43 protein-coding genes and 1 tRNA gene are annotated in these 44,265 nt (G+C 62.1%); 33 read left to right on the top strand and 11 right to left on the bottom strand.

Annotation, left to right across the window (positions count from 1 at the left end):
* The first annotated feature begins 112 nt into the window (after positions 1 to 112).
* The 16 genes from ACEG18_RS09385 (at position 113) to hisE (ending at position 13,933) form a co-directional block, all read left to right on the top strand.
* Complete coding sequence (locus tag ACEG18_RS09385; protein WP_372542513.1) at positions 113 to 601, top strand: hypothetical protein; 489 nt, start codon at positions 113 to 115, stop codon at positions 599 to 601.
* Positions 602 to 639: 38 nt separating this feature from the next.
* The gene (locus tag ACEG18_RS09380; RefSeq protein WP_152077352.1) at positions 640 to 1,407 is read left to right on the top strand and encodes a GntR family transcriptional regulator; all 768 of its coding nucleotides are present in this window, start codon (positions 640 to 642) and stop codon (positions 1,405 to 1,407) included.
* On the top strand, positions 1,392 to 2,105 hold the full coding sequence (locus ACEG18_RS09375; RefSeq protein WP_372542511.1) for a GntR family transcriptional regulator: 714 nt from the start codon (positions 1,392 to 1,394) through the stop codon (positions 2,103 to 2,105). The genes ACEG18_RS09380 and ACEG18_RS09375 overlap by 16 nt, the downstream gene beginning before the upstream one ends.
* A gap of 194 nt (positions 2,106 to 2,299) precedes the next feature.
* A complete protein-coding gene (locus tag ACEG18_RS09370) occupies positions 2,300 to 3,415 on the top strand; it encodes an SIS domain-containing protein (protein WP_372542509.1) in 1,116 nt (371 codons plus the stop codon).
* A gap of 60 nt (positions 3,416 to 3,475) precedes the next feature.
* Complete coding sequence (locus ACEG18_RS09365) at positions 3,476 to 4,537, top strand: SIS domain-containing protein (protein WP_372542507.1); 1,062 nt, start codon at positions 3,476 to 3,478, stop codon at positions 4,535 to 4,537.
* Positions 4,538 to 4,610: 73 nt separating this feature from the next.
* Positions 4,611 to 5,447, top strand: coding sequence for a sugar phosphate isomerase/epimerase family protein (locus ACEG18_RS09360; RefSeq protein WP_372542505.1), 837 nt, complete (start codon positions 4,611 to 4,613; stop codon positions 5,445 to 5,447).
* 169 nt (positions 5,448 to 5,616) lie between these two features.
* Entirely contained in the window at positions 5,617 to 7,332 is a 1,716-nt protein-coding gene (gene hisG / locus ACEG18_RS09355; protein WP_372542503.1) for an ATP phosphoribosyltransferase, read from the top strand.
* A gap of 104 nt (positions 7,333 to 7,436) precedes the next feature.
* A complete protein-coding gene (hisD, locus tag ACEG18_RS09350) occupies positions 7,437 to 8,873 on the top strand; it encodes a histidinol dehydrogenase (RefSeq protein ID WP_372542501.1) in 1,437 nt (478 codons plus the stop codon).
* Position 8,874: 1 nt separating this feature from the next.
* The gene (hisC, locus tag ACEG18_RS09345) at positions 8,875 to 9,990 is read left to right on the top strand and encodes a histidinol-phosphate transaminase (RefSeq protein WP_372542500.1); all 1,116 of its coding nucleotides are present in this window, start codon (positions 8,875 to 8,877) and stop codon (positions 9,988 to 9,990) included.
* The gene (gene hisB, locus ACEG18_RS09340) at positions 9,991 to 10,578 is read left to right on the top strand and encodes an imidazoleglycerol-phosphate dehydratase HisB (RefSeq protein ID WP_372542498.1); all 588 of its coding nucleotides are present in this window, start codon (positions 9,991 to 9,993) and stop codon (positions 10,576 to 10,578) included.
* A gap of 80 nt (positions 10,579 to 10,658) precedes the next feature.
* Positions 10,659 to 11,360, top strand: coding sequence for an imidazole glycerol phosphate synthase subunit HisH (locus tag ACEG18_RS09335; protein ID WP_372542496.1), 702 nt, complete (start codon positions 10,659 to 10,661; stop codon positions 11,358 to 11,360).
* On the top strand, positions 11,357 to 12,100 hold the full coding sequence (locus ACEG18_RS09330) for a 1-(5-phosphoribosyl)-5-[(5-phosphoribosylamino)methylideneamino]imidazole-4-carboxamide isomerase (RefSeq protein WP_372542495.1): 744 nt from the start codon (positions 11,357 to 11,359) through the stop codon (positions 12,098 to 12,100). Before ACEG18_RS09335 ends, ACEG18_RS09330 begins: the two co-directional genes overlap by 4 nt.
* A gap of 3 nt (positions 12,101 to 12,103) precedes the next feature.
* Complete coding sequence (hisF, locus tag ACEG18_RS09325; protein WP_372542493.1) at positions 12,104 to 12,886, top strand: imidazole glycerol phosphate synthase subunit HisF; 783 nt, start codon at positions 12,104 to 12,106, stop codon at positions 12,884 to 12,886.
* 148 nt (positions 12,887 to 13,034) lie between these two features.
* Positions 13,035 to 13,376, top strand: a complete 342-nt coding sequence (gene hisI, locus ACEG18_RS09320) for a phosphoribosyl-AMP cyclohydrolase (protein WP_372542491.1) — start codon at positions 13,035 to 13,037, stop codon at positions 13,374 to 13,376.
* Positions 13,373 to 13,600, top strand: coding sequence for an RDAC family protein (locus ACEG18_RS09315; protein ID WP_118270948.1), 228 nt, complete (start codon positions 13,373 to 13,375; stop codon positions 13,598 to 13,600). The genes hisI and ACEG18_RS09315 overlap by 4 nt, the downstream gene beginning before the upstream one ends.
* A 15-nt stretch (positions 13,601 to 13,615) precedes the next feature.
* Entirely contained in the window at positions 13,616 to 13,933 is a 318-nt protein-coding gene (gene hisE / locus ACEG18_RS09310) for a phosphoribosyl-ATP diphosphatase (protein WP_117583614.1), read from the top strand.
* A 120-nt stretch (positions 13,934 to 14,053) separates the two neighbouring features.
* On the opposite strand, the gene ACEG18_RS09305 is transcribed toward hisE, so the two are convergent.
* The 3 genes from ACEG18_RS09305 to ACEG18_RS09295 all read right to left on the bottom strand — a co-directional run bounded on the left by ACEG18_RS09305 (position 14,054) and on the right by ACEG18_RS09295 (position 19,190).
* The gene (locus ACEG18_RS09305; protein WP_372542488.1) at positions 14,054 to 14,965 is read right to left on the bottom strand and encodes a PHP domain-containing protein; all 912 of its coding nucleotides are present in this window, start codon (positions 14,963 to 14,965) and stop codon (positions 14,054 to 14,056) included.
* 238 nt (positions 14,966 to 15,203) lie between these two features.
* Complete coding sequence (locus ACEG18_RS09300) at positions 15,204 to 15,623, bottom strand: nitrous oxide-stimulated promoter family protein (RefSeq protein WP_372542486.1); 420 nt, start codon at positions 15,621 to 15,623, stop codon at positions 15,204 to 15,206.
* Positions 15,624 to 19,190, bottom strand: a complete 3,567-nt coding sequence (locus tag ACEG18_RS09295) for a thiol reductant ABC exporter subunit CydD/CydC (RefSeq protein ID WP_372542485.1) — start codon at positions 19,188 to 19,190, stop codon at positions 15,624 to 15,626. It lies immediately after the preceding gene.
* A 402-nt stretch (positions 19,191 to 19,592) separates the two neighbouring features.
* Between ACEG18_RS09295 and larC2 the strand changes: the two genes are divergently transcribed.
* The 6 genes from larC2 (at position 19,593) to ACEG18_RS09265 (ending at position 25,006) form a co-directional block, all read left to right on the top strand.
* Positions 19,593 to 20,078 carry a nickel pincer cofactor biosynthesis protein LarC2 gene (larC2, locus tag ACEG18_RS09290; RefSeq protein WP_270226934.1) on the top strand — a complete coding sequence of 162 codons (486 nt, stop codon included), beginning with the start codon at positions 19,593 to 19,595 and terminating at the stop codon, positions 20,076 to 20,078.
* A 55-nt stretch (positions 20,079 to 20,133) separates the two neighbouring features.
* Positions 20,134 to 20,682: a phosphodiesterase gene (gene yfcE, locus ACEG18_RS09285; RefSeq protein ID WP_372542483.1), complete on the top strand. Its 549-nt coding sequence runs from the start codon at positions 20,134 to 20,136 to the stop codon at positions 20,680 to 20,682.
* Between the two features lie 2 nt (positions 20,683 to 20,684).
* Positions 20,685 to 21,545, top strand: a complete 861-nt coding sequence (gene mazG / locus ACEG18_RS09280; RefSeq protein ID WP_372542481.1) for a nucleoside triphosphate pyrophosphohydrolase — start codon at positions 20,685 to 20,687, stop codon at positions 21,543 to 21,545.
* A 189-nt stretch (positions 21,546 to 21,734) separates the two neighbouring features.
* On the top strand, positions 21,735 to 23,024 hold the full coding sequence (gene eno / locus ACEG18_RS09275) for a phosphopyruvate hydratase (protein WP_372542479.1): 1,290 nt from the start codon (positions 21,735 to 21,737) through the stop codon (positions 23,022 to 23,024).
* A gap of 195 nt (positions 23,025 to 23,219) precedes the next feature.
* Complete coding sequence (locus ACEG18_RS09270; RefSeq protein ID WP_372542477.1) at positions 23,220 to 23,981, top strand: FtsB family cell division protein; 762 nt, start codon at positions 23,220 to 23,222, stop codon at positions 23,979 to 23,981.
* A 20-nt stretch (positions 23,982 to 24,001) separates the two neighbouring features.
* Positions 24,002 to 25,006 carry a Ppx/GppA phosphatase family protein gene (locus ACEG18_RS09265; RefSeq protein WP_372542476.1) on the top strand — a complete coding sequence of 335 codons (1,005 nt, stop codon included), beginning with the start codon at positions 24,002 to 24,004 and terminating at the stop codon, positions 25,004 to 25,006.
* Positions 25,007 to 25,340: 334 nt separating this feature from the next.
* Here ACEG18_RS09265 and ACEG18_RS09260 read toward each other — a convergent pair.
* Both ACEG18_RS09260 and ACEG18_RS09255 read right to left on the bottom strand, forming a co-directional pair.
* Positions 25,341 to 25,425: transfer RNA gene (locus ACEG18_RS09260), tRNA-Leu, on the bottom strand.
* 31 nt (positions 25,426 to 25,456) lie between these two features.
* Positions 25,457 to 26,080 carry a hypothetical protein gene (locus tag ACEG18_RS09255; RefSeq protein WP_089573579.1) on the bottom strand — a complete coding sequence of 208 codons (624 nt, stop codon included), beginning with the start codon at positions 26,078 to 26,080 and terminating at the stop codon, positions 25,457 to 25,459.
* 163 nt (positions 26,081 to 26,243) lie between these two features.
* Here ACEG18_RS09255 and ACEG18_RS09250 point away from each other — a divergent pair, with 163 nt between their 5' ends.
* Positions 26,244 to 26,531, top strand: a complete 288-nt coding sequence (locus ACEG18_RS09250; RefSeq protein ID WP_117640417.1) for a PTS sugar transporter subunit IIB — start codon at positions 26,244 to 26,246, stop codon at positions 26,529 to 26,531.
* 11 nt (positions 26,532 to 26,542) lie between these two features.
* A complete protein-coding gene (locus ACEG18_RS09245; RefSeq protein WP_089573578.1) occupies positions 26,543 to 26,917 on the top strand; it encodes a VOC family protein in 375 nt (124 codons plus the stop codon).
* Between the two features lie 75 nt (positions 26,918 to 26,992).
* Here the strand turns inward: ACEG18_RS09245 and ACEG18_RS09240 are convergent, their stop codons facing one another.
* The 3 genes from ACEG18_RS09240 to ACEG18_RS09230 are packed head-to-tail and all read right to left on the bottom strand — an operon-like array spanning position 26,993 to position 29,618.
* Positions 26,993 to 28,288 (bottom strand): sensor histidine kinase, encoded by a 1,296-nt coding sequence (locus tag ACEG18_RS09240; protein ID WP_372542474.1) that lies wholly within the window; start codon positions 28,286 to 28,288, stop codon positions 26,993 to 26,995.
* Entirely contained in the window at positions 28,272 to 29,057 is a 786-nt protein-coding gene (locus ACEG18_RS09235) for a response regulator transcription factor (protein WP_372542472.1), read from the bottom strand. The genes ACEG18_RS09240 and ACEG18_RS09235 overlap by 17 nt, the downstream gene beginning before the upstream one ends.
* Positions 29,058 to 29,075: 18 nt before the next feature.
* The gene (locus tag ACEG18_RS09230) at positions 29,076 to 29,618 is read right to left on the bottom strand and encodes a UBA domain-containing protein (RefSeq protein ID WP_372542470.1); all 543 of its coding nucleotides are present in this window, start codon (positions 29,616 to 29,618) and stop codon (positions 29,076 to 29,078) included.
* Between the two features lie 551 nt (positions 29,619 to 30,169).
* Between ACEG18_RS09230 and ACEG18_RS09225 the strand changes: the two genes are divergently transcribed.
* Both ACEG18_RS09225 and ACEG18_RS09220 read left to right on the top strand, forming a co-directional pair.
* The gene (locus ACEG18_RS09225) at positions 30,170 to 30,409 is read left to right on the top strand and encodes a hypothetical protein (protein WP_270224954.1); all 240 of its coding nucleotides are present in this window, start codon (positions 30,170 to 30,172) and stop codon (positions 30,407 to 30,409) included.
* Positions 30,410 to 30,494: 85 nt separating this feature from the next.
* A complete protein-coding gene (locus ACEG18_RS09220; RefSeq protein WP_270224957.1) occupies positions 30,495 to 31,220 on the top strand; it encodes a metallophosphoesterase in 726 nt (241 codons plus the stop codon).
* A gap of 15 nt (positions 31,221 to 31,235) precedes the next feature.
* On the opposite strand, the gene gluQRS is transcribed toward ACEG18_RS09220, so the two are convergent.
* The gene (gene gluQRS / locus ACEG18_RS09215) at positions 31,236 to 32,354 is read right to left on the bottom strand and encodes a tRNA glutamyl-Q(34) synthetase GluQRS (RefSeq protein WP_372542469.1); all 1,119 of its coding nucleotides are present in this window, start codon (positions 32,352 to 32,354) and stop codon (positions 31,236 to 31,238) included.
* Positions 32,355 to 32,752: 398 nt separating this feature from the next.
* On the opposite strand from gluQRS, the gene ACEG18_RS09210 reads away from it, so the two are divergent.
* Positions 32,753 to 34,699, top strand: coding sequence for a DUF2207 family protein (locus ACEG18_RS09210; protein ID WP_372542467.1), 1,947 nt, complete (start codon positions 32,753 to 32,755; stop codon positions 34,697 to 34,699).
* A 465-nt stretch (positions 34,700 to 35,164) separates the two neighbouring features.
* Here ACEG18_RS09210 and ACEG18_RS09205 read toward each other — a convergent pair whose 3' ends face one another.
* Positions 35,165 to 35,806, bottom strand: a complete 642-nt coding sequence (locus tag ACEG18_RS09205; RefSeq protein ID WP_372542465.1) for a GNAT family N-acetyltransferase — start codon at positions 35,804 to 35,806, stop codon at positions 35,165 to 35,167.
* 277 nt (positions 35,807 to 36,083) lie between these two features.
* Between ACEG18_RS09205 and purH the strand changes: the two genes are divergently transcribed.
* Positions 36,084 to 37,691 carry a bifunctional phosphoribosylaminoimidazolecarboxamide formyltransferase/IMP cyclohydrolase gene (gene purH, locus ACEG18_RS09200; RefSeq protein WP_372542463.1) on the top strand — a complete coding sequence of 536 codons (1,608 nt, stop codon included), beginning with the start codon at positions 36,084 to 36,086 and terminating at the stop codon, positions 37,689 to 37,691.
* Positions 37,692 to 37,937: 246 nt separating this feature from the next.
* Positions 37,938 to 38,648, top strand: a complete 711-nt coding sequence (locus ACEG18_RS09195; protein WP_372542461.1) for a hypothetical protein — start codon at positions 37,938 to 37,940, stop codon at positions 38,646 to 38,648.
* An 18-nt stretch (positions 38,649 to 38,666) separates the two neighbouring features.
* Here ACEG18_RS09195 and ACEG18_RS09190 read toward each other — a convergent pair whose 3' ends face one another.
* Positions 38,667 to 39,848, bottom strand: coding sequence for a PucR family transcriptional regulator (locus tag ACEG18_RS09190; protein WP_372542459.1), 1,182 nt, complete (start codon positions 39,846 to 39,848; stop codon positions 38,667 to 38,669).
* 217 nt (positions 39,849 to 40,065) lie between these two features.
* Between ACEG18_RS09190 and ACEG18_RS09185 the strand changes: the two genes are divergently transcribed.
* The 4 genes from ACEG18_RS09185 (at position 40,066) to ACEG18_RS09170 (ending at position 44,147) form a co-directional block, all read left to right on the top strand.
* Positions 40,066 to 41,097, top strand: coding sequence for an ornithine cyclodeaminase family protein (locus ACEG18_RS09185; protein WP_372542457.1), 1,032 nt, complete (start codon positions 40,066 to 40,068; stop codon positions 41,095 to 41,097).
* 24 nt (positions 41,098 to 41,121) lie between these two features.
* Positions 41,122 to 42,252: an aminotransferase gene (locus ACEG18_RS09180; protein WP_372542456.1), complete on the top strand. Its 1,131-nt coding sequence runs from the start codon at positions 41,122 to 41,124 to the stop codon at positions 42,250 to 42,252.
* A 170-nt stretch (positions 42,253 to 42,422) separates the two neighbouring features.
* Entirely contained in the window at positions 42,423 to 43,094 is a 672-nt protein-coding gene (locus ACEG18_RS09175) for a response regulator transcription factor (protein WP_271738149.1), read from the top strand.
* A gap of 9 nt (positions 43,095 to 43,103) precedes the next feature.
* Positions 43,104 to 44,147 carry a sensor histidine kinase gene (locus ACEG18_RS09170; RefSeq protein ID WP_372542454.1) on the top strand — a complete coding sequence of 348 codons (1,044 nt, stop codon included), beginning with the start codon at positions 43,104 to 43,106 and terminating at the stop codon, positions 44,145 to 44,147.
* The last annotated feature ends 118 nt before the right edge of the window (positions 44,148 to 44,265 follow it).

Raw genomic sequence — 44,265 nt, 5'->3', positions numbered from 1 at the left:
TGTTCTTCCGCTGAGCGAGCCATAGACGCCACGCACCGATACGGTAAAGTGGTGGCTTGAAATTGGTGCTATATTTGGCTTGAGTTGTTTAATGCTAGTACGGGAGGCTGATATGGGGCTGTTCAAGAAGAAGAACCCGCAGGATGCCTTTGATCCCGATGTGTTTACCATCACGGATACGATTTTGGACCCGCCGCGGTTCACGTTTTTGCCGGCCATTTACCAGGATGCCACGCGCCGCAAGTGGGCCGTTCATCAGCGTGGAGCGCAGCCAAAGATTTTTGACTACGCGGATGTGCTGCAGTGCGAGGTGGCAGAAGCCGGCAATCCGGAGGCCGAAGAAGTGGCCTCGAAACAGGAATTTGCCCAGCGTATTCTGGCAAATCCTGCCAAGGCGGCGAAAATAAATGCGGCAAAGCGTAATATGTGTCTTGGTATGGGTGTTATTGTGGCGGTTCAGACGGGAAAAGACGAAGTTTCCAAATTAGAGATTCCCGTTATGACCGACGAAGTCAAACGCGATTCAAGCCTATATAAGTCGTATCGGAATGTCGCCGAGAAGATTAAGGCCGAATTTGATGCCATGGGAGGGCTGGCCTAATTATGGCGACATACGTTTCTGAATGAGGAGTCTGTGCAATGGCAGGCGAATCTTATGCAATTCCCCCCAAAGATCGTGCTGTTGAGGGAATTCTTTGGTATATCCAGCACCATCAGCTTGCCGGCGGTGATCGCCTGCCGGCCGAGCGCGTGCTGTGCGAAGAGATCGGCGTTTCGCGTACGGCGTTGCGCGCCGGTATCATGCGGCTCATCTCGTGCGGAACGCTCGAGAGCCGTCGCGGATCGGGTACGTATTTGTGTCCTCCTAAGCCGCTGAACATCTTCCAGGAAACGTATAACTTTTCCGATGCTGTGCGGACTGCCGGCCTGCATCCCTCTTCTCGTCTGGTTTCCACCGGGACCATCGAGGCGGATGAAGCGCTTGCCGACAAGCTTGGGGTGTCTGTAGGCGCTCCTTTACTCCGCATGCAACGCGTTCGACTTATCGAGGGCGAGCCGGCGTCAATCGAGACGGCTCACGTCAACCTGTCCCTGTGCCCGTCGCTTCCCAATCACGACTATACGCAAGAAAGCCTGTACGATGTTTTGCTTCAAGAAGGCGGCGTGCGCGTGGAGCATGGGTGTGAACATGTTTCGATTTCGCGCCTGAATGCCGAAGAGGCCGAACTGCTTCAGCAGGACGAGGGGACGCCTGTTTTCTATCAGAGCTCGATTGAGTTCGATAAGGACATGCGTTTTGTGGAACATTGCAAATCGGTAATTCTGCCCACAAAGTATCGCTTCGCCGATAACGGCGAAAAGAACGGCAAGAAGAGCGCGGCAGGTGAACAATGGCTGAAACAGTAGATGCCACCCCGGTTTATATGCGCATACGACGTCGCATTGAAGAGCGCATCGAGCGCGGTATATATCCCACGGGTTCCATGATTCCGTCCGAAAAAGACCTCGCCGAGGAATTTGGCACGACGCGCTTGACCATCCGAAGCGCTGTCGATGAGTTGGTTCGGCGCGGGCAGATTCGACGCGTCCGCGGAAAGGGCGCGTTTGTGGCTCAGAAAGTGCCCGTTGCCTACGAGCGAACAGGAGGCTTTCGCGAGTCGGTTCGTGCTTCGGGCGGCGAGCCGTCCGTCCGCATCCTCGCGCGTTCCAAGCGTTATGCGGGCCCATATTATGCCAACCTGTTTGGCATTGCCGAGGACGATTTGCTGTATTCGATTCGGCGTTTGAACTGCGTCAACGGCGATCCCGTATCGATTGAGATGGCGTTCATCCCGTGCCTGCTGTTTCCCGCAATCGAAGATATTGACGTGTCGGTCTTCAGTTTGTACGAGACCTATGAGATGTTGGGCCGAAAGCCGGTCATGGCACAGGAAAAGCTCGATATCGAAGCGCTGGGCGCGCGAGATGCCGGCCTGCTTGGGCTAGAGCAGGGCGATCTTGCCTTGCTTTTGGAATGTGTGAGCTACGATGCGAGCGGACAGGCCATCGAGTACGTTAAGTCCTTTAACCGTGGCGACGCGGGCGGCTATACCTATACGTACTAGCTGGTGTTTTTTGCATAACGGCTGGGAAAGCTGACCGATTTTGACTAGTGAGTCAGCCGTATATACAACCTTACATGGCTCAAAATCGACCGTTCGCCGAAGGGGATAAATTAATCGACAAAGAGGTATCAAAAAGCCGTAACCTGTAACCGTGATTGGTATCAAATACTAATGATTTGTTACGAGGTGAGACGATGAAGATGCTCGATTACGTTCAGCTTGCCCATGTGCGTATGGGAGAGAACCTCGAGCGTTCGTCTGAGCTGGTAGCACAGCTCGTTGTAATTTTCCAGTCCGGTTCTTTTAACGCGCTGCGCATCGTTGCTTCGGGTTCGTCGCGCCATGCCGCCGATTGCGCCCGCGATTACCTGCAAGATGCGCTGCGGATGCAGGTGTCCGTTGTGACGCCCGAGGCCTTCGTCGATTTTGAACACACCTATCCGCAGCATGCGCTCAACATCGCCGTCTCGCAGAGTGGCTATTCGACCAATACGATTGCGGCGCTCGATTACATGCGCGCGCACGATATGACTGCAGTTGCGCTCACGGCAAACGTCGAGGCACCCATCAAGGAGCATGCCGATATCGTTCTTGACTACGGCGTGGGCGTCGAGTCGGTGGACTTTGTGACGCTGGGCGTTGAGGTTCTCGTTGAGTACCTGGTGCTCTTTGGCATCTACGGTGGCCAAGCGCGCGGAACGATTGATACCGAGGGCGTTGCCCAACGTCTTGACGACCTGCGCGAGGCTATCCAGGCTAATGCCGTGATGTGCAAGACCGCCGAGGCATATGTCCAAGACCACATGCTCGAGCTTTCTGAGCACATGCCCGCCATGGTCGTCGGCAATGGCCCCAACTATGGCGTTGCCGAAGAGGCGGCTCTCAAGCTGAGCGAGACCATCAAGATTCCTGCCATGCATCACGAGGGCGAGGAGTTCGTCCACGGTCCCGAGATGCAGATAACCCCAGGCTACCTGGTGTTTATCGTCGACGACCCGCAGGGGTCGGAGCGTCTTGCGAATATCGCCGATGCGCTATCGAACGTTACGACAAAAACGGTGCTGCTCACGGCCCATCCCAGGGGTAGGGCTCACGAGGTCACGGTGCCTCAGGTGGCTCCGCTGCTCAGCGCAATTCCCAATCTTGTGTTCTTCCAGACGATTGCGGCCATGATTGCCGAGCGTCTGAAGTCATGGGACGTGCACCCGTATCTCGATGCCGTCTCCAAGCAAATGGAGGTCAAGGCAGAGGGCTACGAAGAGTCAGTCAATGCGCTTAAGGCCAAAGCGGCCGAGTGTTACGGAATGTAAGCGGGCTTTGATGCCCGTTGGCATGGGGGATGTGAAGACAACCCCAGAAAGGAGAGACAAATGAAGGAAACCGAGAAGATCGAGATCATGCATTTCGACCAGGAGGGCTACCTCGAGGACGGCAAGGCGCTCTACGAGACCGGCAAGAAGATGACCGCGCTCGCCGACAAGGTCGCCGACGAGGGCTACGACGCCGTGTTCCTGATGGGCGTCGGCGGCACCTGGGACGAGCTCATGCAGCTCGAGTACCTCATGAACAAGTTCGGCGACCGCGACCTCGAGGTCTACCTGATCCACGCCGCCGAGTGGAACGTCTCCGGCCACAAGCGCATGACCGAGAAGTCCGTCGTTCTCACCGCCTCCGAGTCCGGCACCACCCCCGAGGTCCTCGAGGCCGTCAAGAAGATGAAGGACATGGGCGTGCGCGTCTACGCCATGACCAAGCCCGAGGGTCTCATAGGCCAGGCCGTGGGTGCCGAGAACTGCGTCGCCATGGCTTCTGACCATGGTTCGGGCGGCTGCGAGAAGGGCTACTACCTCGCCGACTGCTTCGGCCTGCGCTTGCTCAACCGCCGCGGCTGCTTCCCCAAGTTCGACCTGTTCATCGAGCAGACCAAGGACATCTGGAAGGACATGCTCGACATCCGCAAGCGCTTCGAGCCGCGCGCCGAGGAGCTCGCCAAGAAGTACGCCCTGGCCCCCTACACCATGTTCATCGGCTCCGGCGCCCTGTGGGGCGAGACCATCCTGTTCTCGATGTGCATCCTCGAGGAGATGCAGTGGAAGCGCACCCGCTACATCACCTCGGCCGACTTCTTCCACGGCACCCTCGAGCTCGTGGAGCCGGGCGTCCCGGTCTTCCTGTTCATGGGCGAGGACGAGAACCGCAAGCTCGACGAGCGCGTCCGCGCCTTCCTGACCCGCGGCGTGACCGGCGACACCGACATCAACATCATCGACACCGCCGAGTTCGCCATCCCCGGCCTTGACGACGAGTTCCGCGTCATCGTCTCCCCGTGGATTCTGACGGTGCTCGTGACCGACCGCCTGGCTCGCTACTACGAGACGGTCACCAAGCACAACCTCAAGTATCGTCGCTACTATCACCAGTTCGACTACTAAGAGCAAATAACGTTTGTGCAATTTGGCCCCGCTCCTACATGGAACGGGGCCTCGTTTGGGTTGGAGAGTAATTATGAGCTACCCGCAGCTTGCCGTCATGAATATCAGCCATCGTTATTTTGACCTTGAGGAATTCTTTTCCTCGGCAGCGGCCTCGGGCTACACGTGTTGCGAGCTTTGGACCGGGGCAATGCATCTGTATGTCGATTGCCATGGATACGATTCGCTCGAGCAGGTGCGGGAGCTGTCGCAGCGGTATGGAGTTCGGATTGTGGGGCTTTGCCCCGAACAGAACAACCCCAAGCCGTGGAATATCGCGGCGCGCGGGAATGAGGCGCGTGCCCGCACGCTCGCGTACTTTAAGAACGTTGTGGATATCGCGGCGGAACTTGGAGCCGAGCAGGTCATGGTTTCGAGCGGCTGGGCATTTTTGAACGAGCCGATCGAGGACGCGTGGGGTCGCAGCGCCTCAATGCTGCGTGCGATTGCCGAGCATGCGGGAGAGCGCGGCGTGCGACTGGTGCTCGAGGCCCTACAGCCGGTTGAGTCGATGATCGTGAACTCGGCGGCCGACACGAAGCGCATGATCGAGGCAGTTGATCATCCGGCACTTAAGGCGTGTCTGGATATGGGCGCCATGGCGGTGGCGGGGGATACCATCGACGATTATTTCGATCTGCTTGGCGATGATGTCGCCCACGTGCATTTTGTCGATGTTGCGGCAGATGGCACGACGCATCTTGCCTGGGGTGACGGCGACCGCGATATGCGCGCCGACCTGGATAGGCTGGTGGCGCATGGCTATCGCGGAGTTGTTTCGGCTGAGACCTATGACGGGCGCTATTTTGCCGACCCCGCAGCTGCCGATGCGCAGGTAATGGCAGAGTATCGTCGTGCGATTGGCGCCTAGGTGGGGTTGGGCTGCGGCAATCTGCCCTATGTTTCCAAATGAATACGGTGTGAGCGGCTGTGACGGATTTTCCCCGCAAGCACTCTAGTATGCTAAAGTACCCAGAAGACCGGCGGAGCTATGCCGGTCTTCTGTTCTATATGAAACACAGCATGAGGAGGCTCACCAGATGACGGCCACACCGTGGGGATTCCGGGACATATTGCCCGAGGAGGCTCAGGCGCGCGAGGAGATTGCGCTGACGGTGAAAGGTTGCTTCAGGGAGCATCATTACCTTCCGGTCGAGACGCCGCTGCTCGAGGACAAGGGCTCGCTCGAGGAAGGCGGCCGCATTGCGGACACGCCGTTTAAGCTCTTTGATGATGACGGTCGCCTGCTGGTGGTCCGTCCCGACAACACGCTGCCGATCGTGCGCCTGGTCTCGACCCGCATGCGCGCGGCCGATCTGCCGCTGCGCCTTCGCTACGAGGCGCCGGTGGTTCGCGAGTGTCAGCGCAACGCCGGCGGCTCGCGCCAGTTTACACAGCTGGGCTTTGAGCTTATCGGTGCGGGCGATACCGCGGGCGATGTCGAGATTGTCTCGCTCGTGGCCGAGGCCGTGCGCAAGCTCGCACTGCCCGATGCGCGCATTATCGCAGGCAGCGTGCGTCCGTTTAAGGAACTGCTCGCGGTATGCGAGGATCGTGAGCTGGCCGCCGAGGCCCTGCGCTGCGTGCACGCCAACGACTTTGTGGGCCTCGATGCCCGCGTGGCGGCAAGCGCCGAGTCCGATGCCGTCAAGGCCGCCATTGGCGAGCTGCCGCGCTTGCACGGCGGCGCCGAGGTACTCGACCGCGTCGATGCGCTTCTGGCGGCGGCGGGCATTGTCGCGCCGCTCACGCGCGAGCTACGTGCCCTGGTCGAGGGCCTGGCGCCCGAGGACGCCCGGGTGCTGTCGTTCGACTTCTCCATCATGAACTCTTTCGATTACTACACGGGCCTGGTCTTTAAGGCCTATGCCGGTGGCCTGCCCGATCCGGTGGGTTCGGGCGGACGCTACGACTCCATCTTTACCGGCGCATTTGGCGATGGTATCGAGGTGCCGGCGGCGGGCTTCGCCTTTTCGCTCGAGCGTCTGGAGGCCGCGCGCACCTCGGCCGAGGACGCCGCCTCCGACGGCGATCACGCTGTGGGCCGTGGCGCCGAGGGCCCGCTGCGCATCGCCGTGCCCAAGGGCTCGCTCAAGGCCGACACGCTCGACGTGCTCGAGGCCGCGGGCCTGGATGTCTCTGAGCTGCGTGACCCCGGTCGTCACCTGATCGTGCGCGGTCGCGACACGCGTGCCGGTGAGGGCGCGATCGGAGATATCGAGTTTGTCATTGTGCGCCCCAGCGACGCGCCCGCCTTTGTGGGCTGCGGCGGCGCCGACTGCGGCATCTGCGGCTGGGACTCGCTTATCGAGGCCGACCTCAACCTGCTGCAGCTGGTCGATCTGGGCTACGGCCTGTGCACGTTTATCGAGGCGGAGCCCGCATGGCGCGCCGGCCAGGCCGAGCGCAACTATGCCCGCCGCGGGTCGCTTCGCGTGGCCACCAAGTACCCGCGCATCGCGAGTGCCTGGTATGCCGAGCGCGGCGTGAACGCCGATATCGTCTCCCTGCACGGTAACATCGAGCTGGGCCCCATCGTCGGCATGACCGATCGCATCGTGGATATTACCGCGACGGGCGCCACGCTGCGCGACAACGACTTGGTCATCACCGGCCGCATTATGGACTGCACGGCCCGCTTCTTCGTCAATCCGGGTGCCGCGCGCCTGGATCCGCGCGTGCGCAACTTGGCCGATCGCTTGGCAGCTGCTGTTAAGGACAAGCATTTTGAGCCCGTCGCGGGCTCGGCACAATAGCGCGAGCGCGCACGGGCGCCCCCATATCCGGCTGCGGACCGATTGGCGCCGCTGCCCGGCATCTCGTTTTTCAAACGCAACCTCAACCGATAGGGGATACCGATATGAAGACCATCAAACTTGCTCCCGGTGAGCGCCTCGTTACCAACCAACTCAACCGCAAGGGCGTGCTACCGCAAAACATCGTCGATGCCGCCCGCGAGATCGTGGCCAACGTGCGCGCCAACGGCGATGCCGCGGTGCGCGATTACTGCCAGCGTTTTGACGGTGTTGAGCTGCAGAACTTCCGTCTGCCGCAGGAGCAGATTGATGCCGCGCTCGAGGGCCTTGATCCTGCCTTTGTCGCCGCGTTGGAGAAGGCCGCGCGCCAGATTCGCGAATTCCACCAGCGCGAGGTCGAGCAGAGCTGGTTTACCACGCGTGCGGACGGCACGATGCTCGGCGTTAAGGTGACCCCGCTCGCCGCTGCCGGCATCTACGTGCCGGGTGGTCGCGCGCAGTATCCCTCCACCGTGCTCATGAACGCCATTCCCGCCAAGGTCGCCGGCGTCAAGCGCGTGGTCATGGTGACCCCGCCTCAAAAGGATGGCCTGATCAGCCCGTACACGCTTGCCGCGGCAAAGCTCGGTGGCGTGGACGAGATTTATATGGTGGGCGGCGCTCAGGCCGTGGCCGCGCTGGCGTACGGCACCGAGACCATTCCGCGCGTCGACAAGATCACCGGCCCGGGCAACGCCTTTGTCGCCGCGGCCAAGCAGATTGTCTCGGGCGACGTGGGAATCGACATGGTCGCTGGCCCCTCCGAGGTCTGCGTACTGGCCGATGCCACGGCCAAGCCCATGGTGGTCGCGGCCGACCTGATGGCCCAGGCCGAGCACGATCCGCTGGCAGCCTGCTATCTGGTGACCTGCGACGAGCAGTTTGCGCGCGAGGTCGAGGCTGGTATCGACATTCTGGTAGCGCAGTCGCCACGCGCCGAAATCACGCGTGCTTCGCTCGACAACGAAGGCACCATCGTGGTGGCCGCCGACATGGCTGCCGCCGTCGAGGCAGTGAACACCGTGGCGCCCGAGCACCTTGAGCTGCACTGCAAGGACGCGATGGGCCTGCTCGGCGGCATTCGCAACGCCGGCGCCATCTTTGTGGGCGCTTGGAGCTCCGAGCCGCTCGGCGATTATGTTGCTGGCCCCAACCACACGCTGCCGACCGGCGGCACGGCCATGTTCTCCAACCCGCTTTCGGTCGAAGAGTTCGTCAAGCGCTCGAGTGTCATTTGCTATACACCCGGGGGCCTGCTCTCCGATGCTCCTGCCACGCAGCGTCTAGCTGAGGCTGAGGGTCTGTGGGCACACGCGCTTTCCGCCGCGCTGCGCCGCCGCGTGTTGGAGCAGGGCGAGGATGCCGTGAGCGCCGAGTCGCTCGCCGCGGCCGACCTGACCAAGGTTGCCTGGCCGGGCGACGCCGTGGCGACGGTTGCCGAGGGCGTGGACCTGGCGGCTGCAAGCGCGGATGGCGTCGGCGCGACTGGCAAGGAGGCCTAATATGGCCGAACTCACGCCGCGCATGAAGGAGCTCGTCCAGCCCTACTTGGCCGGCATTGAGCCCTACGATCCCAACTTTACGCCCACGCGCATCAACCTTTCGGCCAACGAGAACACCTATCCCGTGCCGGCTGGCGTGCGCGAGGCGGTCGATGCGGCGCTTGCCGCCACCCCGCTCAATCGCTATCCCGATCCCATGTCCAACGATCTGCGCGACGAGCTTGCCGCTTGGCATGGTGTGGCGCGCGAGAATGTCTGCGTGGGCAACGGCGGCGACGAGCTGCTCTATAACTACCTGCTGGCGTTTGGCGGCGCGGGACGGACCCTGCTCAACTGCCCGCCGTGCTTTAGCGAGTACGCGTTCTTTGCGTCGCTGTGCCAGACCGAAGTGCGCGACGTGTGGCGCGACCCGACGACCTTTGAGCTCGACCAGGCGGCGGTGCTTGCGGCGGCTCCCGAGTGCGATCTGGCGATCGTGACCTCGCCCAATAACCCCACGGGTGACGTGGCACCGCTCGACTTTGTCGCGGCGCTGTGCGATGCGTGTCCCGGCATGGTAATGGTCGACGAGGCCTACGTTGAGTTTGCCGACGATTCGTTTGGCGCGGCCATCACGGCGCAGGGGCTTATTGCCGAGCATCCCAACCTGGTGATTCTGCATACGTTGTCCAAGGCGTTTGGCGCTGCCGGTACGCGTCTGGGTTACGTGATCGCGGCGCCCGAGGTCATCGACGTGTTCGCGGCGATTCGCCAGATCTATTCGGTCAACGTGCTGAGCCAGGCGGCGGCGCGTGCCTGCGTGCGTGCCCGCGATGCGTACGCGCCCGTGGTGGCACAGGTCGCCTCCGAGCGCGAGCGCGAGCTGGGCGCCCTGTGCGCGATGGCTGCCGAAGGCCTGCCCGTGGAGGTATGGCCGAGCGCGGCGAACTTTGTGCTCGTGCGCACGCCGCATGCCACGCGCGTGCGCGAGCGTCTGCGCGACGAGTATTCAATTTTGGTGCGCGACTTTAGCTACGCGCCGGGGCTCGCGGACTGCCTGCGCATTACCGTGGGCACCCCACAGGAAAACGACGAGGTGCTGGCCGCGTTTGCCGCGCTGGTGAAGGAGGAGATGTAGATGGACCGCTATGCCGAGGTAACCCGCAAGACGGGTGAGACCGACATTGTCGTAAAGCTCGACCTGGACGGATCTGGCGTGTGCGATATCTCGACCGGCGTGCCGTTTTTCGACCACATGCTTAACGCCTTTGGTCGCCATGGTCTGTTCAATCTGACGGTGCACGCGGTGGGCGACGTTGAGGTCGACGCGCACCACACCGTCGAGGACACGGGCATTGTGCTGGGCGAGGCGTTTTGCCAGGCGCTGGGCGACAAGGTGGGTATTACGCGCTTTGCCGACGCGGCGATCGCCATGGACGAGACGCTCGTGATGGCCGCCGTGGACATTTCGGGTCGCGGCCAGGCCTATTGCGAGCTGCCCGTGCCGACCGAGCGCGTGGGTAGCTTCGATACTGAGCTAGCCGTCGAGTTCTTCTATGCCTTCGCGCGTGACGCCAAGCTCACGCTGCACGTGCGCGAGCTGGCGGGCGGCAACTCGCACCACATTATCGAAGCCGCCTTTAAGGCCGTTGGTCGCACGATGCGCCGCGCCTGCGAGCTCGATCCCCGCGTGCAGGGCATCCCCAGCACCAAGGGCTCACTGTAACCGCCGCAAGGGTAAAACCACCACGAAGGTGCCTGTCCCCTTTGTGGTGGTTTTTGGACAAGATGAGGAGGAGGGGTCGCGTGGGCGAACCGAAGATCGTGGTGGTCGACTACCACAAGGGCAACTTGTCGAGCGTCGTGCGCGGGCTTGCGCGCGCCGGTGCCGCCGCCTGTACATCGGACGACCCGGAGCAGATCCGCCGCGCCGACGGCCTGGTCATTCCGGGCGTGGGCGCGTTCTATGACGCGATCGCCTTTATGCGCCAGAGCGGCGAGGCGGACGCGGTGCTCGATGCCGTCGCCGCTGGAACTCCGCTGTTCGGCATCTGCCTGGGCCTTCAGCTGTTTTTTGAGCGCGGTAACGAGGGCGTGCCAGCGGACGAGGGTGTTGCCGCGGACGGCGACGCCTCCGGGCAGGCCGGTGCCCCCTGGGTCGATGGCCTGGGCATCATGCGCGGTTCGTGTACGCGCTTGGAATCGAGTCGTCTGAAGGTGCCGCACGTGGGCTGGGACCAGGTGCACATGACGCCCGCCGGTGCTGCCGACCCGCTGCTCGTCGGTTTTGCCGAGGGCGCCAACATGTACTTCACCCACAGCTACGCGGTGGCCGACGACGCCGATGCCGCTGATGTTTTGGCGCGCACGCACTACACGCGGAGCTTCCCGTGCATCGCGCGTCATGGCAACGTGTGGGGCTGTCAGTTCCATCCCGAGAAATCCTCCGCGCTTGGTCAGCGCATTCTTAAGAACTTCGTCAACATCGTCGAGGAGGTTGGCCGATGATCCTGTTTCCCGCAATTGATCTGATCGGCGGCAAGGTTGTGCGCCTGGAGCGCGGCGACCGCAGCCGCTGCAAGGTATATTCCGACGACCCCGTCGCCGTCGCCCGCTCGTTTGCCGAGCAGGACGCGAACTGGGTGCATGTCGTCGACCTGTCCGCTGCTTTTGGTGAGGACGAGGACGCGTGCGCTGCCAACTCGGCGGCGATTAAGGCTATCTGCGGCGTCGACGGCCTGTCCGTGGACGTGGGCGGCGGTGTCCGCTCGCTCGCGCGCATCGACGAGCTGGCCGGCTATGGTGCTCGCCGCATTGCGCTGGGCACCGTGCTGGTGACCGAGCCGGGTTTTGCCGAGGTGGCAGCCCAAGGCTTTGGCGAGCTGTTGGTCGCCGATATTGCCGCGCGCGACGGCCAGGTCAAGGTGAACGGTTGGCGCGATGGTGCGGGTGTGGCGCTCGACGATGCCGTGGCGCAGCTTTCCGAGCTGGGCTTTAAGCATCTGGTGTATACCGACATCGCGCGCGATGGCATGCAGACGGGCATCGATGTGGCGGCGTATCGCCATGTGGCCGAGGTCGCGGGATTTCCCGTCGTGGCTTCGGGCGGCATCTCGACGCTCGACGACATCCGCGCGCTGGCCGCGGTGGGCGAGGGCGCGATTGAAGGCGCCATTACCGGTCGTGCGCTCTACGAGGGCAACTTTACGCTGGTACAGGCGTTGGCCGCCGCCCGAGGGGAGGAGTAGCCCATGCTTACCAAGCGCGTGATTCCCTGTCTAGACGTCAAGGACGGCCGTGTGGTCAAGGGCGTCAACTTTGTGAGCCTGCGCGATGCGGGCGATCCGGTGGAGCTTGCCCGTGCCTACGACCGCGAGGGTGCAGACGAGGTCGTCTTCCTGGACATTACCGCCACGAGCGACAACCGCGCGACGACCATCGAGATGGCGGCGCACGCGGCCGAGGAGCTCGCTATTCCCTATACCGTGGGCGGCGGCTTTCGCGACTTGGCGGGCATGCGGACCATGGTTGCCGCCGGTGCCGATAAGGTGTCGCTCAACTCGGCGGCCGTACGCGACCCGTCGCTGATTGGCCAGGCCGCCGCGGCGTTTGGCAGCCAGGCCGTGGTCGTGGCGATCGATGCCAAGCGCGCGGGGCTGCCCGGGGAGCCGGGCGCCGATAAGTGGGAGGTCTTTACGGCGGGCGGCCGCAACGCCACGGGTATCGATGCGGTGGCATGGGCCGAGGAGGCGGCTCGTCGCGGCGCCGGCGAGATTCTGCTGACCAGCATGGACCGCGACGGCACCAAGGCCGGCTTTGACCTGGCGCTCACCCGCGCCGTGGCGCGCGCGGTGCCAATCCCCGTCATCGCGAGCGGCGGCGTGGGCACGCTCGAGCATTTTGCCGAGGGCGTGATCGAGGGCGAAGCCGATGCCGTGCTAGCAGCAAGCGTCTTTCACTTTGGAACCTTCAGCATTCGCCAGGTGAAGGAGTACATGGCCTCGCAGGGCATCCCTGTCAGGTTGGACTTCTAGCGCTGCGGCTTGCCCAGGCACCGCATCTTGCCGCTCAAACCGTCGCTCGCGTACCAAAGTACGCGTCGCTCCTCTTTCGCGGCAACCTGCGGCACCTGGACAACCCTCGCCGACCTGTGGGGCTTACTGTTATTACTTGGGAGAAATGATGACTGAGGTAATAGAAGCATCTGAGCTTACGTACGACGCCCACGGGCTGATTCCTTGTGTGGTTCAGCAATATGACACCGGCGAGGTGCTTATGGTTGCTTGGATGAACGAGGAATCGGTGGGGCTGACGCTCAAGACCGGGACCACGTGGTTTTGGAGTCGCAGCCGTCAGGAGCTCTGGAACAAGGGCGCGACGAGTGGCAACATGCAGGAGGTCAAGGAGCTCTGGGCCGACTGCGATAGCGATACGCTGCTGGTCAAGGTGGACTCGCCGGGCCCGGCCTGCCATACCGGCAACCGTACCTGCTTCTTTAAGCGCGTAAAGGGGGGAACACGATGAAGGTCGTGACGCCGTTCGAAGTCGCCGACTGCAACGCCGAGCTCCTCCGCGCGGGCGTGCCGTGCCGCGTGCACCTGACCGATGCCTGCGGGGCGCAGTCGCTTTGGCTCGAGGCCGAGAAGGAAAGGCTCGATGAGGCCCATGCCGTCATCGTCGAGTTCTTTGAGAAAAAGGGCGCAAAGCCTCGGTTCGATGAGACCGGTACCTACTTTACGCTGCAGTAACGAGAGGAAATAACCATGGGAGTCAGAACAGCTAACGTGCAGCCGGGAAATATTGGCGAGACGCTGACGGGCCTGGCCGAGGTGATTCACGGTCGTCGCGACGCATCGCCGCAGGAGAGCTACACCGCCCGTCTGCTGACCGACGTCGAGGACGAGCTGCTCAAGAAGCTTGCCGAGGAGGCGAGTGAGGTAATCATGGCCTGCAAGGATAACGACCATGACCACATTCGCTACGAGGCCGGCGACCTGATCTACCACCTGCTCGTGACGCTCGAGCGCTACGGCATCACCCTCGATGAACTGGCCGGCGAACTCAACGCCCGCCGCCACTAGTCGTTTAAGAACGTCCCCGATGACCATAGAAGTTGCGGTGGAATAGTTCTTGTTTGACGGTCCTAGGGCTATAAACAGGAACTATTTCACCGCAACTTATGAAGGGATAGCTAGGGATAGCTAGGCGAGGGACGTGGACTCCCATTCGCCGGTGAGATGGGGGATGTCGAAGGTTCGATAACCGCAGTCGTAGGCGTGGGCCTGAGCCTCGCGAATGTTCCAACAGATGTCACAGGCGCGGTGTGCGTCCGAGCCAAAGGTGATTGACACCTCGGCGTGGGCGAAGCAGCGCAAAAGGCCGGTCGCGGGATAGTAGTCGTCGAGCCCCTTGCGCGGTGCGGCCGTCGAGACCTCAACGCGGCGACCCGTATCGTGCGCGCACTCGGCCATCTGCCCCCAAAACGGCGCCGGGTCAAAGTCGGGCGCAAAGCCTTCCTTCGAAAAGCGCATGACTAGGTCGGGGTGAGCCATTACATCAAAGTTGAGCGGGCTCTCGCAGGCTCGGCACCAGTCATCGACGTAGCGCTCCCACACGCCGCGCACGCCTAAGTTTTCCCAAACATGCAGGTTGGTATCGTCGTCGATCCAGCCACAAAGCGAATCGGGCGTATCGGGGCGAGCGACGCTCTCTGTTCCCGCCGTGCCCGCGGCGCCGGCCATGATATCGCCCGGGTCGCCAATCCAATGCACGCTGCCCAAGCGCACCACGGCGCCCTGGGACCAGCGCTCTACCAAGGGCTCGCAGCCTTCGTACCAATCGCATTCAAAGCCATAGATAAAGTTGAGCTCCGGCGCGATCTGCGCGGCGAGTTTACGGGCGTCCTCAAATGCCAGACGATGTGCCGGCAAGTCGCCCTCGACGACCTGCACCTCGCAGTTAGCATCCATGCTGGCGGGCAGGGTGAGGTGGTCGGTCGAGACCATGACCCGACAGCCAGCGGCCGCGGCAGCGCGGACGTTTTCCTCAAACGAGGCATGGCCGTCCGAAAACGAAGTATGGGTGTGGCAATCGACCAGCGAGCATGCGGGCATGGCGACTCCTTTGCATTCGGCGAATCTGCTCCATTGTAATGGCGCAGCCCTCAACACGTCGGGCACGCCGGGGGGTCGAAATCGATTGGAAAGGCTGCGCGGCGCGTGGTGCGGCCTCGCTTGCTCTCAAAACGTGTACGTCAGCCTCCAAAAGCTGCAAAAAATGACATGTTTGGAGGCTGACGTACATGTTTGGGCGGAGGAGTGGGTGCGGGAACGCGCAGGGCGCCCGCCGCGGCTACTTGTTTTGCGCCGCCGCTCGTTTGGACTGCACGGTTGTAATCGCGTGCCGCACGGCGGTGATGGGGCGATAGCGGATCATACGCGGTCCCGACCAGCGCATGACCTCGCGGATCTTCTCGCGCATGGCAGGCCGGTAACAATGCGAAGGACAGGCCGAGCAAAATGTCTTGGTGTCCATGTGGGGGCAGCGCTCGATGCGCGCGACGGCGTAGGCCTGCAGCTCGGCGCATTCGGGGCAGAGCGTAATGGTCCGAAGGCCGAGCTTCACGCGCACGGGCTCATCGTCGCCAGCCTGCTCGATCGCATACCCGCCGCCATGATGCCCGCGGCACCACAACGCGATCATCTGCGACACCATTTGGGCCTCGCGCTCACGTTTGCGTGCCAGCTCCGGTGTGTCGGCGGTGCGCGCCATCTAGCTCAGCCTCCCGTGCTCGACCGAAAGTGAGCAATCGGCAAAGGCGCAGGTGCTGGCGCGATGGCTTACGAGCACGATGGTCTTGCCGCGGCGCTTGAGCTCGTCAACGGCCTGCATTACGGCTGCTTCGTTGAGGGCGTCGAGTGCGCTGGTGGGCTCGTCGAGCAAGATGAAGGGTGCGTCGTTGAGGAAGATACGCGCAAGGCCGATGCGCTGGCGCTCGCCTCCCGAGAGCGAGTCGCCCAGCTCGGCAACCGGGGTGTCAAGACCCTGCGGCAGGCGGTCGATGAGCGTGGTGAGTGAGGCGGAGCGGCAAGCGTCGAGCAGCTCGGCATTGGTGGCGTTGGCGCGCGCGACCAGCAGATTCTCGCGTACGGTGCCGCAGAACAGATGTGTGTCCTGGGTCATATAGGCCTCGTGGCTGCGCAGGCTCGCCGTGTTGATGTGGCGGGCGTCGACGCCGCTCACCGTGATGGTGCCAGCTGCGGGGTCCCAAAAACGCATGAGCAGCTTAAGCAGCGTCGACTTGCCCGAGCCCGAGCGCCCCATGATGCAGGTCATGGTGCCGGACGCAAAGGTGCAGGTCACGTCGTCGAGGATGAGACTCGCAGCGGTGTCGTTCGCGACCTGCTCCGTGGCGCCCGCACCGCCCGCGTCCACGCCGCCCGCATAACTAAAGCTCACATGCTCGGCTGCGGCGCCGGCAAACTCAACGTCCTGTCCGTCGGCGACCTCGGCGCACTGGGGCTGCTCGTCGAGCAAATCGAGCACGCGTGCGCCCGAGGCGAGCGTCTCCTGCAGTGAGGCGCCCAGGCGGCTCACGGCCATCACCGAGCCAAACGACGACACAAAGGTAAAGACGGCGACAAACGCTGCGGCAAAATCGATCGTTCCCGCAGCCACCAGCTGCAGCGCTCGCCCGAGCATCACCAGATTGGCCGCAAGAATAAGCGCATCGGCTACGGCCTCGCTGGCCGCCTGGCGGCGCTTGAGGCGCGCGTCCACGGCGCCGACTTGCTCGGTCAGCTTGCCCAGGGCACGGCTGCGATCGGCGCCACCGGCAAACTGGATAGTCTCGGACGCGCCGCGTAGACTGTCGAGCACAAAGGCACCCAGCTTACCGGCGCCCTCGCGGCTCTGGCGGCCAGTGGTGCCGCATGCCTTGGCCGAGGTCAGGGGCAGCAGCACGCCCAGGACCGCGTAGGCCACGAGCGCGATGCCCGCGAGCTCGGGGCTCACAGCCAGCAAAAAGCCCTCAAACACAACGGTGCAGACCAGAGCGATGGCAATGGGCGAGATGGTGTGCGCGTAGAAGACCTCGAGCAGCTCGATATCCGAGGTGACCAGGCTCACGAGATCGCCCTTGCCGCGGCCCTCGAGCTTGGCGGGGGCGAGCTGGCGCAGGGCGCCAAACACCAAGTCGCGGATGTGCGCGAGCAGGCGAAACGCGATGTAGTGGTTGCAGAGCTGTTCGCCGTAGTGGAGCGGCCCGCGTGCGATGCCGCAGGCGGCACAGGCCGCGCATGCTGCGATCAGACCAAGCCCCAAGGCGTAGCGGCCCAGCGCGGCCATAAGGCCAAGGGCGCCAAAGGCCGGCACGAACGCGGCGGTGAGCATGCCAATGCTGCCCAGCGCGACGGCTAGCACAAGCCAGCCGGCAAGCGGTCGGACGAGCCCCATCATGCGCCACATGATGGACAGCGCCGAGCGACGGCCGCGGCCGGAGTCAGACGCCGCGGTAGCGGAAGACGAGCCGGCACCGTTGAGGCCATCGGTACAGGCAGCGCTGCCGTCAACAGCCTCAACCGCGCCGGCATCCTCGGCATCACCCTCCGCATACGCATATGCCGAGAGCTGCTCCTGGCTGTTCCACATGCGCGCATAGGTGCCCGCGCCCGACAGGAGCTCATCATGGGTGCCGCGCTCGGCAATACGGCCACGCTCCAGCACCAGGATCTGATCGGCGTCCACGATTGTCGACAGGCGGTGTGCCACCACGATTACGGTGTGCTCGCCAGCGAGCGATGCAATGACCTCGCCGATTGCGGCTTCGCTTGCGGCATCGACGTTGCTCGTAGCCTCGTCAAACACATAGATAGGCGAGTCGTGTAGCAGGGCACGCGCCATGCACACGCGCTGGCGCTGACCGCCCGAAAGGTTGGTGCCGCCCTCGTTGATCACCATATCGAGCCCGCCGTTGGCCTGCACAAAGGCCGCCACGCGCGTGCGGTCGAGCGCGCGCAAAAGCTCAGTATCGGTGGCGTTGGGCTGGGCAAGCAGCAGGTTATCGCGTAGGGTGCCGGCAAACAGGTAGCCGTTGGTGGGCACCAGCGTGGTGGCGCGCATGAGTGAGGCGGCCGTGGCATCGCGCAGCTCGACGCCGCCAATGCGAACGCTGCCGCGGTAGGCGTCCCTGCGGCCCGAGATAATCCCCGCGAGCGTGGACTTGCCGCCGCCGCTTTCGCCCACGAGTGCCACAAGCGAGCCGTGCGCAATGGTCGCGCTGGCGCTGTCCAGCACCGTGCGGTCGCCGTAGGCATAGCTCACGCCCGCGAGCTCGATATCGCCGCGACCGTCAAGCTCAACATCGCCGCGCTTGGGCTCGGGCGTATCCAAAATGCCAAACATGCGGCGCGAGGCGGCCATGCCGTTCATTGCCGTGTGGAACAGCGATCCCAGGCGGCGCATGGGCAAAAAGAACTCCTGCGACAAAAAGACGACTAGAAAGGCCGCCTCAAAGCCAATCTTGCCCGTGGCGAGCTGCAGCGCGGCTACGATAATGCCGAGCGCGGCGCCCATATAGACGACCAGGTCCATAACGCAAATGGAGCGCAGCTGCATCACCAGCAGGCGCATGGTCGCTGTGCGGAAACGCTCGGACTCGGCGTTGATGCGCTCATGCCAGCTGCGATCGGCCTGGTAGACCTTAAGGGTGGTGAGACCCTGCACGGCCTCCAGGAACATGCCGCCCAGATCGACATAGCTGCCCCAGTACTCGGCCCCGATCTTTTTGGCGTTGCGCATGACCATCATGATGGAGACGGGGATGACCGGAACGCAGGCGAGCAGCAGCGCGGCGGGAAGACCCGCCTGGCCTACGAGCAGTACAAACAGCGTGATGGGTGCCAAGCCGGCAAAGAAGAGCTGCGGCAGGTAACCGCCAAAGTACACCTGGAGTTGCGTGGCGCCCTCGACGCTGGTCTGGACGGCCTCGGCGGTGGGGACGGTCTCGGTGTAGGAGGGGCCGAGTGCGGTGAGCTTGTCGTAGACGAGCGAGCGCACGCGGCGGACGGCCTCGAACGCGGCCTTGTCGCCGGCGCGTTGGGCCAGGTAGATGGAGGCGGCGCGCACGATGATGGCGGCGGCGAGCGGCAAGGTCGCCTGTGCGAGGGCATCGACGGCGAGCGCGGCGGAAAGGCCGTCCGTGACGATGCCGCCCAAGATGCGTGCAAGCATCCACATCACCGTGATGTTTGCCATGAGCGCGATCCATTTAAACAGGACGCTTGCCATAATGTAGGGCGTTGCCTGCGGAACTAGGGAGAAAAGCCGCTTCTCGAACATGAAACCTCCTATGCCGTAACGGTGCCGGGTGGGGTCCTCGGCAGCCGCTTAGTTAGCCAAATGCAACTAGAGTAACATCGTGCAGCGGGTAAGTATGCCGAGGGTAATTTTTAGCCGATGAACTGCGTAGAAAGTTCAAAATTGTTGAGTGCGGCGAACTTTGTGGTGGACGGAGTGCGGGCGCAATTCTGATCGTGTGCGGCCCCGCTCCAAAACGTGTACGTCAGCCTCCAAAAGCTGCAAAAAATGACATGTTTGGAGGCTGATGTACATGTTTGGATAGGGGCGACGGCGGCGACGAACGAAAGTCGCGCCTATCCCATGACGCCGCCCCTGCGCCGCCCGTGATGTGCTAGCGTTTGGGTGAATAAAACGAGCCCGTGCGGAAAGGATCCGGACTGTATGCAACGTGGAAGTACATCTCCGCTGTCCCGCGAGACCGATGCGCCCGAGACCATCGTCAAGCTGGAGTGCGACATCGACGATGCGTCGCCCGAGGTACTCGCCTATGCCGCCGACCGCCTGCGCGAGGCCGGCGCCCGCGAGGTGCACTGGCTACCCCTCTACTGCAAAAAGGGTCGCCCCGGATGGCAGTTGCAGGTGATCTGCTCGCACGAGGATATCGAGCGCCTACAGACGATTATCTTTTTGGAGACTACGACCAACGCCGTTCGTCGCCAGGTGATGGAACGCGTTTGCCTGCCGCGCCGATTCGAGCAGGTGACAACGCCTTGGGGCGAGGTATCTGTTAAGGTGGCGACCCTGCCCGACGGCAGCGAGCGCGCGGCTCCCGAGTACGAGGATTGCGCCCGTCTCGCCCGCGTGCACAACGTGCCGCTCCAGCGCGTGATGCAGGCGGCTCAGAGCGCGGCGCTTCGATTTGAGTAACGCGGCCGGTGGCACGCCGCGCCCAGCCCCATCAAACCCACCCGAAAGGACCACCATGAAATACCTCATCGCTTCCGACATCCACGGCTCGGCATATTGGACCGAGCGCCTCTGCGCCGCCATCGAGCGCGAGAACCCCGACCGCATCGTGCTGCTGGGCGACCTGCTCTACCACGGTCCGCGCAACGACTTGCCGCGCGACTACGCCCCCAAGCGCGTGATTCCGCTGCTCAACGCCCTGGCCGACCGCATCATCGCGGTGCGCGGCAACTGCGACGCCGAAGTCGACCAGATGGTGCTCGACTTCCCCGTCATGGCCGACTACGCCACGCTGTTCGACGAGACCGGCCGCGAGCTGTTCCTGACGCACGGCCACGTCTTTGGCGCCGGCATGCACAACAGCGTCGACCACGCGCCCGCGCTGCCCGAGGGTTCCGCGCTCGTCTACGGTCACACGCATATCAAGGTTAACGAGGTAAGCGAGGCGCACCCGGGCCTGTGGCTCTTCAACCCCGGTAGTGTGAGCATTCCCAAGGACGGCACGCACAGCTACGGCATCTACGAGGACGGCGCGTTCCGCCATGTGATCCTGGAGGAGGAATAACCATGGCGCAGCACATGGCTCAGCAAAATGCCGAGGGTTCGCGTGACCTGTCCACGCTGGTCGACGCGTCGGCCGAGCTGCAGCATCTGGTGCAGACCATCTGGCGTCTGCGTCAGCCCGACGGCTGCCCGTGGGACCGCGAGCAGACGCACCGCAGCATTGGCAAGAACATGATCGAGGAGGCCTACGAGGCGCTCGACTGCATCGAGGCGGACGACGCGGTTCACCTGCGCGAGGAGCTGGGTGACGTGCTCATGCAGGTCGTGCTGCATGCGCAGATTGCTGCTGACGCCGGCGAGTTTACGCTGGCCGACGTGGCGCGTGATATCGATGCCAAGCTCATCCGCCGTCATCCGCACGTGTTTGGCGATGTAGATGCCGACAGCTCCGACGAGGTGCTCAAGATTTGGGACGAGGTCAAGCTTGCCGAGAAGGCCGCCAAGGACAAGGCCGTGGCGGCAGGCGAGGCTGCGCCCGAGGGCCTGCTCGACGGCGTGCCCACGCATCTACCGGCGCTGATGCAGGCTCAGAAGGTGTCGCGCAAGGCGGCTGCCGTGGGCTTTGAGTGGGAGACGGTCCAGGACGTGTGGGACGAGGTTGCCGAGGAGCGTGCCGAGTTTGAGGCCGAGGCCCCCGGAACGCCCGAGCGCGAAATGGAGTTTGGCGATCTGCTCTTTGCCCTGGTCAACGTCGCGCGCAAGGAGGGTATCGACGCCGAGAGCGCCCTGCGTGCCAGCACAGCAAAGTTCCGCCGCCGCTGGGCCGCGATGGAGCAGATGGCGGCCGATGCCCACGTGGATCTGGCCGAGCTCTCGACCCACGGCCTCAACGACCTGTGGGATGCCGCAAAGGCGGAGGAGTAAGACTGCGGGAACGACGGGCTGACGCGCCTCATCGTTCCCGCTAAATTTTTCGAAAATCAAGTGTATCCTTCGGCTAACTTAGGGCATAATGCAAAAAGTGCGACATGGCTAACTTACGGAGGCGCACCGATGGTGCACGGTCAGCCGGTCGCTTGCATCCACTACGTTTCCAAGTGAGAGGGAGACAACATGAGCGATATTTTGGACGTCTACGGTCGCGAGGTACTCGACAGCCGCGGCAATCCCACCGTCGAGGTCGAGGTCGTGCTCGAGGACGGCAGCTTTGGCCGCGCAATGGTGCCTTCGGGTGCTTCGACCGGCGCCTTTGAGGCCTGCGAGCTACGCGATGGCGACAAGGGCCGCTACCTGGGCAAGGGCGTTTCGCAGGCCGTCGAGCACGTCAACAACGAGTGCGCTAACGCCGTCGTGGGCCTCGACGCCTTCGACCAGCGCGCCGTCGATGCCGCGCTGATTGCCGCGGACGGTACCCCCAACAAGACCAAGCTCGGTGCCAACGCCATCCTGGGCGTGTCGCTGGCCGTCGCCCGCGCCGCTGCCGAGTCGGCGGGCCTGTCGCTGTACCAGTACCTGGGCGGCGTCAACGCCCACCTGCTGCCCACGCCCATGATGAACATCCTCAACGGCGGCGTGCATGCCGACAATAACGTTGACTTCCAGGAGTTTATGATCATGCCGGTGGGCGCCCCGAGCTTTGCCGAGGGCCTGCGTTGGTGCGCCGAAGTCTACCACACCCTCAAGGGCGTGCTGCACGAGGCCGGCCTGGGCGGCGGCGTGGGCGACGAGGGCGGCTTTGCGCCCAACCTCAAGACCAATGCCGAGCCGTTCGAGTACATCACCAAGGCCGTGGAGAAAGCCGGCTTTAAGCCCGGCGTCGACTTCATGTACGCCATGGACCCGGCGTCCACAGAGTTCTACAACGCTGAGACCGGTATGTATGAGCTCAAGGGCGAGGGCGTGGAGTACACGAGTGCCCAGATGGTCGATTACTGGGAGAAGCTCGTCGACACCTATCCCATCATCTCCATCGAGGACGGCATGGCCGAGGAGGACTGGGACGGCTGGGTCGAGCTTACCCGCCGCATTGGCAACAAGGTGCAGCTGGTGGGCGACGACCTGTTCGTCACTAACACCGAGCGCCTCAAGAAGGGCATCGAGCTGGGCGCCGCCAACGCGATTCTGGTCAAGGTCAACCAGATCGGCACGCTCACCGAGTCGCTCGAGGCCATCGAGACTGCCAAGGAGGCCGGCTACGCTTGCATCGTGAGCCACCGCTCCGGTGAGACCGAGGACTCCACGATCGCCGACCTGGTCGTGGGTGTTAACGCCGGCCAGATCAAGTCGGGCGCCCCGTGCCGCAGCGACCGTATCGCCAAGTACAACCAGCTCATCCGCATCGAGGACGAGCTTGAGGGCTGCGCGCGCTACGCCGGCAAGGCCGCGTTCTACAACATTCGCTAAACGGGCGAATTTGGCGAGGGGGAGGCTGACTCGGTTCCGCCCCGTCTTGGCTGGACGCCGCAAAGCGCTGTGGGCGCTGGGCCATATGGCTCAGCGCCTTTTTTATGTCGAGCAAAGGCTGGCGAAGGCGGTGCGGGCGCTCGTGCTATAACTAAAGGACTTAGCGCAAACAAACCTCAACCGCACAAGGCGCACATGGATCAGATTTACGACAACAGGTACTATTCCGCCGGTTCGCGCGAGCCGTCGCCTCGCCGTGCGCGCACGGTGCAGCTCGGTGGGTCCGCCTACGCCGGCGTCGACCGCTCCACACAGCGCCCGACAAGTACCTCGCGCCCCAATGCTCAAGTGAATACTTCGACAGATGGACCGGTGCGCCCGGCACGTTCATCGCATGCGTCGCGTCCCTCGACTCAGGCACACGACAAATCGAGCAGACCTTCGAGCCGTCTTTCGGGCTCGGACTTTATGCATTACGCCAACGACAACGCGGTGGTCAAGGCGATCTATGACTTTACGCATGGCTCTCTGCGTCCGCTGTTTATCGGTATCGTGGTGGCGCTGGTGCTCGTGAGCCTGTATTTTCCCGTGCGCGACCTGTACGTGGCAAAACGCTCGAGCGATATCTTGGCCAAGCAGGTTGAGATTCGCCAGCAATACAATGATGAGCTGCAAAAAAGCGTCGACAAACTGCTCTCGGAGGAGGGTATCAAGGACGCGGCGTCCGAGGACCTGGGCCTGGTGATGCCCGGCGAGAAGAAGATTGACGTGCTAGGCTTGGACGACGATTCGGACTCGTCGTCGAGCAAAAAGTCCTCAAACGCCAAGAAGGCCAGCGAAGTGGCCAAGGAAATCGAAGAAGTCGGCAAGGACGCGCCGTGGTACATCCAGGCGCTCGACATGCTGTTTGGGTTTAACGGCGTCGAGGGTCAGACGGTCGTGTCCAACGGCAAATAGCGCCCGGAGGGGAACCCGCAATGACAAATTGCAAACGCTATAAGGTGGCCGCGATCGACCTGGGAACGGTGTCGTCGCGACTGGTGTTGGCCCAGGTCGAGGCCGGGGCGATTGTGGAATCGTCCAAGCATACCGAGATTACCGACCTGGGCGAGGGCGTGGACGCGACGGGCCGCTTTTGCGAGGCGGCCGTTGAGCGTGTGGTCGATGCGTGTCGTATGTTTGTGGATGAGGCGCGTGCCTTTGGGGCCGCGTGCGTCTGCACCACGTGCACGAGTGCCGCGCGCGATGCGTCCAATGCCGCGCTGCTGCTGGACGGCCTGCGCGAGTTGGGGCTCAAACCACAGGTGATTCCGGGCGAGGTCGAGGCGCGCCTGACATTTTTTGGCGTGGCGCACGACTTTGCCGGCGAGCGCATCATCGTCGCGGATTCGGGCGGTGGCTCCACGGAGCTCGCGACGGGCGTATACGCTCCGGAGCGCAGCGTCTTTGCGCTGGAGGGAACGCGCTCGCTGGACATCGGTTGCCGTCGCGTGACGGAGCGCTTTTTCTCCGCGTTGCCGCCCGCGGATGGCGAGCTTGCTGCCGCTGCCGCGTGGGCAGGCGAGCAGTTCGCCGCCTATTTTGAGGGCCTGCCTGTCGACTTTGAGCGCGCCGAACGCTTAGTCGCGGTGGGCGGCACGGTGACTACGCTGGTGGCTCTGGTCCACGAGCTGGAACCGTACGATTCGAGCTTTGTGCACCTACGCGAGCTGTCGCTGGAGCAGGTCTCGGCCGCTATCGAGCGCATGTCTGTGTTGGACGCGGAAGGCATCGCCGCGCTACCGGGTGTACAGCCCAAACGCGCGGGCGTGATCTTGGCTGGTGCCGTGGTGATTCGCGAGCTTATGCGAGCCGGCGGCTACGACACGCTCACCGTAAGCGAGAACAGCCTACTCGCCGGCATGGCCGCCACCATCAACGAGACCCTCGACGGCGCGACCCCCACCATCGGCTGGATCCCCAGCCTCAGCACCCTCCAATAAGTTGCGGTGAAATACGGACTAAAATCGCCCTTTCGGGCCCCAAACAGTCCCTATTCCACCGCAACTCACCATCTGTATCGGCATCTAAAAGAAACGAGCCCGCATCCCTGAGGGGACACGGGCCCGTAAGCAATACATGGTAGGGGCGGTGGGACGTCTGCGTATTTGCTGCGCAAATCCGCACCGGCTTCGGCCGCCTGCCGGCGTCCTCGCCGGCTCGCTACGGACGCTGCGCGTCCGCTTCACGCTCGCCCCCTCACGGGTTCGAGCCCCACCGGCGTCCACAAGAAACAAGCCCATATCCCTGAGGGGATACAGGCTTGTAAAAACCAAATGGTAGGGGCGGTGGGACTCGAACCCACAATCCTTGCGGCGAGGGATTTTAAGTCCCCTGCGTATGCCAATTCCGCCACGCCCCCGTGAGACTAGAAGTCTAGCACAAGCCGTCCGTTACGCGTTGACGGCCATCGAGTGCTGGCCTGACTTTTCCAAGTACTCGGCAAACTTGGCTTCGTCGCCCTTGTTCTGGTACTGCAGGGCCAGCAGGTACTCCAAGCGGCAGCGCTTGACCGGGTCGTCGCCGACATCCTCGAGCATGCGCTCCAGCTCGGGAATGTCGTTGTGACGCTTGAGGATCATCGTGTCGTACATCAGCTGGCACTCGTGCGCGACCGCCTCGGCCTGACCGCCCTCAAAGCCCTTGATTTCGTGCAGCAGCTCCTTGGACTTTTTGCGGTCCTCCTGGCCAACGTAGTAGTTAAAGGCCTTGATCACCAGGTCGACGCGCTGCATCTTGGGCAGGTTGAGTCCCAGCAGCAGGTCGAACATCTCGCCGGCGCGCTCGTGGTCCTCGCGCAGCAGATAGGAGTTCAGACGCAGGTAGTCGCGGTTGTAGCGCGGGTACAGCATGCTGGTGAGTTTGCCGTCGAGCAAACGATCGAACTCGGCCCACTGTTTGGCGGCCATCAACTGTTGCAGGCGTTTAAACGTAGTGCGTTTTTTGACGCTAAAGAACACCGACACGGCGATACAGATGATAACGACGGCGGTCCAGAGTGTGCGGGAATCGGGCATGTTAGGATCCTTAGTCGCTCATAAAGCGAGCGGTATGACAACACGTACTAGATGTATTATACGCAGCGCACAAGCAAACTGGCATAAAAGCTCATCGAGGCTGAGTGCCATCGCTCGCTGCGGTACACTTACCTAAAGTAAACCATGAAGGGAGACATTACCTATGAAGAAGATCGTTTTGGCTTGCGGTGCTGGCGCTGCTACTTCCACGCTCGTTGCCCAGAAGGTCGCCACCTTGCTCGACGCCAACGGTTACGCCGACAAGTACGAGATCGTGCAGTGCGCCATCTCCGAGGCCAAGGACGCTTGCGACGAGGGCGCTGACCTGCTGATCGCCACCACCGTTGCCCCCGAGGGCCTCACCTGCCCGTACGTGAGTGGCGTGCCCTTCATGACCGGCATGAACCGCGTCGCTGCCGAGAAGGCCGTTCTCGACGTTATGGCTCAGTAGGCGCCGACTGTATGAGTGAGCAGAACGCCAATCCGGTCGAGCTCTTTGGCATGCGCGTTGCCCATGTGGGCATTAACGCCACCGACCCGGCCGATGCCTTGGAGATTGCGGAGCTGTTCTCGACGATGATGGGCCTACCCGTTATCGAGACCCCGGTTTCGTACTTTAACGATTCGCTGATCGAGGTCATGAAGCAGAACGGTCGTGGCACCAAGGGCCACATTGGCTTTGCCGTCAACGACATCGATGCGGCCGAGAAGTGGTTTGCCGAGCGCGGGCTCGAGGTCAACGAGGAGTCGCGCGTGCTGCTGCCCGACGGCGGCACCAAGCTCGTGTACTTTAAGCGCGAGTTCGCCGGCTTCGCCGTGCACCTGTGCCGCGAGTAGCGCACAGGCTGCTATAGCTAGCAAAAAGGGATAGGGCCGCATGGCCTTATCCCTTTATTTATGCCGAGGGGCTTTCTATCGTGGCAGGCGAATCGTAAAGCGGCTGCCGACGCCCTCGACTGAGGTCACACCGATGACGCCGCCGTGGCTGTCGACGATCCACTTGGCGATGGCGAGCCCCAGACCCGAGCCCTGCGCGCCGGCATCGCGCGCGTTGTCGGCGCGGTAGAACCGTTCGAACGCGTGAGCTGCGGATTCCTGGTTCATGCCGATGCCTTCGTCCTCAACACTTATGTCGATCGCGCCCGTGTTCGCATCGGGCGTTATGCCAAATGTGACGGTGGTTCCCGCGTCCGAATACTTGGCGGCGTTTTGCACGATTACGCGCAGAGCCTGCTTCACGAGCGCCACGTCAACGGGCGCGTCGCAGCGCGGGTCGCTGACAAGCGCAGCGTCGTACGCCAGTCGATACGTGTGCGCGGCATCGATCATCTGCGATTCCTCGCATACCTCGCCGACCAGCGCGGCCAGGTTGGTATTCGCACGCCGCAGGACCGTGCGCCCGGCATCGCCGCGCGCCAAAAACAGCAGTTGTTCCACGAGCTCCTGCATATGCTCGCTTTCGGCCTTGAGCGAGGCGATGGACTCCGCCAGTACGTCCGGGTCGTCTTTGCCCCAGCGGTCGAGCATGTTTACGTAGCCCTGAATCACCGCGATGGGCGTGCGTAGCTCGTGGCTTGCATCGTTGACAAAGCGCATCTGCTGCAGCTTGGCCTCTTGCATCTGGCGCAGTAGGCGGTTGAGTGCAACCTCGATGCTCGCCAGGTCGGCGTCGCCGGTGGTGACGCTCGGCGAGTCGACGCTTGCGCGCTCGATGGCCTGCTCCAGCGTTTCCATCTTGCCGCCGGAAAGCTGCATGCGGCCGAGTTCGTCCACGCGCAGGGCCAGATCGTTGAGCGGCGCCATGGTGCGGCGCACGCGGCGGGCGCCGCCGAGCATGTTGAGCGCGCTGATGACCTGCCAACCCACAACGACAAGGTAGAGAGGCCATAGCGTGACGAGGTCCTGCGCGAGGGGGAAAGTCTTGGTGGTACGCGCAAGCTCGACGGTATAGGTGAGCGTTGTCAGGTCCCAGTCGCGCGCGGGCGTCAGCGACATGCCGCGAACGGTGGCGCTGGGGATCCATCCTGCGGTAAACGCGCCGTTGGGCAGCGTCTGGTTGTATCCATAGACGAGGATCGCCACCGCAATAACCAACAGTAACAGATCGAGCCAGATGTGGCTCATCAGGCGGCGCCACATATAGCCCCAGTTGATGGCGCGGGCGATGGAGGTGACGCGCTTGGCCTCGGCGTTACGCACGGCAGACATAGCCCACCCCGCGCACGGTCTGGATGATGCGGGCGCCGCCGGCGTCCTCGATCTTGGCGCGCAGGTGCGCGATGTGCACGTCGACGTTGTTGGTGTCGCCCACGTATTCGTAGCCCAGCGCTTCGTGCGCGATGCGCTCGCGCGCGAGCACGGTCTCGGCATGCGCCATAAGCAGGGCGAGGACATCGAACTCGCGGGCCGTGAGCGCGATGGGCGAGCCGCCGACCGTGACTTCGCGGCGGTCGGGGTCGAGCGCAACCGAGCCCACGGCGAGCACAGCGGGGGAGGGCGCGGCAGCGGTCTGGGCCGTGTCGGTTGCCGGGGACATTGTGGCGATACCGGCGGCCGTGCCGCTCGCTACGCCAGCCCCGGCGCTGGCGCCGCCAACGCCCGAAGCCGCTCGCACGGCTTCCGAGCGCTTCAGTGCCACGCGGATCCGTGCGAACAGCTCCTCAATCGCAAATGGCTTGGTCAGGTAATCGTCGGCACCGGCATCGAGCCCGGCCACTTTGTCCATCACGGCATCGCGCGCGGTGACCATAATCACCGGCACATCCTTGTGCTTGCGGACACGCCGCAAGACCTCCATGCCGTTGAGCTGCGGCAACAGCACGTCGAGCAGAATCAGATCGTAGTCGCGCTCCAGCGCCAGGTCCACGGCAGTGCGGCCATCGGCGGCGTGTTCCACCTGGTAGCCCTCGTGCTCCAGCTCGAGCGTCACAAAGCGGGCGATTTTCTCCTCGTCCTCTACGATCAAGATCCGTGCCATGCGTGCCCCCGTCTGCGATTACTTGTCGTCGTTGAGATTTTGCTTGATGTCGTCCGCGGCGTCGGCGGCGTGGTCCATCAGGTTGTTGATGCTGCCGGGCACGTCGCCGTCGCTGTCGATACGGTAGCGCATGCCAAAGAACAGGCCAATCAGCATCAGCCATATCGTGGCGCTCCAGGCAAACAGCGCGACGATGGGGATCAGGATGGGGATGTTGAGGATGATCGCATCGCGGCGCGTGGCGATAAACTTGGTGTCCAGACTCAGGCGGAAGAGCTTTTTGAGGTACTCCCACACGCTGTCCATCTTCTTGGAGAAGTCGGTCTTTTCGCTCGACTTTTCGTAGGCTGCCTGCGCGGCGACCATCTCGGCAGAGGGCTCATCGACTGGCGCGGACTCGGTGGCGGCATGCGCCGACGTGGTCTGGGTCTTGCCCTGCGACTCGAGCCAAATGATGGCATCCAAAACGTTACCGTCGGCAGCGTCGAGCGCCGCCTTGGCATCGGTGTAGCTCACGTTGCACTTGGTGCGGATGGTTTCAACTTTTTCGAGGTCGTCCATGACCTGTCCTTTCGTTCGATGGGCGCGACGCCGGGCGATTTGCCCGGGCGCGAGCGTTGCGTTCGGCGGCCTGCGTTGCGCCGCTCCGCCCTTGGTCGAACTCTATAGTGCAGGTTATAGATTAAGCGATTCTTGAGCCAAGATTAATGTTGGATGAGTTTTTGGGTGGCAGTGGGGAAGGGAGAGGTGTCCTTCTGGGTAGCTAGCAGCGAGGTCTAATACTTTTCCGAGAAGTGAACGAGCTAAATTGGACCCCCGAAGCATCGACACTTTAAGGGCATCGTTTCCTGCGGTTTCGATACTGGAATCCTGCGATTTTGCCGACGAAAAATGCGGATGCTTCAGGGGTCCAAAAACAGACGTTCACTTCGTGGAAAAGTATTAGACCTCGATAGCGGGAGATGGGGTACCGGTGCAAAACGGCGTCAAGGGTTGGTCGAGCAGGCGGTTTCTCCATTGATGTCCGCACGATATGTGACACTTAACCTGCCGCCTTGCTCTGTCGTGGCGGTGTGAATCAAAGCAACGACCCTCTAAGGAGTACGATATCGATGAGTGACAACACCAAGCATCTCGCAAAGAAGTGCGTCAAGGACGCGGGGCCGTGCCTCGCGCTATGCCTTGCCGGCGCAGCGGTCGCGCTGCTGGCTGTTCTGGGGCCGTTTGATGTGCTCCGAAGTGCCAGTTCTCTGCACGTTTGCATGGCTCTTGCCGGTGCCATGATGACCGGCGGCCTGCTAGATCTGGTTTTTTGGGTGCTCGACCCGTTTGGATGGAAGAACGAGGGGTAGGTCCTAAAGGATGGAAGGGCTGGAACGGTTGGCTTAGTGATCGTGCAGAATGTGGGCTAGCGACTTACAGGGAAGTGGTAATCCGATGACGGTCTATGTGACGGGCGATATTCACGGTGGCCTCGACATGCAAAAGCTGCGCGATTGGGATCTTGGGAAAAGCCTGACGAGCGACGACTATCTCATCATTGCCGGCGACTTTGGCTTTCCGTGGGATTTCTCCGCCGAGGAATGTGACGACATCGCTTGGCTGGAGTCGCGCCCCTATACCGTGCTGTTCGTCGACGGCAACCACGAACGCTACGACCATTGGGCGGAGCGCCCCATGGAGCTGTGGCATGGTGGGTTGACGCAGCGTCTGTCGGATACTTCGCCCATACGGCGCCTGACGCGCGGCGAGGTTTTTGAGCTCGACGGCTCAACGGTCTTTACCATGGGCGGCGCCACGAGCGTGGACAAGGAATACCGCATTCCGTATTCCAGCTGGTGGCCGCAGGAACTGCCGGACGAGCGCAACTTTGAGGAGGCACGGACAAAGCTCGACAGCGTGGGCTGGAAGGTCGACTACGTGATCACCCACACCTGCTCTACGCGCATGCTTTCGCCCACGCTTTATCCGGTGCCCGGCTGGAATTGCCCCGCCGTTGATCGGCTTACGGCGTTTTTCGATGAGCTGGAAGATCGCTTGGACTACAGGCGCTGGTATTACGGGCATTTTCATCGAGATGCCAGCCCGGCCGAGCGCCATACCGTGCTCTACGACTGCATCGTTCGCCTGGGCGACGAACTCCAGCCCTGGGATGTTGCGTAGGGGTGGGGTGCCTGATTACTCAGCCGTTACGGTGATGTTCTCCCTGTGCTTGCGGATAACATCCCAGCTAAAATGCTCGACCAGCTGCTCGGCAGAGCGCGGCGTGGTGCCCGGTGCGATGCCTGTTTGTCCGGCGAGCCAGCCCAGCAGCGCTTCGGGCGTGCCAAAGCGGGCGCGGAGTTCGCCCAGGTCCAGATCGCGGTCTCGTTTGGAAAGGCGGCGGCCGTCCGGTGCCATGAGCAGCGGAATATGTGCGTAGTGCGGCGTGGGCAGTCCCAACAGGTGCTGCAGATAGATCTGGCGCGGCGTGGACCCCAGCAGGTCGCATCCGCGCACGACCTCGGTGACGCCCATGGCAGCGTCGTCGACCACCACGGCTAGCTGATAGGCAAACACGCCGTCGCTGCGGCGCACCAAAAAGTCGCCGCACTCGGTGGCGAGTGCTTCGCATTGGGCGCCGTACGTGCGATCCACAAATTCGATCACGTCGTCTGCGAGGTCGTCGACGGTGGGCACGCACAGACGTGTGGCCGGGGCGCGCAGGGCGCTGCGACGGGCCACCTCCTCGGCCGAAAGACTTCGGCAGGCGCCACGGTAGATGGGCGTGCCGTCGCTCGCGTGCGGTGCGCTCGCGGCGTGGAGCTCGGCGCGCGTGCAAAAGCAGGGATAGGTGAGGCCGGCGTATTGCAACTGGCGCAGGGCGTCCTCGTACAAGTCCAGGCGGTCGTGCTGGTAGTAGGGGCCTTCGTCCCACTCCAGCCCCAGCCAGGCCAGGTCGTCAATCAATTGAGTGGCAAGTTCGGGGCGCTTGCAGCGATCGTCCAGGTCCTCAATGCGTAACACGATGCTGCCGCCCTGGCTGCGGGCCGAAAGCCATGCGCACAGGCAGCTGAACACGTTGCCCAGGTGCATGCGGCCCGAGGGCGACGGGGCAAAGCGCCCCACGACGGGGGTGGGGGCGGCCGGCGTCGTTGGCGCGTCGGCGGCGGGTGTTGCTATGTTGCGTGCGTTGATGTCCATGCGGACGAGTATAGCGCGGGGCGCGGTGGGGGAGACGCTGCCGTGGCCTGCAAGTTGCTGAGGCCGCGCGTTGCGCGTGCCGGACCACCGGCTCGGCGCCTTAATCGCCGTCAATCAATCTAGCCCTCAAACGACAGAAACCCCGGCAGCTCTTCGCAACTGCCGGGGTTTCCGCGGAAAAGGGGGACATGATCCTCGAGCGGACGGCAAAGGGGCAAACCGTTTTCGCTCAACTGCTTTATGCCCCTCAACTGGCGGCTCAATCAGCGCATGCCGCGCCCACACAAAGCCGCTACACCTGTGATGGAGCTATGAAGTGGTATCTATTGCCGGGGCAGTGCCTGGCCAAAGAGTGTCCCCAGCGACTAGTCGTTTAAGAACGTCCCCAAAACGACTGCCCGTGGGCGTGACTTTTGTCCCGTTTTGACGCTCCGCTGACCTAGATGTTCGTCACATGAACCCGCAAACGTGGGACAATGACGCTACTGGTACCACAGACAAAGGATGTGCCTATGAACGCCCCCGTTGCCAAGACCTGTCGGCAGCGCCGCCTGTTTGCGCGATTCGCTTCCGTCTGCGCGCTCGTCGCGCTTGCGTTGCTGCTGCTGCCTGCCGTCGCGCACGCCGACGGCTACTCCATGAGCCAAACCTACATCGGCGCCACGGTTGAGGCCGATGGCTCGCTGACCGTTGTCGAGGGACGCCAGTTCGATTTCGACGATGACATCAACGGCGTGTATTGGGATATCAATACAGGCTCTAACCAGCAAGGCGGCTCGGTGGTCGTCAATGTGCTGAGCGTCGAGGAAGACGACACTGCGTTTAACAAGGTCGACAGCGCAAACAAAGGCGACGACGGCGTTTACACGGTGGAACAGTCCGACGACGGCGTAAAGATTAAGGTGTTCAGCCCCCACGAGAGCGGCGACAGCGCAATCTACTACGTGAGTTATTCCATGACCGGTGCGGTTATGAACTGGGCCGATACCGCCGAGCTTTACTGGAAATTCGTCGGCGACGGCTGGTCGGCGGACTCCGATGACGTCGAGATGGAAGTCTACTTTGCAAATGCCGCTGCCGGGACGGCTGCCGTCAAGGGCGATAACTTCCGCGCATGGGGCCACGGCCCGCTGACGGGCGACGTGTCGCTCGATGCGGACGAGCCCATGGTCACCTATACCATTCCCTGCGTGCATGAGGGCGAATTCGCCGAGGCACGCATCGCCTTCCCCAGCGACTGGGTGCCGCAGCTTGCCGTCTCGGGCGAAAAGCGCATGTCGACGATTCTGAGCGAAGAGAAGGAATGGGCCGACGAGGCCAACGCTCGCCGTGAGCACGCGCGTGCGGTTGCCGGCGCGATTGCCGTGGTGTGTGTTGTCGTGGCGGTTGCCTATACCGGTGTGATCGTGATGCTTAAGCTGCGCAGGCCCAAGCCCAAGCCGCTCTTCCAGGACGAGTACTTCCGCGATGTGCCCTCGGCCGACCATCCCGCGGTGCTTGCAGCTCTCATGAGCTGGAACGACGTGCCCGATCAGGCATATATCGCCACGCTTATGAAGCTCACCGACGACCGTGTGATCAAGCTGGAAGAAGCGACCGAGACCAAGAAGAAGGGTCTGCTCCGTCGCGAAAAAGAGGAGCAGACGTATCGCATCACAGTGACCGACGAGGCCTGGAAGGCTGCCAAGAAGGACGGCATCGACCGCGATGTGCTCAAGGTCTTCTTCGCTGGCGTTAAGCCCGATAAAGACGGCGTCCGTTCGCGCACGTTTAGCGAGCTGGAGGAGTATGCCAGCGAGCGTACTGCATCTGTTGGTGACAAGCTCGAGGACTATCAGAGCACGGTTAAGGGCAAGCTGGAGGCGCGCGAGCTAATCGCCTCGGACGGCACCATCGCCCTGGTTGCCGGCTTGGTTCTCGGCATCATCATCGTCTTTGGCATTCTGGGCTCTCTGATCTATACCGACTTTGCGGATGCCAATGTCGGCGCCGCTATGATCTCGATCCCCGTCACGATCGTGGGCTTTGTCCTGAGCTGCACCTTCCGTCGCTACACGCCGGAGGGCGCCGAGGTGGCGGCTCGCTGCAAGGCGCTCAAGCATTGGCTCGAGGACTTTACGCGTCTGAAGGAGGCCGTTCCCAGCGACCTGATCTTGTGGAACAAGCTGCTGGTGATGGGCGTTGCCCTGGGCGTTTCGAAAGAAGTGCTGCGACAGCTGGCCGAAGCCGTGCCTGCGGACCTGCGCAACAGTGACGATTTCTACGACAACTACCCCTGCTACTGGTGGTATTACCATCACTACGGCAACGAGTCTCCGCTCGATTCGTTCAACGATGTGTATCACGAGACCATCCGCGAGCTGGCTTCGAGTTCCGATAGCTCGAGCGGCGGCAGCGGCGGCGGCTTTTCCGGTGGCGGCGGTGGCGGCGTCGGCGGAGGCGGCGGTGGAACGTTCTAGCGAGCGCTTGCTTTGGGGTGGATCTTTCTGGGCGGTTGCCAGGGAAGATTCATCCCATTTTTGTGCATCGAAACGGGCCAAACTTTCCGCTGCGGACCTTCGCGCAAGGGGCAGTGGACAAAAAATGCCAAATATGAGTACTGTTGCTGCGTTGGTCACATATGTTTGCACATAATAATGGGTTCCTAATGAGAGCACTTCTCGTTAGGGGCCCATTTTATTGAACATTTGAGGAGCTACGTCAGCTCGTGCAGCTGGTCGTCATGCCTATAAGCATCAAAATTGCCCCGAATCGCTGCTACTAAAAAGGTAACAGTACTCATATTTGATGTTTTTTGACCACAGCTATTTGCAGACCACCAAGGCTACTCATTGGGGACACTCATTGGGGACAGACTTAAATGACTAGTTGTTGGGGATCAGTCATTGGGGACAGACTTAAATGACTAGGTGTGGCTGCTTGGGCTAGGCTGTTAGGTCGAGTTCGTAGAGAAAGCTTTCACGCGGCATGTCGTGACGGCGCTCTTCGCGGTTGGCGCGGTGCGTGGCCGTGCGCTTAAAGCCGTGCAGCTCGTAGAACTTCCACGAGCAGTTGGAGTCGGTGTACAGGTGCGCCCTTGTCGCCCCGCGCGAGGACAGGTACGAGACCGCGGCATCGAGCAACACTGAGCCTACACCCAGGCCATGGACGTCGCGATCCACGGCAAGCAGCGTGACCTCGTTGTCGTGGGGCAACGGGCTGCTTTCGAGCAGGCGGTTGTTGGTTCGGATGGTTGCGCGCACAAACGAGAGATACTCGGCGCAGGCATCGGGCTCCAGCTCGCGCATTTGCGATAGCAGAGCGCGTTCGGTGTCCATCCAATGTTCCTTGACGGTGGCGCCGGAACTCTGTCCCGCGCGCGCGAGCGCAATGCCACGCGCCTCGCCGTCAATCACCGCAACCTGCGAAAACGTCGACGACGAAAGGCAATAGGCGAGGTCGCACGCGGCCTCAAGGCGGTTGTACTCATCGTTATCCGAATTGTTATGCCAAAGCTGCTGCAGAATCAGCGCGATGGCGTCGAAGTCTTCGGTATCAAACGGTCGGTAGAGAACCCGCGAGACCATGGTGCCTCTTTCTTTTGCGGATGCATATCGAGCACAGTTCTACCACGCTATTGGCATCTAATTATGGTGCCCCTGTGTTCCATGAACTCACCGTGCCCGGTGCCGTGCCCATCCCCTCCGCTCGCAAACTTTTTCTGCACATGCGCCCGTTGCGGGGTGCATCGATGCGCTCGATGCGCTACATTGAATCAGTATTTTCAATGCCGCTGCGCGAGCGCTGCAGATCGACGTATCACCGACTCACAGAGCACGGCGGCGTACCAGACAGGAGGACTGCATGGGATCTGATGTGAAGATCGCACGCGCGTTGATTTCGGTTACCGATAAGACGGGCGTCGTCGATTTCGCACGGACGCTGGTCGATGACTTTGGCGTCGAGATCATCTCTACGGGCGGCACGGCTCGTGCCATCGAGGATGCGGGCGTTCCCGTAACCCCCATCGAGGAGTTCACGGGCTATCCCGAGATGATGGACGGCCGCGTTAAGACCCTGCACCCCAAGGTTCACGGCGCGTTGCTGGCCCGCCGCGATTCCGAGCAGCACATGCAGGAGGCCGCTCAGCACGGCATTAAGCTGATCGACCTGGTCGTCGTCAACCTGTACGAGTTCGAGAAGACCGTTGCCAACCCCGAGGTCACCTTTGCGGATGCCATCGAGCACATCGACATCGGCGGTCCCTCCATGCTGCGCTCTGCCGCCAAGAACGCCGTGAGCGTTACCGTTATCTCCGACCCGGCTGACTACGACGCCGTCTTGGCCGAGATGCACGAGACTGGCGGCTGCACCACGCTTGCCACCCGTCGTCGCCTGCAGGTGAAGGTCTACCAGACTACCGCCGCCTACGACACGGCTATCTCCCGTTGGCTTGCCGCCCAGGCAAGCGACGTGGCGGACACTTCTGCCAAGCTCGAGATCTCGCTGGAGAAGGTCGACGACCTGCGCTATGGCGAGAATCCTCAGCAGAAGGCTACGGTCTATCGTTTTGCCGAGGGCTGCGAGAACACCGCGAGCTCGCAGTTCCCGCTCGTGGGCTCCGAGCAGATCCAGGGCAAGCCGCTCAGCTACAACAACTATCTGGATGCCGACGCCGCTTGGAACCTGGTGCGCGAGTTCGACGAGCCGGCCTGCGTGATCCTCAAGCACCAGAACCCTTGCGGTTCCGCCGTTGCCGAGGACGTCACGGCCGCCTACGACCGCGCTTTTGCCTGCGATCCCAAGAGCGCCTTCGGCGGCATCATCGCCTGCAACCGCGAGGTTCCCTTTGAGCTGGTTGAGCACTTTGCCGATCAGAACAAGCAGTTCGTCGAGGTCATCATCGCCCCGAGCTATACCGCCGAGGCGCTCGAGCGCATGGCCAAGCGCCCCAACCTGCGCGTGCTGGCTACCGGCGGCGTGGACCACGGTGCCCAGGTGGAGCTGCGCTCCATCGATGGCGGCATGCTGGTGCAGGAAGTCGACCACGTGACCGAGGACCCCGCGACCTTTACGTTCCCCACCGACCGCAAGCCCACCGACGCCGAGATGGCCGAGCTCGAGTTTGCCTGGAAGGTCTGCAAGGGCGTTAAGTCCAACGCCATCCTGGTCTCCAAGGGTAAGGCCGGCATTGGCATGGGCCCGGGTCAGCCCAACCGCGTGGATTCCGCGTTGCTGGCCTGCGAGCGTGCCGAGGACTTCTGCGAGCGCGAGGGCGTGGAGAAGGGCGGCTTTGCCTGCGCAAGCGACGCGTTCTTCCCGTTCCGCGACAACGTTGACGTGCTTGCCGCGCACGGCGTGACCTGCATCATCCAGCCCGGCGGCTCCAAGCGTGACGACGAGAGCATCCAGGCCTGCAACGAGCATGGCATTGCGATGGTCTTCACAGGTGCCAGGCATTTTAGGCACTAGGGCTTTCCCAAGCACCCGACCTTGCCCCTCAAACCGTCGCTTGCGTACATTTAGTACGCGGCGCTCCTCTTTCGGGGCAATCTCGGGCACCTGGAAAACCCTTAATGGGATGTTGTTCTATCCCATTAAGTTGATCGGTCGCCTGGCCATATCGTCAAGATAATCTCTGCAAAAGACGGTCGCTCCGTTTGGAGGGCCGTCTTTTTGGTATAAGAGGACGGAATGACTAACACGAAAGGTACAACCATGCCCCAGATTGATGATGCCGAGCTGTTTGGCAATGCCGAGGATCAGCGTGCGTACGAGGACTTTTGCGCCAATCAGGAGTCGGTCGAGAAGTTCACGCTCGACAAGCCCGCGCTTGTCTGCCGTTGGCGCATGTCCAACAAAAAGGTGCCCATGCTCAACCGTCACATCCGCGCGCTGTCCGAGCGACTGGTGCAGGGCGAACCGCTTACCCATAACATGCTCAGCTGGGCCAAACAGCACGTTGAGTGGTCGCTTGCCGAGGGCGATTACACTGCACGCGACGGCGTACTCATGCTGGTGATCGACATCAACGGCAACGCCGCCATGACGGTGGGGGAGTACGAGCCGCTCGCCGATACGTCAGCCAAGGCGCTGCGTGCCCGCTCCGCCGAGGCGCGCTCCGAGGCCGACGAAACCGGCGTGGCGCCCGAGCTGCTTGCTGCCGTCAACAACGGCGAGCTGGCCTTTGTGGCGCCGACGGACGAGTGCCTGTGTGGCACGGCGACGCTCATCGAGCAGCTGGCCCAGACCAAGGGCATCCCGGTCACGCGCGTGGACATTCCCGCGCAGCTCAAGGGCGCTTTGTTCCTGGTGAGCGACGAGCACGGCGTGGTCCCCGCTGCCGAGACGGACGCCGCCGAGACCGACGCCGCTACGGTCGCCTTCTTCGCCGACGGCTACGAAAAGCTCCGTGCCCGCCGCTCCTAACCTCAAGGCGGGGTGGGCTTACTGAAGCGAGCGAGCGCGTTCGATGGCGTAGGCGAGCGACAGCTGTTCCATCTCCGGGGCACATTTGTAACTCAGTCCGGTGAGAGCTGTCACCTTATCGAGGCGATATCGAATCGTGTTCGGGTGCTGGCCAGTCTGCTTGGCGGTTCGCTCGATACGTCGGTCGTTCTCGATGAATGCGGCGAGCGTGGATTCCAGCTCACTGCCATGCTCACTGTCGTGCTCGCGTATCGGCGAGAGAATCGCCTCCGAAAACGATCGCATCTCCGGGGTTTCCGCAAAAGGCATCACGGTTCTCAGGATGCCGAGCTGCGTATAGCGGACGGGGCCCTCGGCTCGTTGACAAGATAGGCGCTGTGCGTAAATCGCCTGTGAGATCGCCTGCGCCACCGCTTCGTCTCCAAACAGAATATCGCTGATGCCGAGCCCTCTCGCTCCACCATCGATACCGCTAGCCTCGATGAGCTCCGTGAACGCCTGCACGATTCGATCCACATCGAGTGTCTGCTCCGAGTCACTTGTCGCTACGAATAACAAACCTCCGTCATAGGGTGCCAGCATGTTGTGGCATCCGGCGAGGGTCGATTTTGCACAGAGACGTTCGATTTGCAAAAACGTACGCGGGTCGAGGGGCTCTGCAAACGATGCGAACAGGGCGACCGCTTCGTCCAGAAATGACGGGTTGAGGCCTCGGATGCGTCGGCAGATGGACTCGGGCGATACGTCTGTCCTCAGGGCATCGATTTCGCGCTGTGCGAAGTCGATGGACGCGAGCTGCTCGATATGCCGTTTGACCTCATAGATGACACTGTCAAAGAACAGTGAGTCGTCGGTCGTGAGAAAGACCGGGTAGTGCCGCGCGTTGGCGTAGCGGATGGCTTGGTCGGGAATCGGGATGTGCAGGACGTTTTTGATGATGAGACCGCTCGTTCCCTTGGCGACGAGGTATTTCACGGCTTCAGTGATGAGGTACGGGTCGTCCTTCGCATAGAGGAAAGTGCTGAGGATGATCTCGTCTGAGCTGAAGTTGACGCGCTGGTATTTGTTCTTGAGGCCGGGCATAAGTTCATAATCGAGGATCCCGACGCCAGAGACGGCATGCGAGATGCCATCGCTGCCGGCGATTAGACGGACCGACCCCTCATATTCCCGTGAGAAGTCCGAGACGGTGTATAGCATCAACATCACCCTGTAAATCACTACAATAAGTATCTGTATAAATAGGATAATCGCACATCCGTATGCCTTTGATACGATAAATAGTTCAAATACCTGCTGATAGAACGAAAAATCAAATCGAGAATCGTTGTAGATTCCAACAAGAAATGATTCTTGGCGGCATCGTTACTAAACCGTACAGTGAAGCAACGTAAAGCTTTCGCTGAGAGGAGCGATGATGGGGCAGATGGTGGTGCTATCGGCCGAGGAAGTTTCCAAGGTGCTGACGATTGAGGATGCAATTGCTGCCGTGGAGGAGGCATATCGCCAGAAGGCAACGGGCAAGGGTGTTGCGTGGCCGATGGTATATGAGCAGTTCGAACCCGGCGTGGCCGATATGGATATCCGCTCGGGCGAGTTGGCGGGAAGCGGCCTCTTCGGCCTGAAGCTCACTGCTTGGTTCTCTCAGAATCCCAAAAAGGGGCTCCCCGAGATCTTTGGCACTACGCTGCTGTGCGACAACGCGACGGGCGAGCCGCTGGCGCTGCTTAATGCCTCCGCCGTCACTGGGCTTCGCACCGGTGCCGCCGCTGCGCTCGGTGCCAAGTGGCTGGCTCGGGCGGATGCGTCCAAACTGCTTGTTGCGGGTGCCGGCCACATGAGCATCTATATGGTGGCGGGCGCCCTCGCCGCCTGTCCCAAAGTGAGTGAGGTCAAGGTGTGGGAGCCGGTTTCCGATGCCGCGCCCGAGGCCCGCGTCGAGCGCATGCGAGGCGAGGTCGCCCATATCTTGGGCGCCTGCGAGCATGCTCGCGAGGCATCCACCTATTCCATCGAGGCGACGGCTGACGGCCAAGGTGCCGCGGCGGAGGCCGACATCATCGTGACGATCACGCCGGCGACCAAGCCCATCATTCTCGATTCATGGGTGCGTCCTGGTACGCATATCTCCTGCGTCGGTGCCGACATGCCCGGCAAGCAGGAGCTCGCCTCGGCGCTTGTCGCCCGTGCCGCTGTTTACGTCGACGACCGCGAGCAATCGGTCGCGTCCGGTGAGCTGGAGATTCCGGTTGCCGAGGGCGCCATCACGCCCGAGGACATCAAAGCGGAGCTCGGCGAAGTCATCGCCGGCGCGGCTACGGGGCGCTCGGATGACGAGCAGGTGACGGTGTTCGATACGTCGGGCATCGCCGTTCAGGACCTTTCGGCATCGAAAATCGCCTACGACCGCGCCGTCGAGGCGGGGCTGGGTACCGTGGTGGAGCTGTAAGAAAGTCAAGGAAAGGAAACGACAATGCAGATCAAGGATTTCGCCGTCGAGCAGTGGATGAACGAGTGGGAGACCAAGTGCACCCACAACGTTGCAGAGACGTGCGTCTACTCCCTCACGCTCGACCAGCTGTTCGAGCATACGAACACTGACAAGAAGGCGTGGCTCGATAGCCTGTGCTCGCGCCGATTCACCTACGGAGACATCGAGGGGCAGCCCGGCTTCCTCGAGAGGGTCGCGCGTCTCTATAAGACGGTCGAGCCCGGGCATATCGTGCCCACGCACGGCGCGACCGGTGCCAACTCCCTGGTTATTTCCACGCTCGTCGAACCGGGCGATCACGTAGTCTCCGTCAAGCCAACCTACCAGCAGCTTTACTCGATTCCCGAGATGTGCGGCGCGAAGGTCGATATCCTTCAGCTCGATCGCAAGAACGGCTACCACGTCGACGTCGACGCGCTCGATGCCCTGGTGACCGACGATACCAAGCTCATCTGCATCAATAACCCGGACAACCCCACGGGCGCCCTGCTCGACACCGATACGCTCAAGGCGATTGTCGAGGTCGCGCGCAAACACGACGCGTGGCTGCTCTGTGACGAAGTCTACCGTCTGCTTACTCAGACGGATGAGTACTCCGAGTCCGTGATCGACCTGTACGACAAGGCCATCGTCACCGCATCCATGTCCAAGGTCTGGTCGTTCGCCGGCCTGCGTCTGGGCTGGGCGGTCACCAAGAGCCCGGAGCTCCGTCGCGCGCTGCTCTCGCATCGCGACTACAACCTGATTTCCGCCGGCATATTCAGCGAGTCGGTGGCGGAGCTGATTCTGGGCAACGCTTCCGTGATCCTTGAGCGCAGCCGTTGCATCGTCCGTCAGAACCTTGCTGTTCTGGAGAAGTGGGTCGAGAGCGAGCCGCACCTGTCGTTCGTTAAGCCCGAGGCGGGTACCACCGCGCTCGTGTATTACGATTACGACATCGACTCCAGGACGTTCTGCATCGACATGATTAAGAAGTCCGGCGCGCTCGTCACCCCGGGCGATTGCTTCGAGGAGCCCAAGAGCATGCGCATCGGCTATGCATACTCCGATAACACCGACGACCTGCAGAAGGGCCTGGATGCCATCTCTGCATACATGCGTACGCTCGAGTAGAGGCTCGAGGTCGAAGTGATGAGGCCGATCGGTTTAGGACCGGTCGGCCCCTATTTTCTCTCAAGACTACCGAACGCTTTTGTCACATTAGGTGCCCACGGGGTCGTATCGCTGCGACGCTGTGGGCATAATGGTGTGAAAGGTGCATGTTACGCGAAATGGGAGGACACATGGCGCTGATCTATGTCGTTGAGGACGACGAGCCCATTCGTCGTGAGCTTATCGACATCCTTGCCCGCGCCGGGTTTGAAATCGAGGCCTGCGAATCGTTTGAGCATGTCTCGCGCGATATTCTCGCCGCCGCGCCCGACCTGGTGCTGCTCGACCTCACGCTTCCCGTCAAGGACGGCCAGCATATCTGCCACGAGGTTCGCCGCGAATCCGAGGTTCCCATCATCGTCCTCACGTCGCGCACGACCGAGATCGACGAGGTCATGGCCATGACGCTCGGTGCGGACGACTTTGTTCCCAAGCCCTATAGCGCCCGTGTGCTCGTGGCGCGCATCAATGCCTTGCTGCGTCGCACCGCGGCGGCGGGCGAGCGCAGCACGCTCGTACACAAGGGACTGGAGCTCGACCTTGCACGCTCCATGGTCACCAACACGCTAACCGGCACCAGTACCGAGCTCACCAAAAACGAGCTGCGTATCCTCTCGCTGCTTCTGAGCCGCGCGGGCAAGATCGTTTCGCGTTCGGCCATCATGCAGGACCTGTGGGACTCCGACGCCTTCGTGGACGACAATACGCTCACCGTTAACATCAACCGCCTGCGCACCACGCTCGAAAAAATCGGCATCAAGGGGTATTTGACCACGCACCGCGGCCAGGGCTATTCGGTCTAGGGGCCGGCTATGTCGTTTGCCAAGTTCTTTAAAGACGCGCTGCTTCCCGTCGCCGTGTGGACGTGCGGCGTGCTGCTGAGCTGCTTTGTGCTGACGGTCGCCGGCGCACCCGTTTCTATCGTGGTCGTGGCGGTCGGCGTGTCCTATATCTTTGGTATGCTCGGCATCGTGATCGAGTACGCGCGCCGTCGTCGATTTTTGCACCAGCTGGAGCGTGCGGCCGAGGAGCTCGAGAGTCCCGCATGGATGCAGGAGATGGTGCAATGCCCGACCTATGCCGAGGGCGAGCTCGAGTACGAGGTCTTGCGCCGGGTGGGCAAAGCCGCTTGCGACGAGGTTGCCGAAGGCCGCCGTCAGACCGATGACTATCGCGACTATATCGAGAGCTGGGTCCATGAGGCCAAGCTGCCCCTGGCGGCGGCCCATCTGATTTTGGAAAACCTGGACGGTAGCGAAGACGACCTGTCGCGCGTGGACGATCTGGCACGCGAGCTTGCCCGCGTGGAGCGCTATATCGACCAAGCTCTGTACTATGCGCGCTCGGAAGTCGTGGAGCGCGACTACCTGATTCGCCGCTGGGATCTCAAGACCTTGGTGACGGGCGCGATTAAAGCCAACGCGCGCGAGCTTATCGCGGCGCACGTGGCTCCGGTGTGCGAGAACCTCGACTTTGAGGTCTTTACCGACGAGAAATGGCTCGAGTTTATTCTGGGCCAGCTCATTCAGAACAGCATTAAATATGCGCGTGAGGACGGCGCAAAGATCGTGTTTTCGGGTGCGTTGCTGGACGAGGGTCTGGCGAGCGAGCGCATCGAGCTTACCGTCGCGGACAACGGCTGCGGCGTGTGTGCGGCAGACCTGCCGCGCGTGTTCGAGAAGGGCTTTACCGGCGACAACGGCCGCACCACCAAGCGCGCAACGGGCATCGGCCTCTACCTGGTGGCGCGCCTGTGCTCCAAGATGGGCATCGACGTCACCGCGGCATCGGAGCCGGGCGAAGGCTTCGTCGTAACATTCGCCTTCTCAACCAACAAGTTCCAATATTTCGAGTAGTCGGGCCGTCTTGCGGTGCGGACGGCAATGTTCCCGAACGTGAACATAGCTAAGGCAATTGGCGCTATGTTCCCGAACGTGAACACAACTATGGGGGCTCAAATGAATCCCCCATAAC

The sequence above is a fragment of the Collinsella aerofaciens genome, from assembly GCF_041537385.1.
GTDB lineage: Bacteria > Actinomycetota > Coriobacteriia > Coriobacteriales > Coriobacteriaceae > Collinsella > Collinsella aerofaciens_BV.
This window is presented reverse-complemented; position numbering and strand designations above follow the sequence as displayed.

Coding starts and splice junctions, on each gene's coding strand:
- ACEG18_RS09205 (WP_372542465.1), bottom strand. CDS start 35,806: ATGGTCTCGCGGGTTCTCTACCGACCGTTTGATACCGAAGACTTCGAC.
- hisB (WP_372542498.1), top strand. CDS start 9,991: ATGGACCGCTATGCCGAGGTAACCCGCAAGACGGGTGAGACCGACATT.
- ACEG18_RS09225 (WP_270224954.1), top strand. CDS start 30,170: ATGAGTGACAACACCAAGCATCTCGCAAAGAAGTGCGTCAAGGACGCG.
- ACEG18_RS09265 (WP_372542476.1), top strand. CDS start 24,002: ATGACAAATTGCAAACGCTATAAGGTGGCCGCGATCGACCTGGGAACG.
- ACEG18_RS09315 (WP_118270948.1), top strand. CDS start 13,373: ATGAAGGTCGTGACGCCGTTCGAAGTCGCCGACTGCAACGCCGAGCTC.
- hisC (WP_372542500.1), top strand. CDS start 8,875: ATGGCCGAACTCACGCCGCGCATGAAGGAGCTCGTCCAGCCCTACTTG.
- ACEG18_RS09375 (WP_372542511.1), top strand. CDS start 1,392: ATGGCTGAAACAGTAGATGCCACCCCGGTTTATATGCGCATACGACGT.
- ACEG18_RS09255 (WP_089573579.1), bottom strand. CDS start 26,080: ATGCCCGATTCCCGCACACTCTGGACCGCCGTCGTTATCATCTGTATC.
- ACEG18_RS09230 (WP_372542470.1), bottom strand. CDS start 29,618: ATGGACGACCTCGAAAAAGTTGAAACCATCCGCACCAAGTGCAACGTG.
- ACEG18_RS09220 (WP_270224957.1), top strand. CDS start 30,495: ATGACGGTCTATGTGACGGGCGATATTCACGGTGGCCTCGACATGCAA.
- eno (WP_372542479.1), top strand. CDS start 21,735: ATGAGCGATATTTTGGACGTCTACGGTCGCGAGGTACTCGACAGCCGC.
- ACEG18_RS09245 (WP_089573578.1), top strand. CDS start 26,543: ATGAGTGAGCAGAACGCCAATCCGGTCGAGCTCTTTGGCATGCGCGTT.
- ACEG18_RS09295 (WP_372542485.1), bottom strand. CDS start 19,190: ATGTTCGAGAAGCGGCTTTTCTCCCTAGTTCCGCAGGCAACGCCCTAC.
- ACEG18_RS09195 (WP_372542461.1), top strand. CDS start 37,938: ATGCCCCAGATTGATGATGCCGAGCTGTTTGGCAATGCCGAGGATCAG.
- hisF (WP_372542493.1), top strand. CDS start 12,104: ATGCTTACCAAGCGCGTGATTCCCTGTCTAGACGTCAAGGACGGCCGT.
- ACEG18_RS09385 (WP_372542513.1), top strand. CDS start 113: ATGGGGCTGTTCAAGAAGAAGAACCCGCAGGATGCCTTTGATCCCGAT.
- ACEG18_RS09270 (WP_372542477.1), top strand. CDS start 23,220: ATGGATCAGATTTACGACAACAGGTACTATTCCGCCGGTTCGCGCGAG.
- hisI (WP_372542491.1), top strand. CDS start 13,035: ATGACTGAGGTAATAGAAGCATCTGAGCTTACGTACGACGCCCACGGG.
- ACEG18_RS09300 (WP_372542486.1), bottom strand. CDS start 15,623: ATGGCGCGCACCGCCGACACACCGGAGCTGGCACGCAAACGTGAGCGC.
- ACEG18_RS09240 (WP_372542474.1), bottom strand. CDS start 28,288: ATGTCTGCCGTGCGTAACGCCGAGGCCAAGCGCGTCACCTCCATCGCC.
- larC2 (WP_270226934.1), top strand. CDS start 19,593: ATGCAACGTGGAAGTACATCTCCGCTGTCCCGCGAGACCGATGCGCCC.
- hisG (WP_372542503.1), top strand. CDS start 5,617: ATGACGGCCACACCGTGGGGATTCCGGGACATATTGCCCGAGGAGGCT.
- ACEG18_RS09360 (WP_372542505.1), top strand. CDS start 4,611: ATGAGCTACCCGCAGCTTGCCGTCATGAATATCAGCCATCGTTATTTT.
- ACEG18_RS09235 (WP_372542472.1), bottom strand. CDS start 29,057: ATGGCACGGATCTTGATCGTAGAGGACGAGGAGAAAATCGCCCGCTTT.
- purH (WP_372542463.1), top strand. CDS start 36,084: ATGGGATCTGATGTGAAGATCGCACGCGCGTTGATTTCGGTTACCGAT.
- ACEG18_RS09180 (WP_372542456.1), top strand. CDS start 41,122: ATGCAGATCAAGGATTTCGCCGTCGAGCAGTGGATGAACGAGTGGGAG.
- ACEG18_RS09170 (WP_372542454.1), top strand. CDS start 43,104: ATGTCGTTTGCCAAGTTCTTTAAAGACGCGCTGCTTCCCGTCGCCGTG.
- ACEG18_RS09175 (WP_271738149.1), top strand. CDS start 42,423: ATGGCGCTGATCTATGTCGTTGAGGACGACGAGCCCATTCGTCGTGAG.
- ACEG18_RS09330 (WP_372542495.1), top strand. CDS start 11,357: ATGATCCTGTTTCCCGCAATTGATCTGATCGGCGGCAAGGTTGTGCGC.
- ACEG18_RS09185 (WP_372542457.1), top strand. CDS start 40,066: ATGGGGCAGATGGTGGTGCTATCGGCCGAGGAAGTTTCCAAGGTGCTG.
- yfcE (WP_372542483.1), top strand. CDS start 20,134: ATGAAATACCTCATCGCTTCCGACATCCACGGCTCGGCATATTGGACC.
- ACEG18_RS09370 (WP_372542509.1), top strand. CDS start 2,300: ATGAAGATGCTCGATTACGTTCAGCTTGCCCATGTGCGTATGGGAGAG.
- ACEG18_RS09250 (WP_117640417.1), top strand. CDS start 26,244: ATGAAGAAGATCGTTTTGGCTTGCGGTGCTGGCGCTGCTACTTCCACG.
- mazG (WP_372542481.1), top strand. CDS start 20,685: ATGGCGCAGCACATGGCTCAGCAAAATGCCGAGGGTTCGCGTGACCTG.
- ACEG18_RS09380 (WP_152077352.1), top strand. CDS start 640: ATGGCAGGCGAATCTTATGCAATTCCCCCCAAAGATCGTGCTGTTGAG.
- ACEG18_RS09190 (WP_372542459.1), bottom strand. CDS start 39,848: ATGCTATACACCGTCTCGGACTTCTCACGGGAATATGAGGGGTCGGTC.
- ACEG18_RS09365 (WP_372542507.1), top strand. CDS start 3,476: ATGAAGGAAACCGAGAAGATCGAGATCATGCATTTCGACCAGGAGGGC.
- ACEG18_RS09210 (WP_372542467.1), top strand. CDS start 32,753: ATGAACGCCCCCGTTGCCAAGACCTGTCGGCAGCGCCGCCTGTTTGCG.
- hisD (WP_372542501.1), top strand. CDS start 7,437: ATGAAGACCATCAAACTTGCTCCCGGTGAGCGCCTCGTTACCAACCAA.
- ACEG18_RS09305 (WP_372542488.1), bottom strand. CDS start 14,965: ATGCCCGCATGCTCGCTGGTCGATTGCCACACCCATACTTCGTTTTCG.
- hisE (WP_117583614.1), top strand. CDS start 13,616: ATGGGAGTCAGAACAGCTAACGTGCAGCCGGGAAATATTGGCGAGACG.